The organism is Kitasatospora sp. NBC_01287 (genome assembly GCF_026340565.1).
GTDB lineage: Bacteria > Actinomycetota > Actinomycetes > Streptomycetales > Streptomycetaceae > Kitasatospora.
Genome location: NZ_JAPEPB010000001.1, coordinates 6,392,264 through 6,447,291, shown reverse-complemented (window position 1 = coordinate 6,447,291; position 55,028 = coordinate 6,392,264). Strand labels below are relative to the sequence as shown.

Genomic DNA, 55,028 nt, shown 5'->3' with positions numbered 1-55,028 from the left:
GGCCAGGCGGTCCGCCACCACCGCGTCCCAGTCCCGGTCGGGCTCGCCCGCGACCAGCAGCCGGCCGCCGTTCGCGCAGATCGCGTACGCCGGGGAGCCGGCCGCGCCCGGCAGCCGCACCCGGCGGTACTGGGCCACGGTCCGGGTGGTCACCGGGACGAAGACCGCCCGGTCCGCCAGCTCGGCGAGCAGCAGGGCGGCCCGCTCGGTGAGATAGGACAGCGGCTCCCCCGCCGTGTCCCGCTCGACCAGCCGAAGAGACGCCGGGGAGTCGGGCGGCAGTTCGGCGGAGCGCCGGGAGTAGATCAGCGTCCGGTCCAGGTCGCTTGCCACCAGCCAGCTCTGACGGTTCGTCACACCGCCCTCCCGGAGGCGCCGGTGGCGCCCCGGTTGAACCGCGGGTGGATCAGTCCGACGCAGGAGTACGGCAGTTCGTCCACCTCCTCGACCGGCACTCCGCGCTGTGCGGCCAGCAGCCGGATGTGGTCCAGGTCCGCCCCGACTCCGCGCCGGGCCAGCACCCGCCACGGGACCCGGCGCAGCAGCACCCGGGTGGTCTCGCCGACCCCGGGCTTGACCAGGTTGACGTCCCCGATGCCGTACTCCTCGCTGATCCGCTCCACGGCGGCCCAACCCGCCCAGGTCGGCTCACGGTCGACCGCCCCGGGACCGGGCCCGGCCTCCGTCCCGGGACCGGCCGCCCCCGGGACGGAGGCCGGGCCCGGGACCGGGACCACCCCCGGTACCGGGATCCGCGCGGCGACCTCCGCGCTGACTTCCGGGAAGTGCGCGGCGATGATGTCCAGGAACGCGACCGAGACATCCGCCCCGGCCAACTCCCGGTAGTACTTGGCCCCGTGGAAGTCGTCAGGCCCGATCAGGTCGGACCGCAGCACGGTGCGCGAGATCAGACCGGAGACCGTGGAGTTGAGGCAGGCGGACGGGATCAGGAAGTCCTCCCTGGTCCCGAAGGTCCGCACGCACCGGCCGGGGTCGGCGAGCACCGCGAGTTCCGGGTCGAACGGGGTGCCGGCGAGCGCGGTGGCCAGCTCGCGGGCGATCGCACCCTTGCCGGTCCAACCGTCCACGAAGACGATCCGGGCCGGGTCGTGACGGTCGGCCAGGTAGCGCAGGGCCACCGGGTCGATGCCTCGGCCACGGATGATCGAAACGGCGTAGTGCGGCGCCTCGATCCGATGGGCGGCGGCCAGCCAGCGGCGGATCAGCACTCCGACCGGGGTGCCGGCCCGGGCGAGGGAGGCGAGGACCAGGCCCTCCCCCCGCTCGCGCAGCAGCGTCTCGGCCACGATGCCGACCGCCAGCGCGATCCGGCGCGCCGAACCGCGCAGTGCCTGGTGGAAGAGCTCCTGGTACTCGGGGCTCGGCTGGTACTCGACCGGCAGCGACTCCGCGTAGTGCGCGCCGCCCGACTGCACGGCTTCCTCGCGCTCCTCGGTGGGGGCCTCCAAGGCCACCTCCGACAGGTCGGTGAGCAGCCAGCCCACCTCGTCCGCCGGATAGGAGGAGAACTCGGGGCCGCGCAGCGGTCGAGCGGCCGGCGGCCGGTGCTCGGGCAGGACCGCGAGCACCACCCGGTCGGTCACCGCGCGCAGCCGGGCCAGCAGCCCGTCGGCCAGGTGCAGTTCGGGCGTATCGGCGGCCGCGTCCACCACCAGCACGATCGCCTCGAACCGCCGCGCCGCCTCCCGCCCGGGGGCGACGTTGTAGGCGAAGCGCACGCCGCCGTCCTCCCCGGGCGCGCCGTGGGCGGGGAAGGCCAGCCTGGTCCGGATCGCGTAGCCGGGGTCGTCCACCGCCAGCACCGGGGAGCGGGTGGTGGTGGAGAAGAGGATCCGGGCCGACTCCACCGCGTCCTGCAGGGCCTCGGCCAGCCGCAGCGGCGCGTAGATCAGCTCCTCGCAGCCGAGCACCAGCACCCGGTGCTCGGCGCCGGTCAGCTGCTCGGCCAACAGCCTGCCCAGCCCGGGCAGCGAGGCCTCCAGTCTCACCCGCTGCGCGGGGGTGAACCCGTGCCGCCCGCCCTCCGGCACCCCGAGCGGCCACGGCAGCGACACCCGCACCAGCTCACCGGCAACCGCGCCGGCACCCGCAGCCACACCCGCGTCCCCGCCGGCAACCACACCCGCGTCCCCGCCGGCGCCAGCACCGGAGCCGGCACCGCCCCGCGCGCCCCGCAGCTCCGCCACCAGTCGCTGCGCCCGCTCCGCCACCCCGCTCGGCAGTCGCACCCGCCCGCTGGCCAGCGCCACCACCTCGATCTCGACCCCCAGCTCGGCCGCGAAGGCCGCCAGCCGCTCCCGGTCCGCCTCGTCGCGCAGGTCGACCAGGGACGCCACCCCGTACCGTCGCCGCGGCCGGTGCCGGTGCAGCGCCGCGATGGTGTTCAACACGGTTCTCCCGGTGGAGAGTTCGTCGTCCACCAGGATCAGCGGCCCATCCCCGGTGAGCAGTTCGGGATCCGTCGGCAGCAGCAGGTGCGAGGTGGCGTGCGAGTGCTCCTCCTCGAAGCCGGCCACCGGCGCGAGGCCGGCCACCGGCCGCCGGGTCGAGTGCAGGTAGACGGCGCCCAACTCGTCCGCCACGCACTGCCCGAGTCCGGTCGCGGTCTCCGCGTAGCCGAGCACCGTCACCGGTTCCCCGGCCAGCGGCTCCAGCCGGGCGCGCACCGCCGCGCCGAGCCGCCGGCCGGCGCCATAGACCACGGCGGGCCGCTGCGGCACGTGCTTGCCGAGCACCTGCGAGACCAGCAGCTGCGCCCGCTTCGGGTTCTCCCTGACGGCGAGCCCGAGCAGCTCGGGCAGCTCGGCGTCACCGTCCAGACCGATCCCGAGCCGCTGCTCGACCCAACTGCCGCTCCACACCGCCTCCGTACTCATCACGCCCGTGCCCACCGCCCCCGTGCCCGTCATCCCCGCACCCATCGTTCCCGCAACCATCGTTCCCGCAACCGCCGCGCCCGCGCCCATCGTCGCCGTGCCCATCGTCCCCGCGCCCGTCATCCCCGCCCCTCCTGCTCCCCGGCCGCGATGAGCTCCGCGAAGCCGATCTCCGGCCGCGCCACCCCGAACGCCTCGGCGCGCAGCAGCACCCGCTGCGCCCAGGCCCGGTGCGGCTTGGCCTCGTTCATCTTGTTGCGGTAGGCCGAGCCCGACACGCCCCCGCCCCCGCCCCCGGAAGCCGCTCCCCCGTCGAGGCGACCACCAGGCTCGACACCCAGCACGTCCTGGGCATCGCGGTACTCCTCGTGCGAGACGACCGAGCGCGCGTGCACCACCGGCACCTGGCTCGGGTGGACGCAGGTCTTGCCCAGCAGTCCGTTGGCCCGGTCGAGGTCGATCTCGCGCACCAGCCCGGCCAGTTCGGCGCCTCCGCTGCCCTCACCACTGCCGTCGCCACCGCCGGCCCCACCCGCCCCACCAGCCCCACCCGGGAAGTACTCCCACACCGGCCCGGTCAGCGTGAACCCGGTGCCGTCGGCCCGCCCGAGCACATTGACCACATCGCCGATCACCCCGGCGACCAGGGCCAGGTCGTACGCCGTCAACTCCGGTGCCCGGCGCAGCCCGTAGGCCGAGCAGAGGTCGGTGACACCGAGCCGGACGGCGAGCACCCGGTCCCGGAACTTGGCCAGCAGCCGCGCGGTGCCGAGCAGTTGCTCGCGACGGTGCTCCAGCTGCGCCAGTTCGGGGGACTCCAGCACCGGCATCCCGAACAGCCGCTGACCGCAGGCGGCTTCGGCCACCGCCAACGCCTCCAGGTAGGCCGCGCCGCGCTCCTCGGTGAACTTGGGCAGGACGAAGCCGCTGAGCAGCCGGGCCGCGTCACCCAGGCGTCCGATCAGCTCGCCGATCTGCTCCGGCGCCCGGACCCGGACGAAGAGCAGCGGCAGCTCGGCCGCCCCGACCCCGACCACCCCGGCCCCGACCACCCCGGCCCCGGCTACCCCAAGCCCGCTCACCCCAAGCCCGGTCGCCCCAAGCCCGGTCGCCGCCGCCAGCTCGCGCAGCCCGGCGACCAGATTCGCCTCCCCTGCCGCCACCTCCCGGTCGGCTATCGCGTCCTCCAGGCAGAGCACCATCGAGACCACCCCCCGGGCCGCCTGCTTGCGGACGTCGGCCGCCAGGGTGGGACGCACAGCCGGCAGGTAGAGGGTGCCGCCCAGCGCGGCGGCCAGCGGCGCGGCCGGGCCGTGCCGGTCGAACGGCACCGGCTCGACGAGGAAGAGCCGGCGGCGGAGGTCCGCGCCGAGGTGGCCGAACTGGCGCAAAACGCACTCCCAGGGAGGTCGGAACGGGGTCGGGCCGAGCAGGGCAGACCGATCCGCACGACCGGGCCGGCGGATTTCCCGACCGGCCGGATATGGCCCGGATCCCCCGGAAACCACAGCTCGCCCCACCTCGGCCGCCCATCGTACGGTCCGTCCGGGCAGTGGACGGTGATCGGAAACATGGAATTCGCTGAACATTTCAGCCCACGAATTACTTGCGGAACGACGCAATCTTTCAGCCAGGCGCTCACGCAGCCACTCGCGGCCGCTCCGGCACGACTACCCTGTGCACCCGCGTTGTCCGCGGCCGGGGCCAGCAGGCAGGATGGCTGTCATGACGCACGTGATGGCGAAGGGCGCCAACATCTCGCTGGCCACAGCGGCGGTCCGCGCCGTGCTGCGCTGGAGCGCGGCGCCCGGGGCACCGGACGTGGACGCCTCGGCGCTGCTGGTCGGCGCCGACGGCCGGGTCCGTTCGGACGCCGACTTCGTCTTCTACAACCAACCCCGGCACCCCTCGGGTGTGGTGCGCCACCTGCCCAAGCAGCGGGTGCCGGGCAGCGAGGAGATCGCCGACACCATCGAGGTGGACCTCACCAAGCTGCCGCTCGACATCGACCGGGTGGTGCTGGCCGGCTCCGCCGAGCAGGGTGACTTCCGCGCGGTGGGGGCACTGCGGGTGCTGCTGTACGACGCGGTCGGACCGGGCGGCGGCGAGGCGCTGGCCGAGTTCCCGATCGGCGAGGTGGAGGCGGTCTCCGCGCTGGTCTGCGCCGAGCTCTACCGGCGCGACAGCGGCTGGAAGTTCCGCGCGGTCGGGCAGGGGTACTCCTCCGGGCTGAGCGGCCTGGCCACCGACTTCGGGATCACCGTCGAGGACGAGGCGGCGATGGCGCCCGCGGGCCTCCCCCAGGCCGCGGAACCCGGCACCTACACGCTCGCCCCGGCCGTGCCGAGCACGCCCCCGAGCACGCCCCCGAGCACACCGGCCAACACGCCCCCCGGCGCACCCACCACACCCCCCAACGCTCCGACCGCCCCGAGCACGCCCCCGAGCGCGGTGCCGAGCGCGGTGCCGAGCGTGCCGGCCCAGCCCCTGGGCGCGCCCGTCGCGCCGGCGGCCCCGACCACACCGCCCACGCAGCCCGCGCAGCCCACCGGCGCACCGCTGCCGCCCCCGCCGGCCGGCCCGCCCTCCTACGGCTACCCCCCGGCCGCCCCCGGCCACCCGACGACGCCCCAGCCGCCCGCGCCGCAGCCCGTACCGCCAGCGGCCCCCACGGGCGCGCCCAGCTACGGCTACCCCCAGCAGCCCCCGGCCGCCACCTACGGCTACCCGCAGCAGCCCCCGCCCTACGGCTACCCCCAGCAGCCCCCCGCCGCCACCTACGGCTACCCGCAGCAGCAGCCGGTCGCCCAGCCCCCGCAGCCGGCGCCCGTGCCGCCCATGGACCCGGACTTCGCCCTGCCGCCGCAGGGCCCGCAGTTCCAACCCCGCTGACCAGCGCCCACCCCGGCTACACCTCACCCACCCCGGCCGGCGCCGGACCCACAGGTCCCTGCCCACAGGTCCCGCCCCTCGGCGCCGGACCTCAGCCGGCCCCGGCCCCCACCGGTCCCAGCCGGCCCCGCGGCCCTACGCGTCCTTGTACCCCCGCTGCCACTGCATCCCGAAGCCGTAGAGCCGGTCCAGGTCCGACTGGAATCCGTGCACGTACCGCACCTCGCGACGGACCGTCAGCTGCCCGCCCTCGTTCTCGATCAGCACCACCGCACACGAACGGGCGGCCGACGCCCGCTCGTCCAGGTTGACCTCCAGCCGCGGCCCGCTCGGCGGCACGATCTGGATCTGGGCGTGGGTCTGGTCGAAGGCGGGGGTGCCGTCGTAGATGTACACGAAGATCAGCAGCCGCTTGAACTGGTCCTTCTTCTCCAGGTTGATGTACATCGTCTCGCCGGACGGCGCCCCGTACTGGTCGTCGCCGCTGAGCTTGATGTACGGCGGCCGCTGGAGGTCACCGAAGAACTTGCCGAGCGGCTGCACCACGCCCCGGGTGCCGTCGGTCAGTTCGTACATGCAGGCCAGGTCCAGGTCGACGTTCTCGGCACCGCCCTGACTGGTCTCGGTCTGGGCCGGGCGCAGCAGCCGCGGCTGGAGCAGCTTGCGGCGCAGCGCGCCCTGCGAGCCGGAGACCAGCCGGGCGGTCCAGTGCAGGTTGACGAAGAGGGTGCCGCTGGTCGGCCCGTCCGAGGTGATCGCGTAGTGCGGCCGGGACTTGGTCAGCGTCACCTTTCCGCCCTGCCCCATCGTCTCCGGCAGGTTCCGCTCGCCCCGCAGGTACTCCCAGATCGTGGCCATACGAAATCCCCCAGCCCAGCTGTTCACCCTGACCGATGCCCTGACGCACCATGACGCACCATTGTGCACTGCGGTCCATACCCAGCACCGGGCCTGAGACACCGTCGGATCCGGCGTCCGGCCGGCGCCCGCGCGGCACCCGTGCGGCGCCCTCCGCGCGGCGGATAGCGGGCCGAAGTGGACTCCCGTACCATGCCGCCACTTCGGACGCGATATCGTCTAGCCGCACAGGTGTCCCTCCCCTGACGACCCGTCGCACAGTCGCACAAGGGACCTACCCACTCCCGCTCGACCGCGGAAAGCAGAGGCCTACCTCGCAATGTCATCCTCCACTCAGCTGACCTGGGCCGTCATCGGCGGCGTCGCCCTGCTCGTCATAGCCATCCTGGCGGCCACCATGCGGGTCAAGAACACCAAGGCCGAGGCGAAGGAGGACTCCTGGGAGCGCAGCGAGGACCGCCGCCGCCGCAAGGAGACCTGGTACGGCATCGCCTCCTACGTGCTGCTCTTCTGCTGCGCCGGGGTCGCGGCCGCGCTCTCCTTCCACGGCCTGGTCGGCTTCGGCACCCAGAACCTGGGCCTGTCCGGCGGCTGGGAGTACCTGGTCCCGTTCGGCCTCGACGGCGCCGCGATGTTCTGCTCGGTGCTCGCCGTGCGCGAGGCCAGCCACGGTGACGCGGCCCTCGGCTCGCGCCTGCTGGTCTGGGTCTTCGCCGTCGCCTCGGCCTGGTTCAACTGGGTGCACGCCCCGCGCGGCGGCGGCCACGACGGCGCCCCGCAGTTCTTCTCCGGCATGTCGATCTCGGCGGCCATCCTCTTCGACCGGGCGCTCAAGCAGACCCGCCGGGCGGCGCTGCGCGAGCAGGGCCTGATCCCGCGTCCGCTGCCGCAGATCCGCATCGTCCGCTGGCTGCGCGCCCCGCGCGAGACCTACGCGGCCTGGTCGCTGATGCTCCTGGAGAACGTCCGCAGCCTGGACGAGGCGGTCGAGGAGGTCCGCGAGGAGAAGCAGTCCAAGCTGGACGCCAAGGTGCAGGCGCGCAGCGCCGACCGCCGCGAGCGGGCCGAGCTGAAGGCGATCTCGCGCGGCAGTGTGCTGGGCCGGGGCCGCGGCGGGCGCCAGGTGGCCGCGCTGACCGCCGGCGGCGGGGACGGCCAGCCCGCTACGGAGCCTGCTCTAGCCGACTCCGAGGACCCGATGGCCAAGGTCGGCCCCTCCGCGCTGGAGCCCGCCGCCCTCGCCGCGGCCCCGCGCCGCACCGCGGTCGGCACCGGCTCGGCCGCCAGCGTCGACCTGACGGCGGACGACGACACGCTCTCGATGCCGAAGCTCGACTCCCCCTTCGACTCCCTGGAGCGCAAGCTGCGCGCCATGGAGAAGCGCCTGGGCTGAGGCCGCTGGGGCCGCTGAGGCCGCTGAGGCCCGGCGGCTGACACCCGGCAGGCACGATGGCGGCAAGCGTGGCAGCACGGTGACAACGCGAGTGGGGCCCGGTTCGACGATCGAACCGGGCCCCACTCGCGTCCGGCTGCCGCCGCCGCTACCGCTTGGCGGCGGCCCCCGCCGGTTCCGGCGCGGTCGCCTCCTCGGCCTGGGCGATCCGCCGGTTGCGCATCAGGGAGGAGGTCAGCGCCGCCCCGATGAAGGCCACCCCGATCAGCCCGGTGACGATCTCCGGGATCTTGTACTCGATCGAGATCAGCAGGATCCCGGCCAGCGCGCCGATCGCGTAGTGGGCGCCGTGCTCCAGGTAGACGTAGTCGTCCAAGGTGCCCTTGCGGACCAGGAAGACGGTCAGCGAGCGGATGTACATCGCGCCGATGCCCAGGCCCAGGGTGATCTGGAAGATGTCGTTGGAGATCGCGAAGGCGCCGACCACGCCGTCGAAGGAGAAGGAGGCGTCCAGCACCTCCAGGTAGAGGAAGAGGAAGAAGGCGGCCTTCCCGGCCACCTGCACCACTGACTTGCCGGGCTTGCCGGTGACGGCCCCGCCCGCCTCCTCGGCGCCCTCCTCACCCTCACCCTCGTCCTCGTCCTCCTCCAGGGTGGACTCGAAGACACCCGAGAGCCCGTTCACCGCGAGGTAGGTGGCCAACCCCAGCAGGCCCGCCAGCAGGACCGTTTCAGCGTGCTCCCCGGCGAAGAACCGCGCCGCCAGCGCCAGCGAGACGAGCGCGAGCACCGAGGAGAGCGCCTCCAGCCGGCCGATCCGCTCCAGCGGGCGCTCGATCCAGTGCAGCCAGTGGAAGTCCTTCTCCTCCAGGATGAAGTCCAGGAAGATCATCAGCAGGAAGATCCCACCGAACGCCGCGATCGCCGGGTTGGCGGCCTCAAGGTGCTGGGCGTAGGTCAGGCCGTTGTAGGTGTGGGTCGAGTTGAGTGCCAGGTCGATCACGGTGGACGGACCGATGTGCGCGGTCAGGCCCACCACCAGCAGCGGGAAGAGCAGCCGCATGCCGAAGACGGCGATCAGCACACCGACCGTCAGGAAGATCTTCTGCCAGAACGGGTTCATCCGCTTCAGCACCGTGGCGTTGACCACGGCGTTGTCGAACGAGAGCGAGATCTCCAGGATCGCGAGGATCAGCACCACGCCGAAGCCCTCGGCGCCCCAGATCAGCCCGGCCGCGATCAGACCGGCGATCGTGGTCGCGAAGGACCATCCGAAAGTTCGGAGGAACACGGTGTTACTACCTTTCGGTGACATGGCGCGCCGAGGAATTGACGATGCCTTTACTGTACGTTGACCCCGAAATCGAGGGCGATGCCGCGGAGCCCGGAGGCGTAGCCCTGGCCCACCGCCCGGAACTTCCACTCGCCCTGGTAGCGGTAGAGCTCCCCGAAGATCATCGCGGTCTCGCTGGAGGCGTCCTCGCTGAGGTCGTAGCGGGCGATCTCCTGACCGCCGAGCTGGTCGACCACCCGGATGTAGGCGTTGCGGACCTGGCCGAAGCTCTGCAGCCGCGCGTCGGCGTCGTAGATCGACACCGGGAAGACCACCTTGTCGACCTGGGCGGGCACCAGGTCGAGGTTGACCAGCATCACCTCTTCGTCGCCCTCGTCGCCCTCCTCGCCGCCGACCAGGTTGTCGCCCAGGTGCTCGACCGAGCCCTCGGGGCTCTTGAGGTTGTTGTAGAAGACAAAGTACTCGTCACCGAGCACCCGGCCGGCCGAGCAGAGCAGCGCGCTCGCATCGAGGTCGAAGGGCGCGCCGGTGGTGGACCGGGCGTCCCAGCCCAGGCCGATCTGAACCTGGGTCAGGCCGGGCGCGGCCTTGCTCAGCGAGACGTTGCCGCCCTTGGCGAGCGTGACACTCATCGTCGTCTTTCCTCCCACTCCCTGGCGGTCCGCACCGTCCGTACGGCGAAAAGGGCCAAAGACAAGATCTACGCCCTCCTACCCCCGAACGGTTCCGCACCGCCCACTGAACATCCTGAACTTCGAACCTATCAAGGCCCTGGAGCCGCAGGTCCGCCCACCATTTCCGGGTTCCGGCTCTGGTCGTACCATCTCAGGTCAGCGGGCGCCCCGCAGGCCGTCAGCGGGACGGCCGGCGGCGACGGCGCCGCACACGGGGAGTCGTCAGATGCCGTTCCAGCCACTGGAACCCGCCGATCCGCAGTCCGTCGGTCCGTACCGCCTGCTGGCCAGACTGGGCGCCGGCGGGATGGGCCGGGTCTACCTGGCCCGCTCCGCCGGCGGGCGGACCGTCGCGGTCAAGGTGGTGCGGGCCGAACTCGCCGAGGACCCGGAGTTCCGCGAGCGCTTCCGCCGCGAGGTCGCCGCCGCCCGGCTGGTCAGCGGCCCGCACACCGCACCCGTGGTGGACGCCGACCAGGACGGCCCGGCCCCCTGGCTGGCCACCACCTACGTGCTCGGCCCCTCGCTCACCGAGGCGGTGGCCGGGCACGGCCCGTTGCCCCTCGACTCGGTGCGCGCGCTGGGCCTGGGCCTGGCCCGGGCGCTGGACGCGATCCACCGGGCCGGGCTGATCCACCGTGACCTCAAGCCCTCGAACGTGCTGCTGGCCGCCGACGGCCCCCGGGTGATCGACTTCGGGATCGCCCGGGCGCTGGAGGGCGACGGTCTGACCAGCACCGGCGTGGTGGTCGGCTCGCCCGGCTTCATGTGCCCCGAGCAGGCGGGCGGCGGCGTGCTGGGCCCGGCCGGGGACGTCTTCTCGCTCGGTTCGGTGCTGGCCTTCGCCGCCACCGGGGTGAGCCCGTTCAGCGGGGAGACCGGGGGCACCGACTCCGCCGCCGCGCTGCTCTACCGGGTGATCCATGACGATCCGTCACTGGACGCGCTGCCCGAGGAGTTGCTCCCGGTCGTCGCGGCCTGCCTGGCCAAGGATCCCGCCGACCGGCCGACCCCCGCCGAGCTGGCCGAGCTGCTCGACCTCGGGGCCACCGCGCTCGGCCCGGGCTGGCTGCCGCGGGCCCTCGCCGCCGAGCTGGCCACCCATGCCGCCGCCGTGCTCGACCTGGACGTCCCGGTGGCCCCCGCCGCGCCGGCCGACCCGCGGCCCGCGGTGCCCCATCCGCACACCAGGGTGAGCGAGCCCGCCCCGACCGGCACCGTCCGCCTGCTCGCGGGCGCGCCCACCCAGCCCGGTGCCGTCCCGGCCGACAGCACTCGCCCCGGCACCGCCGCCCCCGCGGCCCGCCCCTCGCGCCGGCTCTTCCTGGCCGGCGGCACCGCCGCGCTGCTCGCCGCCGCCGGTGGCGCCGCCTGGGCCTTCGGCGACTCCGGCCACCCGCCCACCCCCAGGCCCGCCCCCGAGCCCACCCCCACCGCGGCGCCGGCCACCGGCCCGAGCACGGCCTCCCCGAGTGCCTCACCGTCCACCACCCGCCGGCCCGGGGTGGCCCCCACCCCGCTCTGGACGCATCCACTGCCCGACACGCTGAACGGGGCCACCCCGCTGGTGGCGGGGGACGCGGTCTACCTGTACGGGATCGGCGGGGCGGCCGCGCTGGAGGCCGCCAGCGGCCAGGTCCGCTGGCAGCTGCCGGCGGACCCCGAGACCGCCGCCGCGGTGAGCGGCGGCGCGCTGGTCTACAACGGCGACAACCTGGTCAAGGCCAACCCGTTGAACGGCAACCCGCTCTGGACCTACGCCCCCAGGACCACGGGCAGCATGCAGCTGCAGCCCGACACCGTGCTGGCGGCCGACGACCAGGCCGTCTACGCCCTGTGCAGGTTCCAGCCGCTGGACGCCGGCGGCGATCCGGACCCCAGCGCCAAGTCCGTGCCGGGCGTCTTCGCGCTCTCCGCCGCCGACGGCTCGGTGCTCTGGAGCCAGCAGCGCAAGCCCGACGCGGACACCGACGTCCTCGCGATGCTGACCCCGGACCTGCTGCTCTACACCGACTCGCTGACCAACCTGGTCGCCCGCAGCCGCAAGACCGGCGAGCAGGTCTGGTTCGCCGCCACAGACGCGCTGGCCCCCCAGCAGCCGGTCGCCGACGCGGACCGGGTCTACTGCTCCTCCGCCGGTCACGGGCTCCAGGCGGTGGACCTGGCCACGCAGAAGCAGAGCTGGGTCAAGCCCCCGCCGGCCGGCAGCAAGGACCTCTGGTACGCCCCGCCCACGGTCGTCGACGGCGTGGTCTACGTGGTGCTGGGCGGCATGACGCTGCAGCAGTACAACGCGACGCCCAGCGCCCCACCGGCCCTGATCGCCTATCAGGCGGCCAACGGCCAGGAGCTGTGGCGCTGCGCGCTGCCCTACGAGTGCTCGATGAACACGGCGCCGGTCGTGGTCCAGCAGACCTGCTTCGTCTCCACCGACAACAACGGGATCTACGCCGTGGACACCACGGCCCACACGATCCGCTGGACCTTCCAGCCGGGCCTCCCCGGCGGCACCGCCTGGCTGTTCAGCACCGACGGCAAGACCTTGGTCGCCTCCCAGGACACCAAGGTCTACGCGCTACCGCCGGTCTGAACCGCCCCCGTTCAGGTCTCAGACGTTGACGCCGAAGTCCTGCGCGATCCCGCGCAGGCCCGAGGCGTACCCCTGGCCGATGGCGCGGAACTTCCACTCCGCGCCGTTGCGGTAGAGCTCGCCGAAGACCATCGCGGTCTCGGTGGAGGCGTCCTCGCTCAGGTCGTAGCGGGCGATCTCCTGGCCACCGCTCTGGTTGACCACCCGGATGTAGGCGTTGCGGACCTGGCCGAAGCTCTGCAGCCGGGTCTCCGCGTCGTAGATCGAGACCGGGAAGACGATCTTCGCGATCGAGGCCGGCACGGCGCTCAGGTCGACCTTGATCACCTCGTCGTCGCCCTCGCCCTCACCGGTGAGGTTGTCGCCGGTGTGCTCGACCGAGCCGTCCTGGCTCTTGAGGTTGTTGAAGAAGACGAAGTCGCTGTCCTTGGCGACCTTGCCCTGCTCGGTGCAGAGCAGCGCGCTGGCGTCCAGGTCGAACTCGGCGCCCGTGGTGGTGCGCGCGTCCCAACCGAGGCCGACCAGGACCGCGGTCAGGCCCGGGGCCTCCTTGGTGAGCGAGACATTGCCGCCCTTGCTCAGGCTGACACCCACAGGATCCTCCAAGATGCGGGAGGCACCGTTGGCGCCTCGGCGGTGTGGTCCGGAGCCCCGGCACTGGGACCCACGTCCAGCCAACGGCCAGATCGTAGTACCGGGTTCCCGCCCCGAACGCGAGGCGGCCCGGCGTGGCCGATGAGACTTCCCTCTCAGGAACCTCCCGCCGCACACCGGGCCGCCACGCCGAGCCGATCCGAGCCGATCCGCCGGGATCAGAGCCGCCGGGATCAGAGCGCCGCGAGCACCTTCAGGTACTCCTGCTCGTCCCGCGCGTCCGGCAGGCCGTTGACGACCGACCAGCGCACCACGCCGGCCTTGTCGATCACGAAGGTGCCGCGCACCGCGCAGCCCTTGTCCTCCTGGAAGACGCCGTAGGCGGTGGAGACCTCGCCGTGCGGCCAGAAGTCCGACAGCAGCGGGTACTCCAGGCCCTCCTGCTCGGCGAAGACCCGCAGGGTGAAGGGCGAGTCGTTGGAGACCGCGAGGATCTGCACGTCCTCGTTCTGCAGCTGCGGCAGCTCCTTCTGGATCGCGCAGACCTCACCGGTGCAGACACCGGTGAAGGCGAAGGGGTAGAACACCAGGACGACGTTCTTCTCGCCCCGGAAGTCGGAGAGCTTGACCAGCTCGCCGTGCTGGTTCTTCAGCTCGAAGTCCGGAGCCTGGGTGCCGACCTCGATGGCCATGGTGAGACCTTTCTCAGCGGTGGGTGCGGCGCGCACCGCGCCCACGGGTTGCCACGGTGGGCACAGCGGCCGACCGCGGGCACATCCTCGCATCCAGGCCCTCGATTTCGGCCTTACGAGTGAGGCGGCGGGGCCTTTCGAGGAAGTTCAGGGGTCGATTTCGCCGCAAGCGAACACGCCTCCCGGCAGCACCCACAAGTGCGACCCCGGAAGCGGCCGGACCCCACTGGAGCTTCCTCCAGCGGGGTCCGGGACAAGCGGAGCGGTGCCGTCAGCGCTTGCCCGACTTCGCCGCCTTAGGCGTGGCGAGGCGGGTGCCGGCCCAGTCCTTGGCCACCGTGATCGAGCTGGTCTGCGAGAGGCCGGCGGTCTGTGCCGCCTCGGCGACCTCATGGGCCTCGACGTGGCCGTCGCGACCCTTCTTGGGAGTCAGCAGCCAGATCAGACCGCCCTCGGCCAGGTACTCCTGGGCGTCGACGAGGGCATCGGTCAGATCCCCGTCCTCCTCGCGGTGCCACAGCAGGACGGCGTCGGCGACGTCGTCGTAGTCCTCGTCGACGAGCTCCTCACCAATGACCTCCTCGATGCCCTCGCGGAGATCCTGATCAGTGTCTTCGTCGTACCCGAGCTCCTGCACGATCTGGCCGGGCTCGAAGCCCAGCTTGAGGGCCGGGTTGGACTTGTCCGCGGGGTCCGCGGTCGCGCTCACGGGAATAACCTCCAGTATTCGGCCTGGCATCGGCGCCAGGGCTGTGGCCGTAGTCCACACGGGCGCGGCGGTTCGCGCAAGTACCCGACCCCCGATCCCACCCAAAGGTTGACGTCTCGTAGCAAGACACGCCGAGTCCTGTGCCGGGAATCACACCGATTTGCCCTTTTGCGGACCGTTCGCCCATGCTGCGGATGCCACTCGTCCGCCGGCGGTCAAGGCCCGCTCGTCCAGCCCACTGCCCGCGATGCGAACGGCATTCGAGACCAACGCGATCACGGGCGTAGAGTCTCCTGTTGGCCCTCACCCCGACCGCCCGCCATCGGGTGGGCGGGGGCACCTGGAGCAGTCCAGGAACACCGGTCGGACCACCTCTTCGTAACACCCGGTGGCGGTCGGCGACGGCGATGACGCCCGATCCGTGCCCCACCTGACCGACTCGCCCACCAGGCGTGGCGGTTACCCATCGGTAGAGATGACGGATCTCCGAGTTGCGGTACACGATGGAGGCGGCGCGACACACCTCAGTTTCGACCGACAGTGAAGGAACAGCGTGGCTTCCGGATCCGATCGCAACCCGATCATCATTGGCGGCCTTCCGAGTCAGGTCCCGGACTTCGATCCCGAGGAGACCGCGGAATGGCTGGAGTCGCTCGACGCGGCCATTGACGAGCGGGGGCGCGAGCGTGCTCGTTACCTGATGCTCCGGCTGATCGAGCGCGCCCGCGAGAAGCGTGTCGCCGTGCCCGAGATGCGCAGCACGGACTACGTCAACACCATCGCCACCAAGGACGAGCCGTTCTTCCCCGGCAACGAGGAGATCGAGCGCAAGGTCCTCAACGCGACCCGATGGAACGCGGCCGTGATGGTCTCCCGCGCCCAGCGCCCGGGCATCGGCGTCGGTGGGCACATCGCCACCTTCGCCTCCTCCGCGTCGCTCTACGACGTCGGCTTCAACTACTTCTTCCGTGGCAAGGACGCCGACGGCGAGTCCGGCGACCAGATCTTCTTCCAGGGTCACGCCTCTCCCGGCATCTACGCGCGTGCCTTCCTGCTGGACCGGCTCAGCGAGCAGCAGCTCGACGCCTTCCGCCAGGAGAAGTCGAAGGCCCCGTACGGCCTGTCCAGCTACCCGCACCCGCGCCTGATGCCGGACTTCTGGGAGTTCCCGACCGTCTCGATGGGCCTCGGCCCGCTCGGCGCGATCTACCAGGCCCGGATGAACCGCTACCTGGAGCACCGCGGCATCAAGGACACCTCCCAGTCGCACGTCTACGCCTTCCTCGGCGACGGCGAGATGGACGAGCCGGAGTCGCTCGGCCAGCTGTCGCTCGCCGCGCGCGAGGGCCTGGACAACCTGACCTTCGTGGTCAACTGCAACCTGCAGCGCCTGGACGGCCCGGTCCGCGGCAACGGCAAGATCATCCAGGAGCTGGAGTCGCAGTTCCGCGGCGCCGGCTGGAACGTCATCAAGCTGGTCTGGGACCGCAGCTGGGACCCGCTGCTGGCGCAGGACCGCGACGGCGTCCTGGTCAACAAGCTGAACTCGACCCCGGACGGCCAGTTCCAGACCTACGCCACCGAGACCGGCTCGTACATCCGCGAGCACTTCTTCGGCGACGACCTGCGGCTGCGCGCCATGGTCGACTCGATGACCGACCAGCAGATCCAGCACCTGGGCCGCGGCGGCCACGACCACAAGAAGGTCTACGCGGCCTTCAAGGCGGCCCGCGAGCACCAGGGCCAGCCGACCGTGATCCTGGCGCAGACCGTCAAGGGCTGGACGCTGGGCCCCAACTTCGAGGGCCGCAACGCCACCCACCAGATGAAGAAGCTGACGGTCGAGGACCTGAAGCGCTTCCGCGACCGCCTGCACCTGCCGATCACGGACAAGCAGCTCGACGAGGGCTACCCGCCCTACTACCACCCGGGCAAGGACTCCGAAGAGATCCAGTACATGCACGACCGGCGCCGGGAGCTGGGCGGCTACGTGCCGACCCGCAAGGTGCGGGCGCGTCAGCTGGAGCTGCCCGGCGACGACGCGTACAAGGCGGTCAAGAAGGGCTCCGGCCAGCAGACCATCGCCACCACGATGGCCTTCGTCCGGGTGCTCAAGGACCTGATGCGGGACAAGGGCATCGGCAACCGCTTCGTGCCGATCGCGCCCGACGAGTACCGCACCTTCGGCATGGACTCGCTCTTCCCGTCGGCCAAGATCTACAACCCGCTCGGCCAGACCTACGAGTCGGTCGACCGCGAGCTGCTGCTGGCCTACAAGGAGTCGCCGACCGGCCAGATGCTGCACGACGGCATCTCCGAGGCGGGCTGCACCGCCTCGCTGATCGCCGCCGGCTCGTCCTACGCGACGCACGGCGAGCCGCTGATCCCGGTCTACGTCTTCTACTCGATGTTCGGGTTCCAGCGCACCGGCGACCAGTTCTGGCAGATGGCCGACCAGCTGGCCCGCGGCTTCGTGATCGGCGCCACCGCCGGCCGCACCACGCTGACCGGCGAGGGCCTGCAGCACGCGGACGGCCACTCGCAGCTGCTCGCCTCGACCAACCCGGCCGTCGTCGCCTACGACCCGGCGTACGGCTTCGAGATCGCGCACATCATGCAGGACGGCCTGCGCCGGATGTACGGCTCCTCCGCCGAGCACCCGCACGGCGAGGACGTCTTCTACTACATGACGGTCTACAACGAGCCGATCCAGATGCCGGCCGAGCCCGAGAACGTGGACGTCGAGGGCATCCTCAAGGGCATCCACAAGTACCGGGCCGCCGAGGCGGGCCAGATCCCCGCGCAGATCCTCGCCTCCGGCGTGGCGGTGCCGTGGGCCCTGGAGGCCCAGCGCATCCTCGCCGCGGAGTGGAACGTCAAGGCCGACGTCTGGTCCGCGACCTCCTGGAACGAGCTGCGCCGCGACGCGGTGGAGGCCGAGGAGTTCAACCTGCTGCACCCCGAGGAGCCGCAGCGCGTCCCCTACGTGACGGAGAAGCTCTCCGGCGCCGAGGGCCCGTTCGTCGCGGTCTCCGACTGGATGCGCGCGGTGCCGGACCAGATCGCGCGCTGGGTGCCGGGCCAGTACCAGTCGCTCGGTGCCGACGGTTTCGGCTTCGCCGACACCCGCGGCGCGGCGCGCCGGTTCTTCCACATCGACGCGCAGTCGGTGGTGCTCGGCGTGCTGACCGAGCTGGCCAAGCAGGGCAGGATCGACCGCTCAGCGCTGAAGGAGGCGATCGACCGCTACCAGCTGCTGGACGTGGCCGCCGCCCACCCGGGCGCGGCCGGCGGCGACGCCTGAACCGGCCGCCGAGTGCTCACTGAGCGCTCACTGACCGGTCGCTGACCGCCCGAGGGCCGGGCTCCCCGCACTGGGGAGCCCGGCCCTCGGTGTTTCCGTGCGGCCACTCCGGTGCCGGGGGTACGCGAGCCGGGGTCCCCGCGCCGACGGCCCCGTGCCGACGTCTCCCGTCGCGAGGCTCCCGTCCGGCCCAGCTCCGCGCGCCCGCCCGCACCGGCCGTGGTGATGATCGCCCCATGCACGACGAGATCCTGAGCCGCGCCCGCTGGCTGCTGCGGGAGGTCCACCTCACCCCCACCGAGGCCGCCGTCCGCCTCCTGGACTACTTCCCCGACCTGGAGCGCGAGGAGCGTGCGCGCTACCTGCGCGAGGCGGCCGAGCGGCCCCTCGACCATCCGCCGGACCGGCCCATGAGCAGACCCGTGAGCAGGCCCGTGAACAGACCCGTGAACCGGTCGCCGGACCGGGCGCTGAATCAGCCGCTGGACCGGCCCGGCCGGGCGGTCGGCTCGCCGGCGCCGTGAATCGGGCTACTGGGTGGCGCCCGGGCCCCGCCCGTCCCCACGAGCTCTTCGGCCGCGCGGGCACCACCCGGCACGAGAGTATGTCAGTAGCTGACACTAGGCAATCCATGACTTATAGCAGTCCATGACTTTTCTCCCGGGGCGACCCGGGTCCGCGCGCTATCGTGTCCACATGGCCACCACTGCCAGTCCGAGCCCGGCGCCGACCGGCGTCCCGCCGGGCCTGCGCGAGCGCAAGAAGCAGCGCACCCGGGACGCCCTGGTGGACGCGGCACACCGGCTCTTCCTCAGCCAGGGCTACGCCCGCACCACCGTCGACGAGATCGCCGCGGCGGTGGACGTCTCGCAGCGCACCTTCTTCCGCTACTTCGCCAACAAGGAGGAGGCCGCGCTCGCGGTGCTGACGGACGCCGAGGAGTACTTCATCGAGCGGCTGCGGGCCCGCCCCGCCGCGGAGAACCCGCTGGCCGCGATGCGGGCGGCGATCTGCGAGTCCTGGCGGGACCTGAGCGCGGCGCACGCCCAGGGCGCGCGCGGGGTCACCGCGGCGCTGGAGCTGGTCCAGCTGATCGAGTCCACGCCGACCCTGCTCGCCGCCCACCTGCGCCGCTCGGCCGACCAGGAGCAGCGGGTGGTCGAGATCCTGGCCGCCCGCGAGGGGGTGGACCCGGCCCGCGACCTGCGGCCGCGGCTGCTGGCGGCGGTCTTCGGCGCGGCGGTGCGCACCGCCCACCTGGCCTGGTCCGGCCAGGGCGCCGGCGCCGAGGAGGATGGACCGGAGGGCATGATCGCGGTGATCGAGCACCATCTCGACCAGCTCGCACCGGCGTTGACCGGCGACTGGCACTCCTAACGAGGCCACCCGCCTCGCGGTCACTGTGATTCAACCCACAGTTTAGGGCGCCTCCACCGCTCCCCGGGACCTAATACGCTGGCCGACTGAACGTTGTCCTTCGTACCACCCCCAGGAGTTGACGCGTATGCAGCGCAGGCGGCTGAAGCGCATGCTGATCGGCGCTTTCGCGGCCTGTGCGGTGCTGGCCGACGCCGGGGCCGCGGCGGCCCAGGCCGCGGCCTCGAACGAGCAGGTGGCGATCACCACCCCGCCCGCCGGGTCGGCCGCCTGGGTGCACGACCAGTCGCTCGGGCGGCCGCTGCCCGACCCGGGCACCGCCGACTCGGCCACGGTGGCGGCCTTCTTCGCCTCGCTCCCCGCCGACCAGCAGGACCGCCTGGCGCACGCCTACCCGCTGGTGGTGGGCAACCTCGACGGCGCCCCGCTGCGGCTGCGCTACCAGGCCAACGCGCTGGCGCTGGCCGCCGAGGTGGCCCGGGCCAAGGCGGTGGCCGCCGACAAGAAGGTCGACGCGACCACCCACGCGCTCGCCGTCTCGCGGGCCAACGACTGCCAGGCGCTGCTGGCCCCCGGCCGCCAGATCCTGGCCTTCGACCCGCGCGGCCGCGGCCTGGTCACCGAGGTCTTCGGCGACCTGGCGAACGCCCAGCGGGTCTCGGTGATCGTGCCGGGCTCGGACACCGACCTCGGCCACCACGACCGGGCGGTCGACCCGCTGCGCTCCCCCGCGGGCATGGCCCGCGCGCTGCAGGCCGAGGAGAAGCAGCAGGACCCGGGCGTGCGGACCGCCGTCATCGCCTGGACCGGCTACGTCACCCCGGTGGGTCTGGGACCGGACGCGGTCACCTCACGGCTGGCCGACGCGGGCGCGCCGCGCCTGGTCCGGCTGCTGGACGGGCTGAAGCAGACCAGTGACCCGGTCGCGCCGCCGACCCTGCTCTGCCACTCCTACGGCAGCGTGGTGTGCGGCACCGTGGCACCCGAGCTGCACGGCACGACCACCGACATGGTGGTGCTGGCCAGCCCCGGCATGGGCGTGCAGAACGCGGACGAGCTGGGCACCGGCGTGCACCTGTGGGCCACCCGCAACCCCAGCGACTGGATCGGCGACGTGCCGTACCTGCAGGTCGGGGGCCTGGGGCACGGCGCCGACCCGACCGACCCGGACTTCGGCGCCGAGCAGATCTCCTCGGCCGGCGCCGCGGGGCACGTGGGCTACTTCAGCCCCGGCACCGCCAGCCTCTTCAACTTCGCGGCGATCGCGCTGGGCCACTACCAGGCCGTGGTCTACCGGGCCGGCTGAGGCCGGGCGGGGCCCGGTGTGCCGAGGCTCAGAGGAAGGGCCTGGCGTCCTCCGGCGGCCAGCTCCACTCCCCGGCCGCGGTGTCCTGGGGCCGGGCGTCCTGCGGCGGCAGCGCGGCGACCGGCGTGGCCAGTGCCGCGGCCAGCACCTCGATGCCCTCCCGGCGCGGGGTCATCACCGAGACCGCGGAACCGTCCGCGAAGTGCAGCCGGAAGCGGGCCAGGAGCTGCAGCCGCGGCCGGCGCTCGACCCGGGTGACCAGGGCCCGCGGCGCCTGCCAGGCCACCCGACCCGGCGTGTCGGCTCCGGCTCCGGCTCCGGCTCCGGCTCCGGCGTAGAGGACCCGCTGGTCGGTGACCACCAGCAGCTTGCGCACCTCGCGGATCCGGACCGGGAAGCCGGCCGCGATGCTGCCGGCGCCGCCGGTGATCGACCCGGCCCGCGAGATCGCGTTGCCGAGCTCGGTCCCCGGGCCGATCCCGACGCCCGAGGTGCCGGCCACCGGATAGGCCGCGACCACGTCCAGCAGGCGCTCGCCCGGGTGCAGCAGCGGCTCCAGCACGCTTCGGCAGCTCTCGGTCAGCTTCTCGGTCACCGCAGCAGGGTACTCGGCTACTCGCGCACGGTGGCGGTGAAGTTCATGTCCGGGTAGCGGGTGCCCGCGACCTGGTCGGCCAGCGCGTCCAGGGCGGCCAGGTCGGCCGCGGACAGGCGCAGCGCGGCCGCCCCGGTGTTCTCGGCCAGCCGGGAGCGCTTGCGGGTGCCCGGGATCGGCACCACCGTCAGCTCGTGCACCTCGGCGCGCTGGTGGACCCAGGCGAGCGCGATCTGAGCCGCCGTCACCTCGCGCTCGGCGGCGATCCGCTGGATCCGGGCGATCAGCTCCCCGTTGGCGGCCGCGTTGTCGCCGTTGAAGCGCGGCTGGTGGCGGCGGATGTCGCCCTCGGCGAAGTTCTCGGCGCTGGCGAAGCTGCCGGTCAGGAAGCCCCGGCCGAGCGGCGAGTACGGCACGAAGCCGACGCCCAGCTCGGCGGCCGCGCCGACCACGCTCTGCTCCACGTCACGGGAGAAGAGCGACCACTCCTGCTGCACCGCGGCGATCGGGTGCACCGCGTGCGCCTCGCGCAGCTCGGCGCCGGTCACCTCGGACAGGCCCAGGTGGCGCACCTTGCCGGCCCGCACCAGCTCGGCCATCGCGCCCACCGAGTCGGCCAGCGGGACCTTCGGGTCGCGGCGGTGCATGTAGTAGAGGTCGATCGTCTCGATGCCCAGTCGGCGCAGCGAGGCGTCGACGGCGGTGCGGATGTAGGCCGGGTCGTTGCGCACGCCGCGGTAGTGCGGGTCCTCGGCCTTGCGCTCGATGGCGAACTTGGTGGCCAGCACCACCCGGTCGCGGTTGGCCCGGACGAACGGGCCGATCAGCTCCTCGTTGTGGCCCGCGCCGTAGACGTCGGCGGTGTCGAAGAGGGTGACCCCGGCCTCCAGCGCCGCGTCCAGGGTGGCCAGCGCCTCGGCGGTGTCGGTCGGACCGTAGAACTCGCTCATGCCCATGCAGCCCAGGCCCTGGACACCGACGAACGGGCCGCCGGTGCCGAGCTGGACGGTGGACAGGGTGGGGCTCTGAGTCATGCGCGCTACTTCTTCCCTGAGTAGATGTCGATCTTGTAGTCCAGCACCGCGAGCGTGGCGTGCAGGTCGGCGATCTTCTGCCGGACCTCGTCGCGGTGGGCGATCAGCAGGTCCCGCCGCCCCTCGAAGGTGTGGTCGCCCTCGCGGGCCAGCTCCACGTAGCGGAGCATGTCGGCCACCGGCATGGCGGTCAGCCGCAGGCGGCTCAGGAAGGCCAGCCGGCTGAGGTCGCCGTCGCTGTACAGCCGCCGGCCGGCGTGCGAGCGGTCGATCGGGTCGAGCAGGCCGATCCGCTCGTACCAGCGCAGCGTGTGGGCGGTCAGCCCGGTGCGGGCGGCGACCTCGCTGATGGTGTGGCGCAGCGTGGTGTCGGCGGGCTCGGACGGCGCGGTGGGCTCGGACGGCTCGGCGGGCCGGTGGTAGTCCGCCCCGCAGTCGTGCAGGACCTGGTCGACGACCGCGCGGGCGGCCGGCTCGGCGAGCCGGCCGGCGAGTGACTCTGCTGGTACGGCGCTCATGGGCGTCCCCCCCTGAGGTGGTGCGGCGTGATGGGCACGACGCTATCGAGTTGGAGTGCACTCCAAGCAAGCATGCCCTTGAACGGCACTAGAGTTCGTCCCATGCAGAGCTTGCGGATGATCGAGGAGTGGCCGGTCGGGGCGGCGGCCGTGGCGGTGGTGCGGGGCGCGGACGGCGCACTGCTGGGCGCGCACGGCCCGCAGCACCACCGGTTCCAGCTGGCGTCGGTGACCAAGCCGCTGACCGCCTACGCGGCGCTGGTCGCGGTGGAGGAGGGCGTCTTCGAGCTGGACGACCCGGCGGGCCCCGAGGGCTCGACGGTCCGCCACCTGCTCGCCCACACCTCCGGCCTGGCCTTCGACGAGAACCGGACGATGGCCGCGCCCGGCACCCGGCGGCTGTACTCCAACGCGGGCTTCGACGTGCTGGCCGAGACCCTGGCCAAGGCGGCCGGGATCCCGTTCGAGCGGTACGCGGCCGAGGCGGTCTTCCAGCCGCTGGGCATGGCCGACACCGCCATCGAGGCCGCGCACCGCACCCCGGCCGGCGCGGGCGGCGTCTCCACCGCCGCCGACCTGGCCCGGTTCGTCGCCGAGTTGCAGGCCCCGCGCCTGCTGGACCCCTCGACGGTGGCCGCCGCCACCCGCGAGGTGGCCTTCCCCGGGCTGAGCGGCGTGCTGCCGGGCTACGGGCACCAGAAGCCCAACGACTGGGGGCTCGGCTTCGAGATCCGCGACGGCAAGACCCCGCACTGGACCGGCGGCGCCAACTCGCCCGGCACCTTCGGCCACTTCGGCCAGTCCGGCACCTTCCTCTGGGTCGACCCGGTGGCGGGCGCGGCCTGCGTGGCGCTGGCGGACCGGGACTTCGGGCCGTGGGCGGCCGAGGCCTGGCCGCCGCTGAGCGACGCGGTGCTCGCGGAGCTGCGGGGCTGACCGGGCGTGGCCGACGAGTTCCTGATGGCGGCCGACCCCGGGATGCTCGACTTCTTCGGGCAGATCGCGGCCGAGCTGCGGGCGCTGTTCGCGATCGACCGGGCCGAGGCGGTGGCACGGCTCAACCATGCCTGGGGGCCGCTCTCCTTCGCCCCCTACCCCGACCTGGTGTGCCACGAGTCCGCCGAGTACTGGGCCTACGGCCTGTACTACGGGGATGTCCCGTTCTGGGACGAGGACGCCGACCGCACCGGTTGGCGGGTGCGGCCGCTACCGCCGGACGACTCGCCGGCCTGGACGCTCCCGCGCGGCGGCTGACGGGCTGACGGGCCGCAGGTCACCCGGTCACCCGGTCACCCGAGCTTCAGGTCCGAGTGCAACTCCCAGAACAGCAGCTCGGCGCCCTCGGGCCCGGCCACCGGGGCGGCGAAGGCCTCATCGGTGAGCCGCAGGCTGTCGCCCGCCTCCATCGACCGGCCAACCCCGCGCGGCCCCGGGATGGTGCGGTAGCCGAGCGAACCCCGGGTCAGATGCGCGTACCGCCAGGGGGCTCGGGGCAGATCGGGCAGCGGCTGGTCCGGCCCGGCGCTGACCAGGTGCAGGGCGGCGTCCGAGCGGCGCAGCCGCAGCGCCTCGCCACCGGCGTCCCGCTCCAGGCCCGAGGCGAGCAGCGTCAGCCCGTCGGCGGCCGGCTCCACCCGGCGCAGGCCGTACGAGGGCTCGGTCCCGAAGACGTCCGGCTGCAGCCACATCTGCACGAAGCGGACCGGCACCCCGGCCCCGCCGATGTTGCGCTCGGTGTGGCCGACGCCGCGCCCCGCGCTCAGGTGCTGCACCATCCCGGGGCGCACCACCCCGGCGTGGCCGTCGTCGTCCCGATGCGCGAGGGCGCCCTCCAGCACCCACGTGACGATCTCCATGTCCCGGTGGCGGTGCGTCTCGAACCCGGCGCCGGGCGCCAGGACCTCCTCGTTGCAGGCGAGCAGCGGGCCGAAGTGAACGTTCTTCGGGTCGTAGTGGCCGGCGAAGGAGAAGGCGTGCCGGGTTTCCACTCCCGGCGCGGGTGCGGAGCGGTAGCGTTCAGCGGTACGGCGCAGGTCGGCCCGGGGGCGCGCAGGGTCGGTCACCTGACCCACCGTAGCCGGTGCGCACGCGGTCTCTCCGCGCTCGCGGCCGGGGGGTGGGCGCGAAGCAGGCGCGCGGTGAGGCAGTCTTGTCCCTGTGCCAGCCCCCTCAGCTCCAGCCACCGACGACCAGAACCAGCCCGCCGGCAAGCGGTCCGCACGGCAGATCGCCACCTCCGGCGGCACCGCCGTGGAGCGCCGGCTAGCGGCCGAGCGCGCCGAGTTGCGCGCCGCCACCCTCAAGCGCCTGGAGAAATCGGCCGGCAAGCTGGCCACCGCCGCCATTGCCCGGATGGACGACCAGCTCGGCTGGTACCGCCGGATGCCGCCCGAGCACCGCTCCTGGATCGGCCTGGTCGCCCAGGCCGGCATCGCCGCCTTCACCGAGTGGTACCGCCACCCCGAGGCCCCGCAGGCGATCAGCACCGACGTCTTCGGCACCGCCCCGCGGGAGCTGACCCGGGCGATCACCCTGCGCCAGACGGTGGAGCTGATCCGCACCACGATCGAGGTGATGGAGGAGGCGATCCCCGAGGTCGCGGCACCCGGCGACGAGGACGGCATGCGCGAGTCGGTGCTGGTCTACGCCCGTGAGATCGCCTTCGCCACCGCCCAGGTCTATGCCCAGGCGGCCGAGGCCCGAGGGGCCTGGGACGCCAGGTTGGAGGCCCTGGTGGTGAACTCGCTGCTCTCCGGGGACGCCGACGAGGGCGTGCTGTCCCGGGCCGCCGCGCTCGGCTGGGGGCAGCCCAGCCAGGTGCGGGTGGTGATGGGCAGCGCGCCCGACGGGGACAGCGAGGCGGTGGTGGAGGCGATCCGGCGCGCCGCCAGGTACGCCCGGCTGCACGTGCTGACCGGGGTGCTGGGCAAGCGCCTGGTGGTGGTGGTCGGTGGCGACAAGGAGCCGGTGCACGCGGCCCGCGCGCTGATCGGCCAGTTCGCGCCGGGCCCCGTGGTGGTCGGCCCGACCGTCGCCGACCTGCTCTCGGCCACCCGCTCGGCGCACGCTGCGGCCTCCGGCCTGCGGGCCTGCGCGGCCTGGCCGGACGCCCCGCGCCCGGTGCTCGCCGACGACCTGCTGCCGGAACGCGCGCTCGCGGGCGACCAGGTGGCACGCCATCAACTGGTGGAGGAGATCTACACACCACTGGACGAGGCCGGCTCGGCACTGCTGGAGACGCTGAGTGTCTACCTGGAGCAGGCGTCCTCATTGGAAGGCGCCGCCCGGATGCTCTTCGTCCATCCGAACACCGTGCGCTACCGGCTCCGTCGTGTGACAGACGTCACGGGCTACGCCCCCTCCGACGTGCGTTCGGCGTTCACGCTCCGCATCGCCCTGGCCCTGGGCCGGCTCGAGTCCACCGGGGACTGACCCAGAGACCCTGTAGAGACCCCACAATCCGAGGTCCTTTTCTTCGTTACCGTCGCCTACCCGCCCACGGGCGCCTGGCGAGAGAGGGTTGAACCGTGCTCGTTATCGTCGCCCCTGGACAGGGTGCCCAGACTCCCGGCTTCCTCACCCCCTGGCTCGAGCTGCCCGGCATGGCCGAGCGGCTGACCGGCTGGTCCGAGGTGGCCGGCCTCGACCTGGTGCACTACGGAACCGACGCCGACGCCGATGAGATCAAGGACACCGCGGTGGCCCAGCCGCTGCTGGTGGCCGCCGGCCTGGTGACCGCCCACGCGCTCCTCCCGGAGGAGGACGCCGCCCGCGAGCTGGTCGGCGCCGTCGCCGGGCACAGCGTCGGCGAGATCACCGCCGCCGCTCTCGCCGGCGTGCTGAGCGCCACCGACGCGCTGACCTTCGTCCGCGAGCGGGGCCGGGCGATGGCCGCGGCCGCCGCGGTCACCGAGACCGGCATGATCGCGGTGCTCGGTGGCGACCCGGAGGAGGTCGCGGCCAAGCTCGCCGCGCACGGGCTGACCGCCGCGAACAACAACGGCGGCGGCCAGATCGTGGCGGCCGGCACCCTGGAGCAGTTGGAGGCCCTGCGGGCCGACCCGCCGGCCAAGGCCAAGCTGGTCGCGCTCAAGGTGGCGGGCGCCTTCCACACCGAGCACATGGCTCCCGGCGTGACCCGGCTGGCGGAGCTCGCGCCCACCCTGGCGGTCGCCGACCCGGCGGTGGCCTACGTCTCGAACAAGGACGGCGAGGTCGTCCGGTCCGGTGCGCAGGTGCTCTCCCGACTGGTCGCCCAGGTCTCCAACCCGGTCCGCTGGGACCTGTGCATGGAGACCATCGGGCAGCTCGGCGCGACCTGCGTGATCGAGCTCTCCCCGGGCGGCACGCTCACCGGCCTGATCAAGCGGAACGTCAAGGGCGTCGCGACCCTGGCCCTGAAGACCCCGGCCGACCTGGAGAAGGCCAAGGCCCTGGTGGCCGAGCACGCCGGTGAGGAGAACGCCGCATGACCCCAGTCCCCCAGATCCGTCCCGCGAGCGGCGCCGCCCACTCCCGCATCCACGGTGTCGGCGGGTACCGCCCGGTCCGGGTGATCCCCAACGCCGAGGTGCTGACCTGGATCGACTCCTCGGACGAGTGGATCCGCACCCGCAGCGGGATCACCGAGCGCCGCTGGGCCGGCCCGGAGGAGACCGTCGCCGAGATGTCGGTGCAGGCCGCCGGCAAGGCGATCGCCCAGGCCGGCATCGACCCGGCGCAGATCGGCGGCGTGATCGTGGCCACCGTGACGCACCTCAAGCAGACCCCCGCCATCGCCACCGAGATCGCGCTGCGGCTGGGCTGCGGCACCGCCCCGGCCTTCGACATCTCGGCCGCCTGCGCCGGCTTCGGCTACGGGCTGAACCTGGCCGACGGGATGATCCGCGGCGGCAGCGCCGAGTACGTGCTGGTGATCGGCGTGGAGCGGCTCAGCGACCTGACCGACAAGAGCGACCGCTCCACCGCCTTCATCTTCGGTGACGGCGCGGGCGCGGCGGTGGTCGGCCCCTCCGACACGCCCGGGATCGGCAAGGTCATCTGGGGCTCGGACGCCTCGCAGAAGGACGTGATCACCCAGACCGAGGCCTGGGACACCGCCTTCGCGAAGCCGGACGGCGTCAACGGTCCGAGCGAGCACGCCGAGCAGGGCATGCGGTGGCCCGCACTGCGGATGGACGGCCAGCCGGTCTTCCGCTGGGCGGTCTGGGAGATGGCCAAGGTGGCCCAGCAGGCCCTGGACGCCGCCGGTGTGACGGCGGATCAGCTCGGCGCGTTCATCCCGCACCAGGCCAACATGCGGATCACCGATGCCATGATCAAGGCCCTGAAACTGCCCGAATCGGTGCCGGTCGCCCGCGACATCGCCGAGACCGGGAACACCTCCGCCGCCTCCATCCCCCTCGCCATGGAGCGGATGCTGGAGAGCGGCGAGGCCAAGAGCGGCGACCTGGCCCTGATCATCGGGTTCGGGGCGGGTCTGGTCTACGCCGCGGCAGTCGTTACCCTCCCATAGGCGCGCATCGCGCCTTACGTACCGTCAACCGGCGTCGAGCATCCCCGCGAGGCGTCACTACCACTCCCAGAGGAGCAGCCAAGATGGCCAGCAAGGAAGAGGTCCTGGAAGGTCTCGCCGAGATCGTCAACGAGATCGCCGGGATCCCGACCGAGGATGTCGAGCTCGACAAGTCCTTCACCGATGACCTGGACGTCGACTCGCTGTCCATGGTCGAGGTCGTCGTGGCCGCCGAAGAGCGCTTCGACGTCAAGATCCCGGACGACGAGGTCAAGAACCTGAAGACCGTCGGTGACGCGGTGGACTACATCCTCACCAACGCCTGATCCCCCTCCGGGTGGGGGCGGCGCGCTCAACGCCTCCCCCGCCCGGGCCCCTCGCCGCTTTCCCCAGGGCGCGCCGGCCACACCCAGCCCCCGCACACGTGAGAGAAGAAGAACCAGTGACCGCTGAAAACCGCACCGTGGTAGTCACGGGTATCGGCGCCTTCACGCCGCTGGGCGGCGACGCCGCCACCACCTGGGCGGGGCTGCTCGCCGGCCGTTCCGGCGTGGCCGCGCTCACCGAGGAGTGGGCCGCCGACCTGCCGGTGAAGATCGCCGCGCGCACCGCGGTGGACCCGGGCGAGGTCCTGCCCAAGCCGCTGGCCCGCAAGCTGGACCGCTCGGCCCAGTTCGCGCTGATCGCCGCACGCGAGGCCTGGGCCGACGCCGGCTTCCAGGTCGCCGCCACCCACGAGTCCTCCACCCTGGCGCCCGAGCGCCTGGGCACCGTGATCGCCTCCGGCATCGGCGGCGTGACCACCCTGCTCGACCAGTACGACGTGCTGAAGGAGAAGGGCGTCCGCAAGGTGTCCCCGCACACCGTGCCGATGCTCATGCCCAACAGCCCCTCCGCCAACGTGGGCATCGAGGTCGGCGCCCGGGCCGGCGTGCACACCCCCGTCTCGGCCTGCGCCTCCGGCGCGGAAGCGATCGGCTACGCGATCGAGATGATCCGCACCGGCCGCGCCGACGTGGTGGTGGCCGGCGGAACCGAGGCCGCGATCCACCCGCTGCCGATCGTCGCCTTCGCCAACATGATGGCGATGTCCAAGAACAACGACGAGCCGCAGCGCGCCTCCCGCCCCTTCGACAAGGGCCGCGACGGCTTCGTGCTCGGCGAGGGCGCGGGCGTGGTCGTGCTGGAGTCGGCCGAGCACGCCGCCGCGCGCGGCGCCCGGGTCTACTGCGAGGCGGTCGGCCAGGGCCTCTCCTCGGACGCCCACCACATCGCGCAGCCGGAGCCGACCGGTTCGGGCATCGCCCGGGCGCTGGAGAACCTGTTCGCCGCCACCGACCTGGACAAGGCCGAGGTGGTGCACGTCAACGCGCACGCCACCTCGACCCCGCTGGGCGACGTCGCGGAGATCAAGGCGCTGCGCAAGGAGCTCGGCGAGCACCTCGACCACGTCACGGTCTCCTCCACCAAGTCGATGACCGGCCACCTGCTGGGCGGCGCCGGCGGCATCGAGACGGTCGCCACCGTCCTCGCGCTGCACCACCGGCAGGCCCCGCCGACCATCAACGTCGACGACCTGGACGACGACGTGGACGCGGACATCGTGCGCTTCGAGCCGCGCGCGCTGCCGAGCGGCCGGATCGTCGCGCTGAACAACTCCTTCGGCTTCGGCGGTCACAACGTGGTGCTGGCCTTCCGCAGCATCTGAACCGCCTGACGCACCACCGCCTGACGCACCACCGCCTGACGCACCACCATCTGGCGCACCGGACCGCAGAGGGGCCCCGCACCGCGGGGCCCCTCTCGCGCGCCCGGGCGGGCCGGTCAGACCACCTGGTGCAGCCAGCGCACCGGGGCGCCCTCGCCGGCGTAGCGGAACGGCTCCAACTCGTCGTCCCAGGGCTTGCCGAGCAGCCGGGCGATGTCCGCCTCCAGGTCGCTGCCCTCACTGCGGGCCCGCAGCAGCACCGCGCGCAGCCGGTCCTCGGGGATCAGGATGTCGCCGTGGATGCCGGTCACGGCATGGAAGATGCCGAGCGCGGGCGTGCTGCTGTAGCGCTCGCCCTCCGCGCCGGCGCAGGGCTCGCTGGTCACCTCGTAGCGCATCAGCTGCCAACCGCGCAGCGCGGAGGCGAGCTTGGAGGCGGTGCCCACCTCCCCCTGCCAGGAGAACTCGGAGCGCCACTGGCCGGGGGCGGCCGGCTGGCGGATCCAGTCGAGGCTGACCCGCACGTTGAGCACGCCCGCCACCGCCCATTCGACGTGCGGGCACAGCGCGCGGGGCGCGGAGTGGATGTACAGGACTCCACGTGTCGTCACCGGGACCTCCAGGCTGTGGACGAGGGTCGCCTTCCCCAGCTGCCTCGTGCCGGTGGCCGGTTGGTCCTGGGCGCCACGTGGCCGACACCTGCCCGGTTCTGACGTGCCGGCAACCCGGGTCGATCGGCGTCGAGAGCCAACCGGCGTCACGAGCCAACCGACATTAAGTCACTAACATGAGCAAAACGGACAGGCTGCAACCATGGTAGTCAGTTCCGGGGACAGGTCTACCCCTGATCGGGATCTCTCCCCCGAACGGCCCCATCCGGTGGCGCCGCGGCGGTTCCGCCACGCTATCGCGCCCCGACCCGGGCCGCCTGACGCTCCGTCGGAAGGGGGCCGCATCCGTCCGCCGGGGTCGCGCGCGCCAACGCCGCGCGCCCCGGCGAGCCTTGGCGGGCTCGGACCGGGGCGCGTTCGCTCAGCGGGCTGCCGGCGGGGCTCAGCCCACCTGGAGCGTCACCTCGATGTTGCCGCGGGTGGCGTTGGAGTACGGGCACACCTGGTGCGCGGCCTCCACCAACTGCCGTGCCTGGTCGGCCGGCAGGCCCGGCAGCTGGACCGAGAGCTCGACGGCCAGCGCGTAGCCGCCCTCGGCGTCCGGGCCGATGCCGACCCGGGCGGTCACCTCGCAGCCGGTGACATCGGCCTTGGCCCGGCGGGCCACCACGAAGAGCGCGCTCTGGAAGCAGGCCGCGTAGCCGGCCGCGAAGAGCTGCTCGGGGTTGGTGCCCTCGCCGCTGCCGCCCAGCTCCTTGGGCGGGCGGACCACGACGTCGAGCAGGCCGTCCGAGGAGGCCACCCGGCCGTCCCGGCCGCCCTCGGCGGTGGCCACGGCGATGTAAGCGATCTTGACAGGGTTGGACATGGCGCTCTCTCCCGAGAATTCGCAAAAAATGTGACAGTGAGACCGGTTGATCTGGATCAGGAAGCGAGCCGGACGACCATCTTGCCGGTGTTCTCGCCGTGCATCAGGCCGAGGAAGGCGTCCATCATGTGCTCGATGCCGTCGACGGCCGTCTCGTCGTAGTGCAGACTGCCGTCCTTCAGCCAGCCGGCCACCTCGGCGGTGAACTGCGGCTGGAGCGCGGCGTGGTCGTTCACCAGCAGGCCCTCCAGGCGCAGCCGCTTGCCGATCAGCTGCGCCAGGTTGCGCGGGCCGGCCGGCGCCTCGGTGTCGTTGTACTGGGCGATCGCGCCGCAGATCACCGCCCGGCCGTGCAGGCCCAGGGCGCCGATCGCGGCCTCCAGGTGGTCCCCGCCGACGTTGTCGAAGTAGATGTCGATGCCCTCGGGGGCGGCCTTGTCGAGCTGCTCGGCGACCGGGCCGTCCTTGTAGTTGAAGGCGGCGTCGAAACCGTAGTCGTCCACCAGCTTGGCCACCTTGGCCGCCGAGCCGGCCGAACCGACCACCCGGGAGGCGCCCTTGAGCCGGGCGATCTGCCCGACCAGCGAACCGACCGCGCCGGCCGCGCCGGAGACGAAGACCTTGTCGCCCTCCTTGATCCGGGCGACCGCCACCAGGCCGGCGTAGGCGGTCAGACCGGGCATCCCGAGCACGCCGAGGAAGTAGGAGAGCGGCGCGTGGGCCGGGTCCACCTTGATCGCGTGCGCGGCCTGGACGGTCGCGTACTCGCGCCAGCCCTGCCCGTGCAGCACCGCGTCGCCGACCGCGAAGCCCTCGGCGGCGGAGGCCACCACGTAGCCGACCGCGCCGCCCTCCATCGGCCGGTCCAGCTGGTACGGCGCGACGTAGGACTTGACGTCGTTCATCCGCCCGCGCATGTACGGGTCGACCGAGAGGAAGGCGTTGCGGACCAGGATCTCGCCCGGCTCCGGCCGGCGGACCGGGGCCTCCAGCAGCTCGACGTCGGTCTCCAGGGGCCAGCCGTTCGGCCGGGCCTTCAGGTGCCACTCGCGGGCCGTGGCGGGAATCGGCTGCTCTGCCATCGCTGCGCTCCTTGCTCTGGATTGCCACCTGAAAGGTTGAGGCGGTAAAGCAACGATGGACGTGAAAGGTTCAGATTGTCAAATATTCAGGTAGAGTCGACGGCATGGCGAACGATGAGCTGACCCGCGACGACGCGGCCCGTGAGGACGCGGCCCGCGAGGACGCGCTGACCCGCGAGGTGGTGGACCTCATGGCCGGCCTGGTCGCGATCTTCCACCGCGAGTACGAGGAGGCGGCCGCCGCCCGGTCGCTGACCGGCGCCCAGGCCAAGGTGCTCGCGCTGCTCCGACGCGGCCCGATGCCGATGCGGCACATCGCCCAGACGCTCAGCTGCGAGCCGTCCAACATCACCGGCATCGTGGACCGGCTGGAGGCCCGCGGCTTCGTCACCCGCGAGGCCGACCCGCAGGACCGCCGGGTCAAGCTGGTCGCCGCCACCGAGCAGGGCCAGGCCGCCTCGGCCGAGCTGCGCGAGTCGCTGAACTTCGCCCGCGAGCCACTGGCGGCCCTGGTCCCCGAGGAGCGGGGCACGCTGCGCGACCTGCTGCAGCGGATGCTGGTCGGGGCCGGCGGCTGAGCCTGCCGCCGCCGAGTCCGCCGCCGCCGAGCCGCCTGCCGGACAGCCCGCTGCCGGGTCGCCCGCTACGGAGCCGGCCGGGCGGCCTCGGCGCGCTCGGCGCGGTCGCCGAAGCGCCACCAGAGCCAGCGCCCCGCGCCGAGCACCAGCACGTAGCCGGCCACCACCAGCGCCAGTGAGCCGTAGGCCGCCGCCGGCAGCTCCTCGAAGCCGAGCCGCTCGCCCAGCGCGCTCGGCGGCAGCAGCAGCCCGACCGCCGCCAGCATCCCGGCCGCCCACCAGACCGGCCGCGGCGGCCGCTGCCGGGTGCGGCTCAACCGGTAGAGCACCGGCAGCGCCACGGCCTGGGTGACCAGGTTCTCCGCGAACCAGGCGGTGTGGAACATCGCCTCCGAGTTCGGCACCGAGTAGCCGCGGGTGACCCCGCGCATCGCCTCGAACATCGCGAGGTCGAAGAAGGAGTTGAGCAGCCCGAAGCCGAGCGCGAAGGCGGCCAGCGAGCCCCAGCGCAGCCGCACCGGTCGGCTGCCGGGACCGGCCGGGCGGCCGCTGACCGCGACCGAGAGCTGCGCCGCGTCGAAGCAGAGGTTCTGCAGCAGCACCTGGGCCGGCTGCATCGGCAGGAACGGCAGCAGCACCCCGCCGGCCAGCATGGAGAGCGCGTTGCCCAGGTTGCAGGAGAGCGCGATCCGCAGGTAGGCGGCCACCCTCGCGGTGGCCTCCCGCCCCACGGCCACCGCCCGGCCGAGCAGCGCCAGGTCGCGCCCGCCGAGCAGCAGGTCCGCCCATTCGCGCGCCGCGCCCACGGCGCCCGCCGTGGCGATCCCGACGTCCGCGCAGCGCAGCGCCGGCACGTCGTTCACCCCGTCGCCGAGGAAGCCGACCGAGTGCCCGGCCTCCCGCAGTGCCCGCACCACCAGTGCCTTCTGCTCGGGGGTGCAGCGGGCGAAGACCGCGCCCGCCGCGCCCGCCGCCGCGATCGCCGACCGGTCGAGCCCGGCCAGCTCGGCGCCCAGCAGCACCCGGCCAGGGGCCAGGCCCAGCCGCTCGGCCAGCCTCAGCGCGGTGCGCGGGTGGTCCCCGGTCAGCACGGTGAGCGCGACACCGCAGCCGCGCAGCAGGGCCAGCGCCGCCTCGGCCGAGTCCTCGGGCCGGTCGATCAGTTCGACGAAGCCGAGCAGGGTCAGCCCGTCCTCGTCGGCCACCCGGTGGCCGCCCAGCCGCGCCTCGCTCTCGGCCCTGGCCACCGCGATCAGCCGCAGCCCCCGCCCGGTCCGCTCGGCCACCAGCCGGTCCAGCGCCTCGCGCGCCGCCGGGTCCAGCGCCTCACCGCCGGGCAGCGCGGCACAGCGGTCGAGCAGTTCCTCCGGCGCGCCCTTGAGCACCAGCACCCGCCGTCGGCCGCCGACGGCGGCTGCCGCCCCCCGCTCGCGCAGCACGGCGCCCGACCGGCGGCGCACCGGGTCGAAGGGGATCACCTCCAGCAGCGCGCCGGGCTCGGCGGCCGGCAGTCCGGCGGCGTCCGCGGCGTCGAGCAGCGCCTCGTCCAGCGGGTCGAGCAGCCCGGGCTCGCCGTCGAGCAGCGCGGCCTCGCCGATCAGCGCCGCCCAGCGCAGCGGCTCCTGGTCCGGGCGGCCGGCCGGGTCCAGTGAGCCGGCCACCATCAGCTCGCCGGTGGTCAGGGTGCCGGTCTTGTCCAGGCAGAGCACGTCCAGCGCGCCCAGCTCGCCGACCGCCGGCAGCCGGCGCACCGGCACGCCGGCCTTGGCCAGCCGGTGGCCGCCGCGGGCCAGCACCGAGCTGACCACCAGCGGCAGCAGTTCCGGGGTGAAGCCGACCGCCGCCGCCACCGCGAACGGCAGCAGGCCGCGGCTCCAGCCGTGCAGCAGGGTGTCGGCGGTGACGGTCAGCGGGACCACCGTGACCATGAAGGCGATCAGCGTCAGCACCGCGCGGCGCATGCCGCGCTCGACCACCGAGCGGCCGCGCCCGGTCAGCGGGCCGGGCGCGTGGGCAGCGCCGAAGCGGGTCGCGGTGCCGGTGGCGAGCACCACGGCGGTGGCGCTGCCGGTGACCACGGTGCTCCCCGCGAAGCAGAGCTGCGGCGCGTCGAAGGGACCGCCACCAGGCCCGGTCGACGGCCCGTCCAGGGCGAGGCGCGGCACCGGAGTGCTCTCGCCGGTCAGCGCCGACAGGTCGAGGGTCAGGCCCTCGGCCCGCAGCAGCCGCAGGTCGGCCGGGACGGCGTCGCCACCCACCAGCCTGACCACGTCACCGGGCACCAGCTGCTCGGCCGGGACCTCCCGGGCGGCCGGCAGCTCGCTGTGCTCGGCCCGGCGCAGCACGGTCGCGGTGCTCGGCACCAGGGCCCGCAGCGAGCGCAGCGCCAGCGCCGAGCGGCGTTCGCCGCGCAGCCGCAGCAAGCAGGCGGTGAGCACCAGCGCGGCGATGGTCAGCGCGCTGCCCCAGGAGCCGATCACCGCGCAGACCACGGACAGCACGGCCAGCAGCGCGGTGAAGGGGTCGCCGAGGGCGGAGCGCAGGCGCTTGGCGGTGCTCGGCTCGGGCAGCGGCAGCACGATGTTCTCGCCGTGCTCGGCGAGCCTGGCCTCCGCCTCGGCCTCGGTGAGCCCGCGCGGGGTGGCGGCCACCGCGCGCAGCGCCGCGTGCCGGCTCAACCGGGCCGGGTCCGCGGGGCTCGGGCCTGCGGGGCCGTTCAGCGGCCGGACGGTTCGGACACCGGCCGGCGGGAGCAGGCGCGTCCCGCGCTCAGGCACCGCTGCCCCGGAAGCGGAACAGCTCGCCGCCGACCGCGCGCCCGGCCTGCGGCTGCGCCGTCCCGGCGGTGGCGAGCTTCTCCACCATCAGCCGGACCAGCGTCGCCACCTGCGGGTCGTCGACCCCGTAGACCTGACGCCGGCCCTCGCGACGGTTGGAGACCATGCCGGCCAGCTTGAGCTTGGCCAGGTGCTGGCTGACGGCCTGCAGGGTGCCGCCGACCCGGTCGGCCAGCGTGCCGACGTCGGCCTCGCCCTGGCTGAGCACCCAGACGATGTGCAGCCGCATGGTGGAGGCGAGCAGCCCGAAGGAGGCCGCCGCCTGCTGCAGCAGTTCCGGGGACGGATCGTCGGACCCGCTGACGCCCGTCATCTGGACCGCCCTCTCCCTGGTCTCCCTGGTCGTGAAGGCGCTCAGTCTAACCGCGCCGCCCCCCGGCGCGAATGGATCGCGCACGCTCCCCCTCGGGCGGGCCCCGCAGGCCGGTGGCCCGGTCAACCGCCAGGTCGTGCGAGAATTCGGCGGTCCAGAGTGCCGTGGCGGTGGGGAGTTCGTGTGATAGGCAGCCAGCGGACCGAGGGCCAGCGCGGCGCCGACCGGCGCCGCAACGTCGAGCTGGCGCTGCTCGGCTTCGCCGTCGCGCTCTGCCTCTTCGCCTACATCGACGCGGACGAGGCGATGAACGACAAGCTCCCGCCGGGCCTGCTGGTCTACGGGGTGTCGTTCACCCTGCTGACCCTGGGCGCCCATCTGGTGATGCGGCGCTTCGCACGGTACGCCGACCCGCTGATCCTGCCCTGCGCGGTGCTGCTCAGCGGCTTCGGCCTGGTGCTGCTCCACCGGCTCGACGAGTCGTACGCGATCGTGCACGCGGCCAAGGGCGACTTCCAGAAGCTGCCCTCGGCACCCTCGCAGGTGATGTGGCTCTTCCTCGCGGTGCCGGCCGCGCTCGCCCTGATCGTCTTCGTCAAGCACCACCGGTTCTTCCAGCGCTACGTCTACATCCTGATGGTGGGCGCGCTGGTCCTGCTGGCCGCGCCGGCCTTCTTCTCGGCCGACGCCGACTACGGCGCCAAGCGGTGGATCCACCTGCCGGGCATCACCGTCGAGCCGGACGAGTTCGTCAAACTCGCGATCTGTGTCTTCTTCGCCGGCTACCTGATGGTCAGCCGGGACGCGCTGGCGCTGGTCGGCCGCAAGATCTGGGGCCTGAGCCTGCCCCGCGGGCGCAACGCGGGACCGGTACTGGCGATCTGGGTGATCAGCCTGCTGGTGCTGATCTTCGAGCGCGACCTGGGGACCTCGCTGATCTTCTTCGGCGTCTTCATCGTGATGCTCTACGTGGCCACCGAGCGGACCAGCTGGGTGGTGATCGGTGTGATCATGGCGGTCGGCGGCGCGGCCGTCGTGGGCACCCTGGAGCCGCACGTGCACGGCCGGGTCGAGGCCTGGCTGCACCCGATGGACGTCTACAAGACGTACCCGAAGGGCGTGATCCCGGCGGTCACCTCGGACCAGCAGGCACAGTCGCTCTTCAGCTTCGGCAGCGGGCACATCCTGGGCACCGGGCTCGGCCAGGGGCACCCGTGGCTGATCGGCTTCGCCGGGCGCAGCGACTTCATCTTCACCACGGTCGGCGAGGAGCTGGGTCTGGCCGGGGTGACCGCGGTGCTGCTGGTCTACGTGGTCTTCTTCCAGCGCGGCCTGAAGACCGCACTGACCCTGCCCGACCCGTTCGGCAAGCTGCTGGCCACCGGCCTGGCGAGCGTCGTGGCACTGCAGGTCTTCGTGGTGGTCGGCGGCGTCACCGGGCTGATCCCGCTGACCGGCAAGGAACTGCCCTTCCTGGCCGCCGGTGGTTCCACCACGGTGGCGAACTGGCTGCTCACCGGGCTGCTGATCAAGCTGAGCGACGCGGCCGGGCGCAACGAGCTGGAGCCCGAGCCGGAGCCGACCGGCACCATCGCGCCGCCGAAGCCGACCGTCGCCGCGGCGGGCGAGAGCGGGACGCCGGTGCCGGGCCAGTCGGGACCCGGCACGGTACCGGGCACACCGCCGCCCTACGGCGCGCCGACCGTGCACGGGACGGCGACCGGGGCACCCGCCTCCGGCGCGCAGCCGACCGGCGGCGGCACCGGCACGCAGACCGTCATCCCGGCCGCCGCACCCGCGGGGACCCCGGGCTTCGGCACCCCGAACCTCGGTGCCCCGGGCTTCGGCACCCCGGGCTTCGGCACCCCGTCCGGCGCGCCGGACGGCGGCCAGGGCGGCGGCCAGGGCGGCGGCCAGGGCGGCGCCCGGCCGGAGCAGCCCGGCGCCGGCCACCCAGGGGCGGGCTGGGCGCCCGGCTACCAGGCCCAGGACCAGCTCGGCTACCAGCAGGGCTACCAGCCCGAGTACCAGCAGGGCCACCCCGCACCCGGCCACCCCGCCGGTGCGTTCGGCACCCCGGCCACGCAGCCCGGCCACCCGGCCCAGGGCGGCTACCCGGCGGACGGCCAGCCCGAGTACTTCTCCGCGCCCACCCCGCAGTACCCGCCGCACCCCGACCAGAACGGCCCGGCCTCCGGCTTCTGACCCGGCCCCGCCACGCCACGGCCGCCGCCCCCACGGGCGGCGGCCGCTGTCGTCCCGCTCGGCCGCTGTCGCCGCCCACCGGCCGCTGTCCTACCAATCGGCCGCTGCCGCCGCCCACCCGTCTGGCGGCGTTGCCAAGGCTGCGCCGCATGCCCAATACTTGCTAAATTGCGCAACTGTGCAACCGGTCACCCGACCAAGTCGTCCTATCGAGCAGCCGTACCCGGCTCGCCGGCGAGCGCACGGAGAACGCCTGATGACCGATCCCGAGCACCGCCCGGGCCAGCGGCGCGCCCGCTTGCGGCCCGGCCGACGCACGGCGCCCGATGAGCTGGAGGCGCCCGAAGGGCCCAGCCTAGAGCCGCGGCCCGGGCCGGCGGCGCACGCGAACCGCCACCGTGTCGCGCGTGTCGCCGGGCTGACCGCCGCCGTCCTGGTGCTGGCCACGGCCGGCGCCGGCTTCTGGTTCTACGAGCGGCTGGACGGCAACCTCAGCATCTTCGACAGCTCCGGGATCTCCGCCAGCCGACCGCCGACCGGGCCCAGCGACGCCTCCGGCTCGACCCCGGTCAACGTCCTGGTGCTGGGCTCGGACAGCCGGAGCGGCGGCAACGACGACCTGGCCGGCGGCGACGTCGGGGGCGGCAACTCGGACACCGCGATCCTGCTGCACGTCTACGCCGACCACCGGCACGCCGTCGCGGTCTCGCTGCCGCGCGACGCCCTGGTGGACATCCCGCCCTGCCTGCTGCCGGGCGGCCACTGGACCAGCGCCCAGCACGGCCAGATGTTCAACTCGGCCTTCGCCGTGGGCGGCTACCCGAACGGCAACCCGGCCTGCGCGCAGAACACCGTGGAGGCACTGACCGGTCTGCGGGTCGACCACACCATGGTGATCGACTTCAAGGGCTTCGCCGCGATGACCGCGGCGATCGGCGGTGTGCCGGTCTGCGTGCCCAGCGATGTGGACGGCTTCGGGATCCATCTGAAGAAGGGCCTGCAGACGGTCGCCGGCACGCAGGCACTGGCCTTCGTCCGGGCCCGGCACGGGCTCGGCGACGGCTCGGACATCGGGCGGATGCGGCGTCAGCAGGCCTTCCTCGCCGCGCTGGTCCAGAAGGTGCGGCGGCAGGGCTTCGACCTGACCACGCTGCTGCCGCTGGCCGACGCGGCGACCAGGTCGCTCACCGTCGACCCCGGTCTGGGCACCGCGATGAAGCTGGTCACGTTCGTCCAGTCCCTGCACGCGGTCGAGTTGGGCGACCTCAGCTTCGTCACCGCGCCCTGGCGCTACGCCGGCGACCGGGTCGCGCTGGTCCACCCCGACGCCGATACCCTGTGGACGCTGCTGCGCCAGGACCGCACACTGGATGGCCGGAGCACCGGGCGGCCTGCGGGCCCCAGCACCGCCGCGGGCCCGGCCGGGCCCGCCGATCCGACGCTCCCGATCACCGTGCAGAACGGCAGCGGCACCACCGGCCTGGCCGTCCGGGCCGCCGAGGACCTGCGCGACAAGGGCTTCCAGGACGTCACGGCCGGTATCGGCGGGATCGACCGCGCCGTCACCACGATCGGCTACGCACCCGGCCACCAGGCCGATGCCGAACGGCTCGCCCCGTACTTCCCCGGCGCCGACGTCCGCGCCGACTCCGAGAGCGACCCGCTGACGGTCACCCTCGGCACCGACTACGCCACCGCCCGCGCCTCGGCCGCCGCGACCGGGGCACCGAGCCCGACCGGCTCCCCGTCCCCGGGCCCCTCGCCCGGCGCGGTGCCCAGCGGGATCGCCCAGAACACCCGCCCCGCCGACGCCGACATCTGCGCCGGCGTCACCTACGGCTGAACCACGGCCGACCTGTCCGCCCTGCGAAAGGAACGACGCTGAGCATGTACTCGGGGGACCGGGGGGACCACGCGTCCACCGACACCACCGCGCTGCGGCTGGCCGCGGCCGTCGCCGAGATCGAAGGCCTGCACGCCGCGCTGCTCCACAGCACCGACCTGGGCCGCCGGCGCCGGCTGCAGGCCGAACTGGCCCGCTCCGCGGCGCGGCTGGCCGAGCTGGCCGCCGCCCCGGCGGGCCGCATCCCGGCCCAGGCGCGGCTGAACTCGCGCCGCCAGCGACGCCGGGCCGCCGTGCTGCGCGGTGCCCGCTGGCTCACCGAGCGGCTGGACTGAGCGGCTGGACTGAGCGGCTGAACGGGCTGCGGGTGGCCGGAGCAGTGAGTGCGGAGTGCGGACGCTGACCTGGCGTCAACCGACTGGTGGCGAATGCTTCCGGACGGGTGAACCTCGGCCCGGTCGGCGCCTGCGCAGGTTCCCCGTACCCTAGGGTTCTCCCTGGTGAGACCCGCAATGTGTAGGTAGGGCGGGTGGGACTCGAACCCACGACCCAGGGATTATGAGTCCTTAGGGGATTTTGATCGGCGTTCGTTAGCTCCCCCTGGTTTTCCCCGTTTTCCCAGGTCAGATGGCCTTTGATGGCCATCCCGCATCTCTAACTGTCACCGTCTTTCGTGGCCCTTCTCCAGCGCCACGTCCACTAAAAGTCCACTCAGAGCAGGGCCCGACCAGCCGTCAGGGAAGACCGAACGGCTGGCCTGCGACGCTTGCCGCCATCGAAACAGGTCTCAAGGGAGACCTCAACCGACGAAAGACGGCTTCACCCACCGGCCGGTCGGGTGAAGCCGTCTTGAGCGCGCAGCGCGAAGCTCTACGGCGATCATCTTACTGGCGCCTCACTGCACTCCGGAAGCCCCGGCCCCTATGGCAGGTACCGGTGACCGCTCAGCTGAAACCACTCGATGATCCTCGGCGCGTCAAGCCAACACCTGCTGCTCATGACGGGGAGCAGGGGATGTTGGCCGGTAGATCTTGACGAGGTAGCCGCCTCCGGGGGCGCCGCCGGATTCGTGGCGGTCACGCCGGATGGCACTGGTGATCTTGAGGGGGCCGCCAGTGGTGAACCAGTCGCTGGGGTAGGTGGCGTTGCGGTGGTGGGTGAGAAGGGCGGCGCGTTTGCGGCTGGTGCTGCCGGCGGGAGGCAGGGCGGGGAGTTGGCGCCAGGTGGGGTGGGTGTGGTCGAGGGCGTCTTCGACGGCTTCGTTGTAGTGGCGGCGGTCGGGGCCTTCCCAGTGGCAGGCGGTGCAGGCGCCTCGGCGGAGGTAGGTCCAGCGGTCGGTGGGGTCGGCGTCGGGGTTGGTGGGGTCGGGTTTCTCCCAGATCCGGTTGATGGTGGTGGCGGTGTGCTGCTCGGTGGCGGTTGGTAGGCGGATGCCGTTGAAGCCGGGGTTGCCGTAGTTGATCTCCCAGGCGGTGCGCTTGGTCTCGCGGGGGATGGTCGTGGGCAGGGAGACGTAGGCGGTCTGCCGGGCGATGGCGCCGACGGCCTGATGGGCGGTGGTCCAGGCGGTGATGGCGTGGACGCAGGCTGCGGTGTCTTCGGCGTGGGTGAGGCCGTCGCCCATGTAGATCATGACGTAGTCGCCGAGCGGGTCGCTCGGGTCGTTGAAGTGGAGCGCGCACCAGCCCTCGTGGTCCTCGGGCGGGTGGGTGATGTCGGCCTGCTCGCTGATCCAGATGCTGGTGCCGTCTGGGAGGTCGAGGGTGATGGCGCGTCCGGCGCTGTGGTCGTGGACGGCTGGGGTGTGCCCGGCGGTGATCAGGGTGTCCCACAGGAGGTGTCCGGCGATGGTCGGTTGGTCGGGGTCGGGGTGGGCGCCGAGCGGGGTGGCGAGGCGACGGCGGAGTTCGTCAAGGGCGGGCAGCACTGTCGGGGCTCTCGTTCAGGTGAGTGTGAGTTGGCCGGGTGGCGGGAGGGCGGCATGCTGGCCGCCGCGCCCGTAGGTCGGTAGTTCGATGTGGCGGGCGTGGGTGACTGTCCAGACTGCGCCCGGGCTCCGGAGGCGCTGGCGGGGTCCTGCGGGAGGTAGCCCGAGGTCGCCGGCGGTCATCGCCGCGCGGACCTTCAGGGGTTGAGGGGTTGGCCAGGTAGAGCACGGGCGGGTCGGGTCGGGAGGGTGTGCGCGTTGATGCGATGGCAGAGGCGCCGGACGTGGTCGGGGGCGTCGGCGGGACGGGTGTTGACCCAGGGGATGTGGGCCGTCTCCCGGCGGTCGCGGAGCTGCCAGCGAAGGGTGGTGTTCATGGTGATGACGAGCTGGCAGTAACGGCCGCTGCGGTTCAGGTGGAGGACGGCGCCGGCTTGGCCGTGGCTGGTGCGGTGCAGCTGTGCGGGGATTCCGGCGGCGGTGAGCGCGGCAACGATGTCGTTGCTCGGTCCCGCGTCGGTGGGCGCGGCCTGCCAGGTCTCCCGGGTTCCCCATTCCGCTGTCTCCAGCTGCTTGGGTCCGCGCCCGCTGTTGTTGGCGAGGATGAGACGGACGGCTGGGCTGTGGCGGACGTAGGCGGATAGGTCGAGGGGTTCGACGGAGATGATGGGCGCGTTGGTGACGTGTGGGCCGCGGAAGAGCCCGTAGGCGCTGCGGTAGGTGGTGGGGCCGGTGTAGGTGTGGTGTGCGGTCATGGCTGCTGCTCCAGGGTTGGGGTGTGGAGGCGTACCGGGTCGGTGATTGGCTGGCATTGGGTGGGGCAGGTCAGGTACTTCCAGGGGCGGCCGTTGGGGTAGCGGTGCTGTTCGTGGTGGCGGTCGGGGTCGGCGGTGGTGCAGCGGACGGGGAAGCGTCCTCGTGATCCGCAGTGCTGGCACAGCCCGAGGGGGTCGGTGTTGTCGGCGGTGACGGGGTGGGGGTATGGGCGGGCGGAGCCGTCGATGGGGTGTCCGGTGTCGGGGTTGAACTGGAAGAAGGGGCTGCGGGGGTGGATGGGCAGAGACCACCAGGTGTGGTGGGGGTCGCTGGTGAGGATGTGGCGGGTGTTGTGGATGGTGTGGCCGTTGTGGTGGAGGTTGGCCCAGCGGACGAACGCCCAGCCGGGGCCGGTGTGGCGGGTGTAGACGCGGGTGGCGTCCCGGCCGAGGGCGCCGGGTACGGCGGGGGCTGCTTGTTCGAGTTCGCGGCGGGTGCGGGCGATGATCACAGGGACGAGGTCGAGGGGGAGGCCGGTCAGGTCAATTTCGATGGGCATCGTGGTGTCCTTCACGTCGGGCCGGGCAGCGGCGGGGCTGCCCGGCCCAGGTTGGCTGGGTTAGGCGCTGACGCGGCGGGTGAGGGTTGCCTGGTTGGGGCCGATGTGGGCGAGGACGTGGTGGGGTTCTGGGCCGTCCTTCCACTGGAGCTGACGGCCGATGCTGATGACGTGGACGTGGAAGTCGGTGTCCGGGAACACGGCCTTGAGGTGGGTCAGGAGTTCGCTGTCGGTCTTGAGAGCTTCGAAGGTTCCGGGGGTGCCGGTGCAGCCGGTGTGGCGGCGGTTGTGTCGTCGGCTGGGGCGTAGGTGGCTGTAGAACAGGTGGCCGGTCCAGGTGCAGCCGGTCCGGCCGCAGCGCAGCTGCCAGTGGATGTCGGATCCGGGGTAGGGGTGGAGGGGGATCAGTTCGAGCTGTTCGAGGCGGGCGAGGGCGCGGCTGGCGGAGTCGGCGTTGCGGCGTCGGGTGAGGTCGAGCACGAGGGCGTGTCCTTGTTCAGTGGTGGGCGGGCTGGTAGGCGGGGATGCCCAGGCGCAGGTGGTTGTCGTCGGTGAAGAGGCGGCGGATCGCGTTGTCGCTGGTGGGTGGGGTGTGGGTGGTGCGGATGTGGTTGAACCAGGCGCCGTCGGTTCGGTGCCAGATGGTTGAGTCGTGGACGACGTGGTCGCCGTCGCGGAAGTGGGCGGGTACGTCGGGGTAGGGGATGGGCGGGAGGCTCGCCGGGTCGACGTGCTGATGGGCGGCGACGGTGACGATCTGGTTGCCGTGCTGGCGGTAGGTCCAGGGGAACTGCCAGTAGGTGGCGGGGAGGCTGGCGCTGCCGCCGCGGGAGGGCGGGGTGGTGGTGCGGCTGGTGCGCCGGTACTCGTTGCGGCCGAGGCGGGTGAGTTCGGTGAGGACGGCTCGGCTTCCGGAGCCGGTGTGCACGATCACGTCGCCTCGGCGGAGGAGGCGGGTGGGGAGGTCCATGAAGGCGTGGTGGTGTATCTGGCGGCCGGTGTTTCGTCCGGCGGGGGTGCCGTTCCAGAGGTTGATGTAGAGGGTGACGGCTTCGGCGAGGGCGGTGATGTCGGTGTGGAGGGAGTCGGGGCCGGGGGTGCGGTCGGCTCGGTGGATGGTGATGGTGTGTTCCGGCTTGGTGCGCGGGTCGCCGAGGTGGTGGATCGCTTGGAGGCCGGTTCGCTGGTCGGCGTCGATGTCGGTGTCGGTGGTGTAGTCCGAGATCCGGATGCTGGTTCCGCCGGGCAGGTTGAGGCTGATCCAGGTGCCGCCGCCGGGGGTGCGGTGGTCGTGGGTGGTGGAGTGGCCGTGCAGGTGGAGTCCTGCGCGGATGTGCTGGCCGAGGGTGAAGGTGGCGGTTGTCGTCATGTCGTCTCCCTGGGTTGGGCCGGGGGCGCGGGTTGGGTGCGCCCCCGGTTGAGTGGTCAGGCGGTTTCGGTGTTGGTGGCGCGTCGGGTGCGGGGCTTGGCCGGGGTTGCCGTCTTGCGGGCGCGGGTGGGCTTGGTGTCGGTGGGGGTCGTCGCCTTCTTCGCGGTGGTGCGCTTTCGGGTGGGCTTGGTGTCGGCGGGCGGGGTTGCCGTCTTGCGGACCCGGGTGGGCCTGGCACCGGTCGGGGCTGCGGGCGTCGTGGCTGCGGTGTGCTTTCGGGTGGGGCGGGCGGCCTTCGGGGCGCGCTGGTCCTGGAGCTGGGCGCCGGGGGCGGATGTGCCGGCGTGCTGGGTGTCGGCCGGGGAGGGCTCGGCGGCGGTCGGCTCAGTGCTGGTCGGGTCGGGGTCGGTGTCGTCCGGCTTCTCGTTGGGGTCCGCGCTGGTCGGCTCGCTGACGGGCTCGGCGACAGTCGGTGCCTCGTAGGGCTCGGCGTCGACGGGGGCGGGCTCATCGCCGGTCAGCTCGGTGTCGGTTGGGGTGGGCTCGGCCTCGGCCGGGTCTTCGGCGGGCTCTGTGTCGTCGGGGATCGCGTCGGGCTGCTCGGTGGTCTCGGTCTGCTGCTCCCAGGGGCGGTGGCCGATGCGGCGGGGCTTGGCGAGGATGGCGGGCAGGAGCCTGTCGGCGGCGGCGGTGTGGATGGTCTCGGCGAGGTCGCCGTCGAGGCCGATGAGGTGCAGCACGGTGTGGTAGCTGCGGCCGGGCTGGAGGGGCTGGAGGCCGCGAGGGATCTTTTCGGCCTTGGCGCCGGGGGCGGTGATCCACAGCTGAAGGGTGGTGCCGTCGACCCGGGCACGGGCTCCGAGGGTGTAGCCGTCGGGGTTGGTGAGGCGCAGTGTGCCGCGGTTGTCTTCGAGTTGGGGGTTGGGGGTGTAGGTGCCGAGGAGTTCGGCGAGACGGGTGACGGCGCTGTCGAGGGTGCTGGCGGTGATGATCATGTGGGTGCCTCCTTGGCGGGGTCGCCCGGCGTGGGCGGGCTGGGCGCACCCCACCTCACAAGTAAGTAATTTCTATACTCACTTGGAATAGGGTGCAGCTCTTCGTCGTCTTGCATTCAGTCCGGGGCCGGGGCGCCGCGACTGGATGATCAGGCTGGGGCTACTGGGCCCAACCGGTCTACTCTGCCCAGTAGTCGGGGTCGCTCTCGTGGCCGAAGGTACGGAAGTAGACCAGGGCGTGCCGCAGTTGCCTGGCGGCATCTTCGAAGCCGCGGTGCTTGAAGGTGGGATTCGAGCCGTAGAGGACGGATCCGGTATGGCCGATGCAGGTGAAGGCGATGATGTTGCCGTTCCAGTGGCCGGGGCGGGCGGTGACGGTCATGTGGATCTCGACATCCCATACCTTGCCGCGACTGCTGGGAGTGAGGATGAGGGTGTCGCCGTCGACCGTGACCTTGGCGGTGCTGCAGGTGTCCTTCGCGAGCCACTCGGCGAGTTCGTTGATGACCGCGGCATACATGGGACTTTCCTCTCGATCATGGAGACTTCCCCTCTTCCCTATAAGTAAATTCTATACTCATTGAGGATGTGGGTCAACTCCCTATCGCATCAACTACCGTGCTCATGCCGCCCTTTCGGCAGTGACCCCGGCGATCAGCCGCTCGGCCTGGCCGATCGCGAAGGCCATCGCCATCGCCGACTCGACCCTGTCGCGGTGCTCGAAGATCCCGGCCTTCTCCTCCAGTGCCAGGCGGGCGGTGTCCACGGGGGCGAGTGAGTCGCCGCACCACACTGTGGCGTTCTGCCCCATGCCCCACAGCATCATGTTCACCGCCGCCCCGGCCGCCGCGATCGGGTCGATCTCGGTCAGGTGCCAGCGGCAGGTCGCCGGGTCGATCTTGTGCTCGCGCAGGTGCTGCGCGGCCGCCCGCAGCATGCCGCCCGTCCCTCCTGCCGGCTCCAGGAAGGAGAACCCCGGCTCGACCTGCGAGCAGTCGCCGAGCTCCAGCCGGGCCATCAACTCGCATATCTCCGGCGGGGTGTGGAACTCCCCCAGCCACTTCTGGGAGCCGCGGCTGCGCAGGCCGGTGACCATCCACGACATCAGGTCACACTCGGCGAGGTCGTAGGGGTCCATGGAGCCGGTCACGACCAGCAGGCTGTTGGTGATCGCGGCGTGGGCCACCGCCTTCACGCAGGTCAGCTCGTGGCTGCTCAGGTCCTCCTCCATCCAGGAGGCGATCGGTGCTGCACGGTTGACCAGGTGGGGGCGGCGCATCCACCAGTACGCCCAGCACTCGCGCATCAGCTGGACGAGGTCCGCGGCGTCGAGGCCGAGCATGAAGTCCGCCTGGAGCGGAGCGTCAGGGCCCTTGCGCGGCCATAGCGACAGGGCGGCGACCACGCCGACGGGTATCTCCATCCGCCCTCCTCCGTGGTGGCGGTGCCAGGCGTCGACGGCGGCTTCGGCGATCCGTTGGGCGGTCTGCTGCGGCCTGAGGTTGCAGGGGACGGGGTAGCGCCGAAGTGCGGGCTTCGCCGTGGGCGCGGGACCGGGGGTGCTCGGCGTCGGCTGCGGGGCGGGAACCGGGGTCAAGCGGGGGCGGGTCCGTACTTGTGCGGCCGGCATCTGGAAGTCATCGTCGTCGTCGGGCTGCTGGGCGAAGAGGTTGAGCTGCGGCATCGGGGTGTCCTGTGGCTTTTGGGCATGGAAAGGCCCGGCCGGTCACGTCTGGGCGACCGGCCGGGCCGCCTGGGATGGGGTGGGGCGTGTCGGGTCAGTTGGCGCCGGCGAGGCGCTGCGCCTGCGTCTCGACGAGGTGGCGGGCGATCCGCTTGGCGAACCCCTTGGTGCATTCGCCGCCTGCCGCCAAGCGGCTGGTGAGGGCGAGGGTCGTCTTGGTCGCCTGGTCGTGGTCGTGGCTGTTCAGGTACTGGGCGGCTGCGGTGACCTGGGTTTGCAGGCCGGGCATCGCATCGGCGAGGCCGGGCCCGTCGTGGAAGAGGCTGCGGCCCCTCGGGTACTCGCCCGGGTATCCGCCCATGCTGGCCATCGTGGTGGTGTCCCTCCCGGTCAGGCCGCCGCTGGGCGCGGCGCCCAGCTGTCGAGGGTGTGCAGGAGGTGGGCGGCGGCTCGCCCGTAGTGGCCGCCCAGGGACAGCGCGCAGTGCGCGTAGAGGGCGGTCAGCGTGGTGTCGCTCAGGCGGGCGCGGTGCTCGGCGCGGGTCATGTCCCGCATGGCGGCGGGTCGGTTGTCGTAGGCGGTGGTGATCATCACCTCCAGTGCGTGGCGGGCGGCCTTGTCGACCTGCGGGTTGACGTGCAGCCGGGTGGCGGTCGCGGTCAGAGCCGCGTCCAGGCTGGCTGTCACCGCGCACCCGCCGTCGCGTTGCCGCCTGCCTCGCGCCGTGCGGCCGGGCGGGTGTGTTCGGCGCCGGCGCGGTCGGTGCGGTGGTGGTGGAGCAGCGGGTTCGCGTCGAGTGCGGACTGCACCCGGGCGGCCAGGAACTCGACGTGGCGGATGTCGCGCAGGTGCGCCGCCTCGTGGAACAGGTCGGCGTAGGCGAAGAACTGGGCGGTCTCGTGGAACTGGGCGAGGTCGAGGTGGGTCCAGGCTGGCGGGCGCCTGACCCAGGCGACCGTGATGGCGTGCTCGACAAGGAGGTGGGCGCCGTCGGCGGCCGCCTCGCACAGCTGGTGGAAGGCGATGGTGACTGCGACGGCGGGGCGGTGGTGTTCGTGCACCGGGAGTTCTTCGACGCAGGCCAGGCGGGGCTGGGACATGGCAGGTTCGCCTTTCGCTGGTGGGGGGTGGTCCCGGCCGCCGGTCGGCGGCCGGGACCGGGGCTGTCAGTGGGTGCGGTTCGTGCCGCGCAGGCGGTTGTCGAGGAGCAGGGCGCGGCTGATGGTGGAGACGAGTTCACCGATGCGGTCGAAGTCGGCGTCCACGTCGAGGGCCTGGCGCACCAGGTCTGCGTAGTGGAAGTGCGCGACAAGGTCGTGGAACTGGCTGAAGGTCAACGGCTCCAGAATGTTGGGGCGTACCGACCAGGCGGCGGTGATGGCGTGCTCGGTGAGAGCGAAGGAGTTCTGGCTGAGACCGGGGCCGACGCGGTGGTGGAGGAACGCTTCAAGGATGGGTAGGTGATGGTGCTCGGGGCCTCGGACCTCGACGGCGATGAATCCTTCGGTGGCGATCTGAGCCATGGGGTCTACCGTTCTTGGGAGTTGGCCGCCCCTGGGCGGGGCGGCAGCATGCAGCAGGCGGTCAACTGTGCTGCTGGGGAAGGTCGCTGAGTTGCGAGTCGGCCCCCTGACGGCGGGGTGTCTACACCTCGCTGCCGTGTGCGGCGGCTCGTGCCGCCGTGGCGGCGACCAGGCGCTCGTTCAGGGTCTCGTCGGCGGCGTGCTGTGCGTCGAGTTCGAGGGTGGCGCATGCGTGTGCCTGCGGGAGGGTGTGGGCCTGGACGATCAGCACCCCGACGCCGGCTTCGCGGATCGCCGCTTCGTCCTCGTCGGTGGGTTCGCTGCGGCTGATGCTCACGATCTCCCTCTCGCCCTTGACGGTCACGGTCCACGTGTACGTCTGCGGCGGCGCCGTCGCCTGGCCGTCCTGCCCGTCGAGGTGGGCCTGTGCTGCGGAGTCGATCGTGTCGATGTGCAGGTGGGGCTGGTTGGGCCCGTGGGTGACCTGGTCGAGGGCGACGAGGGCGCCGTTGACGTGGCCGGAGATGACGGTGTGCCCGGTGAGGGTGTTGCGGTCGATGATCAGTCGGGTGCGGGCAGGCTGGTCCTCGGCGAGGGTGGTGTCGATCGCATGCTGGCTGGTGGTCGTCAAGACGGCGGTGAGTGCGAGGAGTTCACTCAGGTGTGCCATCGGTGCGGAGGTGGTCATCGTGCTGTTCCGTTTCGGGTGCGGGTCGGTCAGCGGCTGAGCTGGCGGTTCTGGGCGATCAGCGTCTCGGTGTGGGCGGCGAGGTAGTCGGCGTGCCGAAGGTCCCCGTACAGGCGAAGCGCCTCGCAGAACAGCTCGCCGTAGTGGAAGTGCAGGGCGGTGTCTCGGTATTGGCCCAGGTGCAGGCGGCGCAGCGTGGCCGGGCGGTGGGCCCAGGCGACGGTGACGGCGTGCTCGACGAGGAGAGCGGCGCTGTGGACGAGGTTCAGGCACGCTCCGTTGTGGACGATCAGCGAGACGACCTTGGGCAGGTGGTGGAGCGGCACGAAGTAGAGCTCGTCGGCGAGGCTTTCAGCTGCGCGGGCTCCGGCGATGATGATCGGCATGGCGGGGCTGTTCCTTTCGGTGCGGGGTTGGTGGGCGCCCGGCCGCCTGCTGGGCGGCCGGGCGGGAGGTGCAGGGGTCAGCGGTTCAGCTGGGGGTCGCTGACGAGGGCGAAGGTGACGTCCCCGGCGAGGGTGGCGACCTTGTCCATGTCGGCACGCAGGTCGAGGGCGCACCGGTAGAGGTCCGCGTAGTAGCGGTCACGGACGACATCGTGGAACTGGCGGAAGGCCAGGGCTCGGTAGGTGTCGGGGCGGAGAGCCCAGGCGGTGGTGATGGCGTGCTCAACCATCCCGAAGGCGACGGCGATGGTGCCGGGGCCGATGTTCTCGGTGGAGGTGATGGCCTCCAGGATGGTCAGCTTGTGGTGCTCGGGGCCGCGGATCTCGATGATTCCGGCGATGGTCATGGACTCGATGTCGGGCGTGGTGGTGATTGGGTTCTCCGTGGGTTTGTTGGTCGGCTGGGGCGGTTACACCGGCTGGGGTCGATGTCAGCGGGTGAGCTGCGGGTCGAGGTGGAGCGCGGTGTTGATCTCGGTGGCGAGGTCGGCGACGCGGTCGGCGTGGCCGAGGTCGAAGGCCCGGGCGAAGAGGTCGCCGTAGTAGGCGGCGCGTACGAGTTGCCGGTACTGGGAGTAGGTGACGGGGGTGAAGTCGTTGGTGCGCTGGGACCATGCGATGGCGGTGGCGTCGTCGACGAGCTGGTAGGCGGCACGGGCGGCTCTGGGCCCGAGTTCCTGGTGGCGGACGATGGCGGCGAGGACGGCTTGGTGGTGGTGGCGCGGGCCGCTGATGGCGACGGCGTTGCGGCGCAGGTGCTTGAGGAGATCGTTGTCGCGGAGCACAGTGGGTTCCTTTCGGTTCGAGTGGTGCGGCGGGCCTGTGCGCCAGGGCCGCCGGTGGTTGTGGCGGTAGGTCAGGCGGTCGGGTAGTCGAAGAGGGCGGGTAGGGCGGCGCCGGGGTGGGTCTGCGGCCCGGCGGAGAGCTCGGGACGGGCGCCGTCGTGGCCGCCCTCGATGACTGCCGGGAACGTGGCGTCCAAGGGGAACGCGGCCCGCAGGGCGCGCACGGCCTCGGCGACTTGAGCTGCGACGTGGGCGAGGGTGGCGCGGGGTTCCGGGAGCAGGAGGGTGTCCGTTGTCCAGGAGTCGCCGTAGACGCAGGCCGCAAGTGACAGCGGCTCGATGCCGCTTGAGCTCTCCTGGGGCAGGGGCTCGATCGTGATCGCGAAGCCGTCCGCCGCCCGACCGTTGGCGTGCCGGCCGATCGCGCAGCGTATCGCCGGGAGTGAGTCACTGAGCCCCAGGTCCTCGGCGGCGTCAGCGAGTTCTTCCGCCACCCACTGCGGGCCGAGGAGTTCGGCGGCGTGCCGGACCAGATCGGTCACGTCGAACTCGGCGGCCGAGGAGTCGAGCTGGCCGGGCGTTGGGCGGTGGTCGTACATGGTGTTTCTCTCCCTTCTGGGTGGGGCGGCCCGGCCGGGTGGGCGGGCCGCTGCTGGCGGGCTGGTCAGGCGGTGAGGTAGTCGAGGACGTTGAGGGTGAAGCCCCCGGGGAGGGCGAGCGGTCCGGCGTCGGCACTGGTGGCGTAGGACTCGGCGATGCTGAGGGCATCGAGTACGGCGTTTTCGCGGTCGGGTCGGCTGAGGAGTCGAGCGACGGAGTCGAGGGTGAGGGCGGCGGCAGAGAGGGTGAGGCGCTGAAGGTCGGTGCCGGCCTGGGCGGCGCGGGAGCGGGCCTGGTTGGCGTAGTGGCGGGCTTCTTCGGCAGCGGCGTTCAGCGCGTTCACGGTGGTTCCCCTTCGGTGTTCGGTGGGGGCTTCCCCCCTTCCTTATGAGTAAATTCTATACTCATTCAGATGGGGGGTCCACTCCGCCGGAAAGATCTCAATGGCTGGACGCTGCGCGTTTGCGCAGGTCAGAGCCCCGGAAAGTCCACTACGAGGGCGGTGGCATTGTCGGCCTCCAACCGCCCGCACTCGGCCCTGCTGCGCGCCACAGCCTCCGCCACCGCGTCAACGACCAGACGCCCGGCCGCACTCTTGGGCTCCAACAGGGCAAAGGAAGTGGACACCCCGCTCCAGCTGGCGGCCTCGATCGGGTGGTACACGCCGTCGCTGCACAGCAGCAGCCTGCGAACCCGATCGAGGTGCACGCACATCTCCTCCACCGGCCCCTCCCCCATGTGGGACAGCAGCTGGTGGTGGTCATCCGGGCCGGTGATCATCTTGCGCGACGCCTTGTAGGCGGCGAGGTTGTGGTCCGCCGTCAGCTGCGTCACCAGTCCGGTGGCGCTCATGGCGTACGCCCGGCAGTCGCCCGCCCAGGCGATCAGCAGCTCCTTCCGCCGCGGATCCCACACCGCGACGACAACCGCCGCTGTCGGCTCCTCCTCGACGCACCAGTTCATCTGCCAGTGGGCGAGTTCGGCGCGGGCCGCGTGGATCGCCGCGCCGGGGTCGCCCGTCTCGGCGGCGGTGCGGGCCAGGCGCGGCGCGAAGTGCTCGACCAGCAGGCCAGTCTCGATGTGGTCGCCGACGCCGTCGCACAGCGCGAATGCCCACACTCCGGTGGCCGCGTCGGTGTGCACCGCGGCCGCGTCGCACTGCTGCGCCCGGGTGCCCTTCTCCTGGGAGGTGCTGATCACCGGGGCGGTCTGAGGCTTCCAGGGGTGCTCGCCCACGTTGTCGTGCAGTCGGTCGAGCTGGGCGGGCAGCAGCCCCGAGTAGGAGCCGTCCGGTCGACGCCGGGCGGTGACGATCACCGTGCCCCGGAAGAACGGGGCGGGCGAACCGCCGGACAGCCCGGACCACAGTTGCTGGGCAGCCCGGTTGGTCTCCTGGTCGTACGGCGTGTCCGGCCAGTGCACCAGGAACCGGCCGATCGCGGTGGTGGTGTATCCCTTGCCGAGGTTGGTGTGCAGCGCCTGGTGCTGTGCGGTGATCTCCCCTTCGGGTGACGACAGTTCGTCCCATGTGCCGTCGGGGTCGATGACCAGGGCGAAGACGCGGTTCATGAATCTCCTTGCGGGTGTGTTGTTGCGGGTGGTCGACGTAGGTTTCAACGCCGTTGCGGTGCATGAAGGTTGACGGTCAAGGCCACGTCGGCGCGGTGGTGCGCCGTCGGCGGACGTGACGGGGTTGTGCGGGTCTCAGCTCGGGTCGGGTGCGCCATCGGTGGTCGTAGGTTTGCGGCCAGGGGTGCGTGAGTGTCATCACCGCGCGGGACGCTTCGAGCAGCGCCATGGAGGCCAGCCCTTCGACGACGATGAGCGACAGGTCCTCGCGGGCCCGGCCACGCGCCACGGTGTGCGGGTCGATGTAGGGGCCGGGGTCGGCGCGCCAGGCGGTCCAGTCGGCTGCTGCGCAGTCCACCTGCCAGCGTGCGGTGATGTCTACGGTGCCGAGGAGATCCTGCTCCTCGGTCCAGACGGGCATGGTCCGCAGGTCGGCGGGGCAGCCATCCTCGCCGAGGTGGGGCAGCGACTGGAGGGCGTCGCTGAGGTACCAGCACGCGTCGCGGGCCGCGTCGGCTGGGTCGGAGCCTGCTGCGTCGGCCCAGTCATCCGCGTGCAGGGTCAGCTGCATGTCGATGCGGATTCTCACCTGGTCCGCGCTCAGGCCAGGAGGGCGCGCCACGTCGCCACGAAGTCCCTGATGGCCTGCTGCTGGCCGGGCTCCAGGCTGGTCGGCACGTCGTCCCCGCTGGTAGGCCCCATCACCAGGGCTGGTCCGTGGATCGACTCCCTCAGCGGGGCGTGCCGCAGCACCTCGGCGACGGCGGTCGCGCAGTCGTTGCGGGGCGTGCCGGCTGGCGGGCGTTCGAGCAGGCCCACGGTGATGAAGTGGGTGTCCGGCGAGCACGCCGGATGGCAGTAGCCGAGCCAGCTCCGTCCGCCGAGGTGCTGGGCGATGGCGGCCCTAGCAGCGTGGCCCGTCGAGAGGGTGGCGGGCAAGGTGACGGGCGTGGTGGTGCCGTCCTCGGTGATCAGCAGGGCCTGTATGCCTTGCTCGGTGCGCGGCGGAGGGGTGTTCATGAGCGGTCTCCAGTGGTTGTGGTGGCCGGTGACGCGGTGGTGCCGGGCCCGCCCACCACGGTGGTGCCGGTCAGGTGAGGTTGAGGTGCGCACTGGCGGCTGCGTAGGACCGGTAGGGCTCCAGGGACGGGCTGACTCGCCCGTCGGGCAGGACCCAGCCGTTGGCGGTACGGAACGTCCAGCCGGCGAGTTCTCCGTTGTGGCGCAGGGTCTGGATGCTGGTGGCGTCGGGGCGGCTGCGGCCCGCCACGTACAGGGCGTCGATGTCAGTGGTGATGGCGGCCATCGGGTGTGTGTCCCTTCGCCGGGGGCGGGCAGTCCACCCCCGGTGGTCGAGCAGTCCGGTCGGGAGCCGCGCCCGGCGGCCCCAGGTGCGGGGCCGCCGGGCGCGGGAGGAGTTACATCCAGGTGTAGTTGAAGACGCCCTTGAGGAACTTGAAGACGCCCTCGATGAGCCGGTCGGAGGCGTCGCCGCGGTAGGTGCGGGAGATGGAGCCGATGAGGCCGAGCTCGGGGTGGATGAGCGAGATCTCCACGCGGATCCCGTCGTCGCCGGTCTCCGCCTCGACCTTGACGATGCGATCGCCGTAGGGGTCGACCAGGAGGTTGACGTAGGTCTCGGTGAAGCCGGCGATCGTGTCACTCGGGAAGCAGTCGCGAACGGCGGCGATCAGCTCGTTGGCGGGGGCGATGGTGGCAGTGGCGGTCATGGCGATCTCCTTACTGTTGAGGGCTTCCCCCTCAACCTCACGAGTAAATTCTATACTCGCTTCTGCACTTGCACAACCTTTGATCCAGATACTCAAAATCTGATGTTTCG

The 55,028-nt window shown here is 72.4% G+C and carries 59 protein-coding genes (1 of these 59 cut by a window edge); 18 read left to right on the top strand and 41 right to left on the bottom strand.

From position 1 onward, the window contains the following. From OG455_RS28090 to OG455_RS28080, 3 genes are all read right to left on the bottom strand, one after another. Nucleotides 1–357 carry the start of an HAD family hydrolase gene (locus OG455_RS28090; RefSeq protein ID WP_266298384.1) on the bottom strand. It extends 480 nt beyond the left edge of the window, so 357 of the gene's 837 nt are visible here — the first part of the coding sequence; it begins with the start codon at nt 355–357; its stop codon lies beyond the left edge, outside the window. After that, nucleotides 354–2,930 (bottom strand): phosphoribosyltransferase, encoded by a 2,577-nt coding sequence (locus OG455_RS28085; RefSeq protein ID WP_266298382.1) that lies wholly within the window; start codon nt 2,928–2,930, stop codon nt 354–356. Before OG455_RS28085 ends, OG455_RS28090 begins: the two co-directional genes overlap by 4 nt. Nucleotides 2,931–3,016: 86 nt before the next feature. Further along, nucleotides 3,017–4,288 carry an HpcH/HpaI aldolase/citrate lyase family protein gene (locus OG455_RS28080; protein WP_266298380.1) on the bottom strand — a complete coding sequence of 424 codons (1,272 nt, stop codon included), beginning with the start codon at nt 4,286–4,288 and terminating at the stop codon, nt 3,017–3,019. Between the two features lie 334 nt (nt 4,289–4,622). On the opposite strand from OG455_RS28080, the gene OG455_RS28075 reads away from it, so the two are divergent. Next, nucleotides 4,623–5,789, top strand: a complete 1,167-nt coding sequence (locus OG455_RS28075; RefSeq protein WP_266298378.1) for a TerD family protein — start codon at nt 4,623–4,625, stop codon at nt 5,787–5,789. Nucleotides 5,790–5,924: 135 nt separating this feature from the next. Here OG455_RS28075 and OG455_RS28070 read toward each other — a convergent pair whose 3' ends face one another. Then, nucleotides 5,925–6,596 carry a Tellurium resistance gene (locus OG455_RS28070; protein WP_266300978.1) on the bottom strand — a complete coding sequence of 224 codons (672 nt, stop codon included), beginning with the start codon at nt 6,594–6,596 and terminating at the stop codon, nt 5,925–5,927. 370 nt (nt 6,597–6,966) lie between these two features. Here OG455_RS28070 and OG455_RS28065 point away from each other — a divergent pair, with 370 nt between their 5' ends. Then, a complete protein-coding gene (locus OG455_RS28065; protein ID WP_266298376.1) occupies nt 6,967–8,040 on the top strand; it encodes a DUF2637 domain-containing protein in 1,074 nt (357 codons plus the stop codon). Nucleotides 8,041–8,188: 148 nt separating this feature from the next. On the opposite strand, the gene OG455_RS28060 is transcribed toward OG455_RS28065, so the two are convergent. Together OG455_RS28060 and OG455_RS28055 are read right to left on the bottom strand one after the other, a co-directional pair. After that, on the bottom strand, nt 8,189–9,331 hold the full coding sequence (locus tag OG455_RS28060; protein ID WP_266298374.1) for a DUF475 domain-containing protein: 1,143 nt from the start codon (nt 9,329–9,331) through the stop codon (nt 8,189–8,191). A 50-nt stretch (nt 9,332–9,381) separates the two neighbouring features. Then, a complete protein-coding gene (locus OG455_RS28055; protein ID WP_266298372.1) occupies nt 9,382–9,966 on the bottom strand; it encodes a TerD family protein in 585 nt (194 codons plus the stop codon). A 268-nt stretch (nt 9,967–10,234) separates the two neighbouring features. Here OG455_RS28055 and OG455_RS28050 point away from each other — a divergent pair, with 268 nt between their 5' ends. Next, nucleotides 10,235–12,598, top strand: coding sequence for a PQQ-binding-like beta-propeller repeat protein (locus OG455_RS28050; RefSeq protein WP_266298370.1), 2,364 nt, complete (start codon nt 10,235–10,237; stop codon nt 12,596–12,598). Nucleotides 12,599–12,616: 18 nt separating this feature from the next. On the opposite strand, the gene OG455_RS28045 is transcribed toward OG455_RS28050, so the two are convergent. From OG455_RS28045 to OG455_RS28035, 3 genes are all read right to left on the bottom strand, one after another. Then, a complete protein-coding gene (locus OG455_RS28045; RefSeq protein ID WP_266298368.1) occupies nt 12,617–13,192 on the bottom strand; it encodes a TerD family protein in 576 nt (191 codons plus the stop codon). A 233-nt stretch (nt 13,193–13,425) separates the two neighbouring features. Next, nucleotides 13,426–13,884 (bottom strand): peroxiredoxin, encoded by a 459-nt coding sequence (locus OG455_RS28040; protein ID WP_266298366.1) that lies wholly within the window; start codon nt 13,882–13,884, stop codon nt 13,426–13,428. Nucleotides 13,885–14,155: 271 nt separating this feature from the next. Beyond that, nucleotides 14,156–14,593: a DUF3052 domain-containing protein gene (locus OG455_RS28035; protein WP_266298364.1), complete on the bottom strand. Its 438-nt coding sequence runs from the start codon at nt 14,591–14,593 to the stop codon at nt 14,156–14,158. 553 nt (nt 14,594–15,146) lie between these two features. Between OG455_RS28035 and aceE the strand changes: the two genes are divergently transcribed. The 4 genes from aceE to OG455_RS28015 all read left to right on the top strand — a co-directional run bounded on the left by aceE (nt 15,147) and on the right by OG455_RS28015 (nt 20,580). Further along, nucleotides 15,147–17,897, top strand: a complete 2,751-nt coding sequence (gene aceE, locus OG455_RS28030) for a pyruvate dehydrogenase (acetyl-transferring), homodimeric type (protein WP_266298362.1) — start codon at nt 15,147–15,149, stop codon at nt 17,895–17,897. A 236-nt stretch (nt 17,898–18,133) separates the two neighbouring features. Then, a complete protein-coding gene (locus tag OG455_RS28025; RefSeq protein ID WP_266298360.1) occupies nt 18,134–18,421 on the top strand; it encodes a hypothetical protein in 288 nt (95 codons plus the stop codon). Between the two features lie 172 nt (nt 18,422–18,593). Then, nucleotides 18,594–19,274, top strand: coding sequence for a TetR/AcrR family transcriptional regulator (locus tag OG455_RS28020; RefSeq protein WP_266298358.1), 681 nt, complete (start codon nt 18,594–18,596; stop codon nt 19,272–19,274). A 127-nt stretch (nt 19,275–19,401) separates the two neighbouring features. Next, nucleotides 19,402–20,580: an alpha/beta hydrolase gene (locus OG455_RS28015; protein ID WP_266298356.1), complete on the top strand. Its 1,179-nt coding sequence runs from the start codon at nt 19,402–19,404 to the stop codon at nt 20,578–20,580. A 28-nt stretch (nt 20,581–20,608) separates the two neighbouring features. Here OG455_RS28015 and OG455_RS28010 read toward each other — a convergent pair whose 3' ends face one another. Genes OG455_RS28010 through OG455_RS28000 form a run of 3 tightly spaced genes read right to left on the bottom strand, consistent with a single transcriptional unit; the run spans nt 20,609 to nt 22,727 of the window. Then, the gene (locus tag OG455_RS28010; RefSeq protein ID WP_266298354.1) at nt 20,609–21,175 is read right to left on the bottom strand and encodes a hypothetical protein; all 567 of its coding nucleotides are present in this window, start codon (nt 21,173–21,175) and stop codon (nt 20,609–20,611) included. A 17-nt stretch (nt 21,176–21,192) separates the two neighbouring features. Further along, on the bottom strand, nt 21,193–22,209 hold the full coding sequence (locus OG455_RS28005) for an aldo/keto reductase (RefSeq protein ID WP_266298352.1): 1,017 nt from the start codon (nt 22,207–22,209) through the stop codon (nt 21,193–21,195). Between the two features lie 5 nt (nt 22,210–22,214). Further along, nucleotides 22,215–22,727, bottom strand: coding sequence for a MerR family transcriptional regulator (locus tag OG455_RS28000; protein ID WP_323185586.1), 513 nt, complete (start codon nt 22,725–22,727; stop codon nt 22,215–22,217). A 102-nt stretch (nt 22,728–22,829) separates the two neighbouring features. Here OG455_RS28000 and OG455_RS27995 point away from each other — a divergent pair, with 102 nt between their 5' ends. Both OG455_RS27995 and OG455_RS27990 read left to right on the top strand, forming a co-directional pair. Further along, nucleotides 22,830–23,663, top strand: coding sequence for a serine hydrolase (locus OG455_RS27995; RefSeq protein ID WP_266298350.1), 834 nt, complete (start codon nt 22,830–22,832; stop codon nt 23,661–23,663). A 6-nt stretch (nt 23,664–23,669) separates the two neighbouring features. Next, the gene (locus tag OG455_RS27990; RefSeq protein WP_266298348.1) at nt 23,670–23,981 is read left to right on the top strand and encodes a hypothetical protein; all 312 of its coding nucleotides are present in this window, start codon (nt 23,670–23,672) and stop codon (nt 23,979–23,981) included. A 35-nt stretch (nt 23,982–24,016) separates the two neighbouring features. Here OG455_RS27990 and OG455_RS27985 read toward each other — a convergent pair whose 3' ends face one another. After that, nucleotides 24,017–24,790 (bottom strand): pirin family protein, encoded by a 774-nt coding sequence (locus tag OG455_RS27985; RefSeq protein ID WP_266298346.1) that lies wholly within the window; start codon nt 24,788–24,790, stop codon nt 24,017–24,019. A gap of 187 nt (nt 24,791–24,977) precedes the next feature. Between OG455_RS27985 and OG455_RS27980 the strand changes: the two genes are divergently transcribed. From OG455_RS27980 to fabF, 5 genes are all read left to right on the top strand, one after another. Continuing rightward, nucleotides 24,978–26,159 (top strand): CdaR family transcriptional regulator, encoded by a 1,182-nt coding sequence (locus tag OG455_RS27980; protein WP_266300976.1) that lies wholly within the window; start codon nt 24,978–24,980, stop codon nt 26,157–26,159. 95 nt (nt 26,160–26,254) lie between these two features. Then, on the top strand, nt 26,255–27,199 hold the full coding sequence (locus OG455_RS27975) for an ACP S-malonyltransferase (protein ID WP_266298344.1): 945 nt from the start codon (nt 26,255–26,257) through the stop codon (nt 27,197–27,199). Then, complete coding sequence (locus OG455_RS27970; RefSeq protein WP_266298342.1) at nt 27,196–28,242, top strand: beta-ketoacyl-ACP synthase III; 1,047 nt, start codon at nt 27,196–27,198, stop codon at nt 28,240–28,242. Before OG455_RS27975 ends, OG455_RS27970 begins: the two co-directional genes overlap by 4 nt. An 83-nt stretch (nt 28,243–28,325) precedes the next feature. Then, nucleotides 28,326–28,568, top strand: coding sequence for an acyl carrier protein (locus tag OG455_RS27965; RefSeq protein ID WP_266298340.1), 243 nt, complete (start codon nt 28,326–28,328; stop codon nt 28,566–28,568). A gap of 116 nt (nt 28,569–28,684) precedes the next feature. Next, nucleotides 28,685–29,950: a beta-ketoacyl-ACP synthase II gene (fabF, locus tag OG455_RS27960; RefSeq protein ID WP_266298338.1), complete on the top strand. Its 1,266-nt coding sequence runs from the start codon at nt 28,685–28,687 to the stop codon at nt 29,948–29,950. Between the two features lie 116 nt (nt 29,951–30,066). On the opposite strand, the gene OG455_RS27955 is transcribed toward fabF, so the two are convergent. From OG455_RS27955 to OG455_RS27945, 3 genes are all read right to left on the bottom strand, one after another. Then, the gene (locus OG455_RS27955) at nt 30,067–30,561 is read right to left on the bottom strand and encodes a DUF3145 domain-containing protein (RefSeq protein ID WP_266298336.1); all 495 of its coding nucleotides are present in this window, start codon (nt 30,559–30,561) and stop codon (nt 30,067–30,069) included. A gap of 442 nt (nt 30,562–31,003) precedes the next feature. Further along, nucleotides 31,004–31,429: an organic hydroperoxide resistance protein gene (locus OG455_RS27950; RefSeq protein WP_266298334.1), complete on the bottom strand. Its 426-nt coding sequence runs from the start codon at nt 31,427–31,429 to the stop codon at nt 31,004–31,006. Between the two features lie 56 nt (nt 31,430–31,485). Next, the gene (locus OG455_RS27945; RefSeq protein WP_266298332.1) at nt 31,486–32,511 is read right to left on the bottom strand and encodes an NADP-dependent oxidoreductase; all 1,026 of its coding nucleotides are present in this window, start codon (nt 32,509–32,511) and stop codon (nt 31,486–31,488) included. 104 nt (nt 32,512–32,615) lie between these two features. Between OG455_RS27945 and OG455_RS27940 the strand changes: the two genes are divergently transcribed. Continuing rightward, nucleotides 32,616–33,089: a MarR family winged helix-turn-helix transcriptional regulator gene (locus tag OG455_RS27940; RefSeq protein WP_266298330.1), complete on the top strand. Its 474-nt coding sequence runs from the start codon at nt 32,616–32,618 to the stop codon at nt 33,087–33,089. Nucleotides 33,090–33,154: 65 nt separating this feature from the next. On the opposite strand, the gene OG455_RS27935 is transcribed toward OG455_RS27940, so the two are convergent. Beyond that, complete coding sequence (locus OG455_RS27935) at nt 33,155–35,767, bottom strand: HAD-IC family P-type ATPase (RefSeq protein ID WP_266298328.1); 2,613 nt, start codon at nt 35,765–35,767, stop codon at nt 33,155–33,157. 91 nt (nt 35,768–35,858) lie between these two features. Further along, nucleotides 35,859–36,239 carry a metalloregulator ArsR/SmtB family transcription factor gene (locus OG455_RS27930; protein ID WP_266298326.1) on the bottom strand — a complete coding sequence of 127 codons (381 nt, stop codon included), beginning with the start codon at nt 36,237–36,239 and terminating at the stop codon, nt 35,859–35,861. A gap of 183 nt (nt 36,240–36,422) precedes the next feature. On the opposite strand from OG455_RS27930, the gene OG455_RS42130 reads away from it, so the two are divergent. The 3 genes from OG455_RS42130 to OG455_RS27915 all read left to right on the top strand — a co-directional run bounded on the left by OG455_RS42130 (nt 36,423) and on the right by OG455_RS27915 (nt 40,622). Continuing rightward, nucleotides 36,423–38,444, top strand: a complete 2,022-nt coding sequence (locus OG455_RS42130) for an FtsW/RodA/SpoVE family cell cycle protein (protein WP_323185585.1) — start codon at nt 36,423–36,425, stop codon at nt 38,442–38,444. Between the two features lie 256 nt (nt 38,445–38,700). Beyond that, complete coding sequence (locus tag OG455_RS27920; RefSeq protein WP_266298324.1) at nt 38,701–40,287, top strand: LCP family protein; 1,587 nt, start codon at nt 38,701–38,703, stop codon at nt 40,285–40,287. Between the two features lie 44 nt (nt 40,288–40,331). Further along, a complete protein-coding gene (locus tag OG455_RS27915) occupies nt 40,332–40,622 on the top strand; it encodes a hypothetical protein (protein WP_266298322.1) in 291 nt (96 codons plus the stop codon). 641 nt (nt 40,623–41,263) lie between these two features. Here the strand turns inward: OG455_RS27915 and OG455_RS27910 are convergent. The 23 genes from OG455_RS27910 to OG455_RS27800 all read right to left on the bottom strand — a co-directional run bounded on the left by OG455_RS27910 (nt 41,264) and on the right by OG455_RS27800 (nt 54,918). Then, a complete protein-coding gene (locus OG455_RS27910; protein ID WP_266298320.1) occupies nt 41,264–42,214 on the bottom strand; it encodes a DUF6349 family protein in 951 nt (316 codons plus the stop codon). A 197-nt stretch (nt 42,215–42,411) separates the two neighbouring features. Next, nucleotides 42,412–42,969: a hypothetical protein gene (locus OG455_RS27905; RefSeq protein WP_266298318.1), complete on the bottom strand. Its 558-nt coding sequence runs from the start codon at nt 42,967–42,969 to the stop codon at nt 42,412–42,414. Beyond that, on the bottom strand, nt 42,966–43,529 hold the full coding sequence (locus OG455_RS27900; protein ID WP_266298316.1) for a hypothetical protein: 564 nt from the start codon (nt 43,527–43,529) through the stop codon (nt 42,966–42,968). The genes OG455_RS27905 and OG455_RS27900 overlap by 4 nt, the downstream gene beginning before the upstream one ends. Nucleotides 43,530–43,589: 60 nt before the next feature. Beyond that, on the bottom strand, nt 43,590–44,009 hold the full coding sequence (locus tag OG455_RS27895) for a hypothetical protein (protein ID WP_266298314.1): 420 nt from the start codon (nt 44,007–44,009) through the stop codon (nt 43,590–43,592). 16 nt (nt 44,010–44,025) lie between these two features. Next, entirely contained in the window at nt 44,026–44,898 is an 873-nt protein-coding gene (locus OG455_RS27890; RefSeq protein WP_266298312.1) for a hypothetical protein, read from the bottom strand. A 56-nt stretch (nt 44,899–44,954) separates the two neighbouring features. Beyond that, nucleotides 44,955–45,893 carry a hypothetical protein gene (locus OG455_RS27885; RefSeq protein WP_266298310.1) on the bottom strand — a complete coding sequence of 313 codons (939 nt, stop codon included), beginning with the start codon at nt 45,891–45,893 and terminating at the stop codon, nt 44,955–44,957. 178 nt (nt 45,894–46,071) lie between these two features. Continuing rightward, nucleotides 46,072–46,413: a hypothetical protein gene (locus OG455_RS27880; RefSeq protein WP_266298308.1), complete on the bottom strand. Its 342-nt coding sequence runs from the start codon at nt 46,411–46,413 to the stop codon at nt 46,072–46,074. Between the two features lie 102 nt (nt 46,414–46,515). Beyond that, a complete protein-coding gene (locus tag OG455_RS27875) occupies nt 46,516–47,577 on the bottom strand; it encodes an N-6 DNA methylase (protein WP_266298307.1) in 1,062 nt (353 codons plus the stop codon). Nucleotides 47,578–47,671: 94 nt separating this feature from the next. Then, complete coding sequence (locus OG455_RS27870; RefSeq protein WP_266298306.1) at nt 47,672–47,938, bottom strand: hypothetical protein; 267 nt, start codon at nt 47,936–47,938, stop codon at nt 47,672–47,674. Nucleotides 47,939–47,967: 29 nt separating this feature from the next. Beyond that, nucleotides 47,968–48,264, bottom strand: coding sequence for a hypothetical protein (locus tag OG455_RS27865; protein ID WP_266298305.1), 297 nt, complete (start codon nt 48,262–48,264; stop codon nt 47,968–47,970). Then, the gene (locus tag OG455_RS27860) at nt 48,261–48,677 is read right to left on the bottom strand and encodes a hypothetical protein (protein ID WP_266298304.1); all 417 of its coding nucleotides are present in this window, start codon (nt 48,675–48,677) and stop codon (nt 48,261–48,263) included. Before OG455_RS27860 ends, OG455_RS27865 begins: the two co-directional genes overlap by 4 nt. Before the next feature lie 66 nt (nt 48,678–48,743). Continuing rightward, nucleotides 48,744–49,100, bottom strand: a complete 357-nt coding sequence (locus tag OG455_RS27855; RefSeq protein ID WP_266298302.1) for a hypothetical protein — start codon at nt 49,098–49,100, stop codon at nt 48,744–48,746. A 121-nt stretch (nt 49,101–49,221) separates the two neighbouring features. Further along, entirely contained in the window at nt 49,222–49,788 is a 567-nt protein-coding gene (locus OG455_RS27850) for a hypothetical protein (protein WP_266298300.1), read from the bottom strand. Between the two features lie 29 nt (nt 49,789–49,817). Further along, nucleotides 49,818–50,174: a hypothetical protein gene (locus OG455_RS27845; protein ID WP_266298298.1), complete on the bottom strand. Its 357-nt coding sequence runs from the start codon at nt 50,172–50,174 to the stop codon at nt 49,818–49,820. Nucleotides 50,175–50,251: 77 nt separating this feature from the next. Continuing rightward, complete coding sequence (locus OG455_RS27840) at nt 50,252–50,581, bottom strand: hypothetical protein (RefSeq protein ID WP_266298296.1); 330 nt, start codon at nt 50,579–50,581, stop codon at nt 50,252–50,254. Between the two features lie 84 nt (nt 50,582–50,665). Continuing rightward, complete coding sequence (locus tag OG455_RS27835; protein ID WP_266298294.1) at nt 50,666–51,019, bottom strand: hypothetical protein; 354 nt, start codon at nt 51,017–51,019, stop codon at nt 50,666–50,668. 71 nt (nt 51,020–51,090) lie between these two features. After that, nucleotides 51,091–51,618, bottom strand: a complete 528-nt coding sequence (locus OG455_RS27830; protein WP_266298292.1) for a hypothetical protein — start codon at nt 51,616–51,618, stop codon at nt 51,091–51,093. Between the two features lie 65 nt (nt 51,619–51,683). Further along, nucleotides 51,684–51,962, bottom strand: coding sequence for a hypothetical protein (locus tag OG455_RS27825; protein ID WP_266298290.1), 279 nt, complete (start codon nt 51,960–51,962; stop codon nt 51,684–51,686). Nucleotides 51,963–52,090: 128 nt separating this feature from the next. Continuing rightward, complete coding sequence (locus OG455_RS27820; protein WP_266298288.1) at nt 52,091–53,188, bottom strand: PP2C family serine/threonine-protein phosphatase; 1,098 nt, start codon at nt 53,186–53,188, stop codon at nt 52,091–52,093. A gap of 76 nt (nt 53,189–53,264) precedes the next feature. Continuing rightward, nucleotides 53,265–53,759 carry a hypothetical protein gene (locus OG455_RS27815; protein ID WP_266298286.1) on the bottom strand — a complete coding sequence of 165 codons (495 nt, stop codon included), beginning with the start codon at nt 53,757–53,759 and terminating at the stop codon, nt 53,265–53,267. 29 nt (nt 53,760–53,788) lie between these two features. Then, entirely contained in the window at nt 53,789–54,208 is a 420-nt protein-coding gene (locus OG455_RS27810) for a hypothetical protein (RefSeq protein ID WP_266298284.1), read from the bottom strand. A gap of 70 nt (nt 54,209–54,278) precedes the next feature. Further along, nucleotides 54,279–54,494, bottom strand: a complete 216-nt coding sequence (locus OG455_RS27805; RefSeq protein WP_266298282.1) for a hypothetical protein — start codon at nt 54,492–54,494, stop codon at nt 54,279–54,281. 112 nt (nt 54,495–54,606) lie between these two features. Further along, nucleotides 54,607–54,918: a hypothetical protein gene (locus OG455_RS27800; protein WP_266298280.1), complete on the bottom strand. Its 312-nt coding sequence runs from the start codon at nt 54,916–54,918 to the stop codon at nt 54,607–54,609. Nucleotides 54,919–55,028 lie beyond the last annotated feature (110 nt).

Bases quoted from the DNA above. Each gene is read 5' to 3' on its own strand.
- OG455_RS27900 (WP_266298316.1), bottom strand. From the start codon at position 43,529: ATGCCCATCGAAATTGACCTGACCGGCCTCCCCCTCGACCTCGTCCCT.
- OG455_RS27950 (WP_266298334.1), bottom strand. From the start codon at position 31,429: ATGTCCAACCCTGTCAAGATCGCTTACATCGCCGTGGCCACCGCCGAG.
- OG455_RS27920 (WP_266298324.1), top strand. From the start codon at position 38,701: ATGACCGATCCCGAGCACCGCCCGGGCCAGCGGCGCGCCCGCTTGCGG.
- OG455_RS28025 (WP_266298360.1), top strand. From the start codon at position 18,134: ATGCACGACGAGATCCTGAGCCGCGCCCGCTGGCTGCTGCGGGAGGTC.
- OG455_RS28055 (WP_266298372.1), bottom strand. From the start codon at position 9,966: ATGAGTGTCACGCTCGCCAAGGGCGGCAACGTCTCGCTGAGCAAGGCC.
- OG455_RS27820 (WP_266298288.1), bottom strand. From the start codon at position 53,188: ATGAACCGCGTCTTCGCCCTGGTCATCGACCCCGACGGCACATGGGAC.
- OG455_RS28085 (WP_266298382.1), bottom strand. From the start codon at position 2,930: ATGACGGGCACGGGGGCGGTGGGCACGGGCGTGATGAGTACGGAGGCG.
- OG455_RS27805 (WP_266298282.1), bottom strand. From the start codon at position 54,494: ATGGCCGCCATCACCACTGACATCGACGCCCTGTACGTGGCGGGCCGC.
- OG455_RS27860 (WP_266298304.1), bottom strand. From the start codon at position 48,677: ATGTCCCAGCCCCGCCTGGCCTGCGTCGAAGAACTCCCGGTGCACGAA.
- OG455_RS28020 (WP_266298358.1), top strand. From the start codon at position 18,594: ATGGCCACCACTGCCAGTCCGAGCCCGGCGCCGACCGGCGTCCCGCCG.
- OG455_RS27905 (WP_266298318.1), bottom strand. From the start codon at position 42,969: ATGACCGCACACCACACCTACACCGGCCCCACCACCTACCGCAGCGCC.
- OG455_RS27930 (WP_266298326.1), bottom strand. From the start codon at position 36,239: ATGACGGGCGTCAGCGGGTCCGACGATCCGTCCCCGGAACTGCTGCAG.
- OG455_RS27810 (WP_266298284.1), bottom strand. From the start codon at position 54,208: ATGAACACCCCTCCGCCGCGCACCGAGCAAGGCATACAGGCCCTGCTG.
- OG455_RS28070 (WP_266300978.1), bottom strand. From the start codon at position 6,596: ATGGGGCAGGGCGGAAAGGTGACGCTGACCAAGTCCCGGCCGCACTAC.
- OG455_RS27850 (WP_266298300.1), bottom strand. From the start codon at position 49,788: ATGACCACCTCCGCACCGATGGCACACCTGAGTGAACTCCTCGCACTC.
- OG455_RS27845 (WP_266298298.1), bottom strand. From the start codon at position 50,174: ATGCCGATCATCATCGCCGGAGCCCGCGCAGCTGAAAGCCTCGCCGAC.
- OG455_RS28065 (WP_266298376.1), top strand. From the start codon at position 6,967: ATGTCATCCTCCACTCAGCTGACCTGGGCCGTCATCGGCGGCGTCGCC.
- OG455_RS28075 (WP_266298378.1), top strand. From the start codon at position 4,623: ATGACGCACGTGATGGCGAAGGGCGCCAACATCTCGCTGGCCACAGCG.
- OG455_RS27840 (WP_266298296.1), bottom strand. From the start codon at position 50,581: ATGACCATCGCCGGAATCATCGAGATCCGCGGCCCCGAGCACCACAAG.
- OG455_RS27855 (WP_266298302.1), bottom strand. From the start codon at position 49,100: ATGGCTCAGATCGCCACCGAAGGATTCATCGCCGTCGAGGTCCGAGGC.
- OG455_RS28050 (WP_266298370.1), top strand. From the start codon at position 10,235: ATGCCGTTCCAGCCACTGGAACCCGCCGATCCGCAGTCCGTCGGTCCG.
- OG455_RS27890 (WP_266298312.1), bottom strand. From the start codon at position 44,898: ATGACGACAACCGCCACCTTCACCCTCGGCCAGCACATCCGCGCAGGA.
- OG455_RS27870 (WP_266298306.1), bottom strand. From the start codon at position 47,938: ATGGGCGGATACCCGGGCGAGTACCCGAGGGGCCGCAGCCTCTTCCAC.
- OG455_RS28040 (WP_266298366.1), bottom strand. From the start codon at position 13,884: ATGGCCATCGAGGTCGGCACCCAGGCTCCGGACTTCGAGCTGAAGAAC.
- OG455_RS27880 (WP_266298308.1), bottom strand. From the start codon at position 46,413: ATGTATGCCGCGGTCATCAACGAACTCGCCGAGTGGCTCGCGAAGGAC.
- OG455_RS27830 (WP_266298292.1), bottom strand. From the start codon at position 51,618: ATGTACGACCACCGCCCAACGCCCGGCCAGCTCGACTCCTCGGCCGCC.
- OG455_RS27815 (WP_266298286.1), bottom strand. From the start codon at position 53,759: ATGCAGCTGACCCTGCACGCGGATGACTGGGCCGACGCAGCAGGCTCC.
- OG455_RS27915 (WP_266298322.1), top strand. From the start codon at position 40,332: ATGTACTCGGGGGACCGGGGGGACCACGCGTCCACCGACACCACCGCG.
- OG455_RS27945 (WP_266298332.1), bottom strand. From the start codon at position 32,511: ATGGCAGAGCAGCCGATTCCCGCCACGGCCCGCGAGTGGCACCTGAAG.
- OG455_RS27940 (WP_266298330.1), top strand. From the start codon at position 32,616: ATGGCGAACGATGAGCTGACCCGCGACGACGCGGCCCGTGAGGACGCG.
- OG455_RS28005 (WP_266298352.1), bottom strand. From the start codon at position 22,209: ATGACTCAGAGCCCCACCCTGTCCACCGTCCAGCTCGGCACCGGCGGC.
- OG455_RS27995 (WP_266298350.1), top strand. From the start codon at position 22,830: ATGCAGAGCTTGCGGATGATCGAGGAGTGGCCGGTCGGGGCGGCGGCC.
- OG455_RS28015 (WP_266298356.1), top strand. From the start codon at position 19,402: ATGCAGCGCAGGCGGCTGAAGCGCATGCTGATCGGCGCTTTCGCGGCC.
- OG455_RS27800 (WP_266298280.1), bottom strand. From the start codon at position 54,918: ATGACCGCCACTGCCACCATCGCCCCCGCCAACGAGCTGATCGCCGCC.
- OG455_RS27875 (WP_266298307.1), bottom strand. From the start codon at position 47,577: ATGCCGCAGCTCAACCTCTTCGCCCAGCAGCCCGACGACGACGATGAC.
- OG455_RS27970 (WP_266298342.1), top strand. From the start codon at position 27,196: ATGACCCCAGTCCCCCAGATCCGTCCCGCGAGCGGCGCCGCCCACTCC.
- OG455_RS27965 (WP_266298340.1), top strand. From the start codon at position 28,326: ATGGCCAGCAAGGAAGAGGTCCTGGAAGGTCTCGCCGAGATCGTCAAC.
- OG455_RS28000 (WP_323185586.1), bottom strand. From the start codon at position 22,727: ATGAGCGCCGTACCAGCAGAGTCACTCGCCGGCCGGCTCGCCGAGCCG.
- OG455_RS27885 (WP_266298310.1), bottom strand. From the start codon at position 45,893: ATGATCATCACCGCCAGCACCCTCGACAGCGCCGTCACCCGTCTCGCC.